Below are 55,225 nucleotides of genomic sequence, written 5' to 3' on the forward strand. Positions count from 1 at the left end.
GGCGATACCGGCGCCCTGACCGACCAAGCTCGATGCGCCGAGTGCCGTCCCCCCGATGCCGGTGATGTCGACGAGCGCTCCATCGCCTACCGCGCTGCCCTTGGCGGCAAGGACCTTCGCCCCGTTGCCCATCGCGACGCCGTCGGTCGTGGCGCTGGCATTGGCACCGCATTCAAGCCCGTCGTCGTCGGTCGAGGGGGTGGCGTCGGCCCCGTTGGTCGCATTGCACGCGGGTGTCGCATCGGCCCATGCAGGAGCGGCGGCGAGGAAGGCGGCGGGTGCCGCGGCGAGAAGCAGCGACAGGCGGATGGCGGATTTCTTCATGACTTGACCCCCTTGATCGAACGATCGACGTGCGGGCAGGTCACGGACATGGGGTGGCATCTCTGGGTGCGGCGCCCCTTCGCGCCGCACCCGTTCCCGCCTGTAGACCCCCGGTTTTCCCTCCCCGGTCGTACGAACGCGATACTGTATCAGGGGAGTGGCGGCACTTTCCATTGGTAGACCCAAGGCGATTTGATCCGCTTTATTGCGTTTGCGCCACAGTAACGACGGCACGCATAGGGCAGCCACCTGCAGTAGTTCCAAGGCGTTATTTCGCCGCCAACGTGATCCGCTTGCGCGCATCGCCCCTTTCGCTCGGACGGCGGAACGCCTAGGATGCGTCCATCCCCGGGGAGCTTGTGCGAGCTGAGAGGGAGGGTTCACATCCTCCGACCCGTCGAACCTGAACCCGTTAGCACGGGCGGAGGGAGGGCCGGTTCTCGCGCTCCACCCCCGTCCTTCGAGAGGACACGCGCATGGCCGACATCAACAGCAAATTCGACATCGGCGTCACCACCGGCCCGATCCGCGGCAGCCGCAAGATCCATGTCGGCCCGCTCGGCGTCGCCATGCGCGAGATCGACCTCGAGCCTTCCTGCGGCGAGCCGCCGGTGCGGGTCTACGACACCTCCGGCCCCTACACCGATCCGGCTGCGACGATCGACATCCGCGCAGGCCTCCCCCAGCTCCGCCGCAACTGGCAGCTCGCCCGTGGCGACGTCGAGGAATACACGGCGCGCGAGGTTCGCCCCGAAGACAACGGCCAACTCGGCCCGGACCGTTCGGGCGGCGTGCCCGGCTTCCCCAACGTGCGCCAGCAGGTGCTCCGTGCGAAGCCCGGCGCGAACCTCAGCCAGATGCACTACGCCCGGCGCGGGATCGTGACACCAGAGATGGAATACGTCGCCATTCGCGAGAACATCGGCCGCGAGCAAATGGCCCGCGAGATGGACGGCAACAGCTGGGGCGCGGCGATCCCCGAATACGTGACACCCGAATTCGTGCGCGACGAGGTCGCCCGCGGCCGCGCGATCATCCCCTCCAACGTCAACCACCCCGAATGCGAACCGATGGCGATCGGGCGCAACTTCCTCGTCAAGATCAACGCCAACATCGGCAATTCCGCCGTCGCCAGCGACGTCGCGAGCGAGGTCGACAAGATGGTCTGGTCGATCCGCTGGGGCGCGGACACCGTCATGGACCTGTCCACGGGCCGCAACATCCACGACACGCGCGAATGGATCATCCGCAACAGCCCCGTCCCCATCGGCACCGTGCCGATCTACCAGGCGCTGGAAAAGGTCGGCGGCATCGCCGAGGACCTCTCGTGGGAAATCTTCCGCGACACGCTGATCGAGCAGGCCGAACAGGGCGTCGACTATTTCACCATCCACGCCGGCGTGCGCCTGCCCTACGTGCCGATGACCGCCAAGCGCGTCACCGGCATCGTCAGCCGCGGCGGCTCGATCATGGCGAAATGGTGCCTCGCGCATCACAAGGAGAGCTTCCTCTACGAACGCTTCGACGAGATCACCGAGATCATGAAGGCCTACGACATCGCCTATTCGCTGGGCGACGGCCTGCGCCCCGGCTCCATCGCCGACGCCAACGACGAGGCGCAGTTCGCCGAGCTCTACACGCTGGGCGAGCTGACCAAGCGCGCCTGGGCGCAGGACGTGCAGGTGATGATCGAAGGGCCCGGCCACGTGCCGATGCACAAGATCAAGGAGAACATGGACAAGCAGCTGGAGGCCTGCGGCGAGGCGCCGTTCTACACCCTCGGGCCGCTCGTCACCGACATCGCGCCCGGCTACGACCACATCACCAGCGGCATCGGCGCGGCGATGATCGGGTGGTTCGGCACAGCGATGCTTTGCTACGTCACGCCCAAGGAGCACCTCGGACTGCCCGACCGCGACGACGTGAAGGTGGGCGTGGTCACCTACAAGCTCGCCGCCCACGCCGCCGACCTCGCCAAAGGCCACCCGGCGGCGAAAGTCCGCGACGACGCGCTCAGCCGCGCGCGGTTCGAATTCCGCTGGCGCGACCAGTTCAACCTCAGCCTCGATCCCGACACCGCCGAGCAATACCACGACCAGACGCTGCCGGCGGAAGGCGCCAAGACCGCGCACTTTTGCTCGATGTGCGGGCCGAAGTTCTGCTCGATGAAGATCACGCAGGAAGTGCGCGATTTTGCCGCGAAGCAGAACTCGGAAAGCTATCTGGCGGCCACCGCGCCGGTGGCGGATGCGGAAGCCGGGATGGCGGAAATGAGCCGGGTGTACGAGGAAACCGGGCGAGAGCTTTACATGGGACAAGGTGACCGCGAGCACGATTGAATGGGGGTTTCCCACAAGGGCGGGCCGGTGCCCGCCGACATGTCATGCCGGTTCGCGGCGGGATGAAACGATGAAGTGGAACCAATGACGGAGCAGAGGCTTACTTCATAAACGCTCGCGACCGTTCCGGCCGTGAGCACGACGAGGAGACGAAACCGTGAAGCCCATCATCGCCCTGTTGGCTGCTGCCACATCGTTCGCCGCCCTCGGAGCTTGCACGACGGTCGGCGATAATCCTTACGGCTATTACGATACGGGCTATTACAACCAGTACGGCCAGTATGATTACGACCGACCCGATCCCCGCTACGGCAATTACTACGCAAACCGGTATTACCGGGCGGATCCGCGCTATCGCTCGTACACGCTGGGTGAGAACGACCGGATTTATGCGGGCGATGACGGACGCTATTACTGCCGTCGTTCGGACGGATCGACCGGGCTGGTTGTCGGGGGCGTCGCTGGCGGCGTGCTCGGGAACGTGATCGCTCCAGGCGGGTCGAAAACGCTCGGGACCATTCTGGGTGCTGCTGCGGGAGCGGCGGCAGGTGCTTCGATCCAGAAAGGTTCGACCCGCTGCCAATAAAAGCGTGGTTGATGGCGCGAGCGGCGAAGAGGCCGGCCGGTTCATGGGCGTGAAAAGCGATCGCGAATCGTTCAAGGGTATGGCGAAGGAAACCGACGGGAGGCGGCAATGAGGACCGTGCTCGCGTTCGCTGTCGTTCTATCGGTGGCCGCCTGCTCGCAGGAAGCGACGGTGGGGAACGGGGAACCCGATGCCGTGCCCGGCAGCGTAACTGCTACTACTGTCATACCCGCACCGACTGCCACGCCAAAGCCCGCGCCGTCCTTTCCAGCCGGAAATTGGGAGATGGTTTCGAGCGGCGAGGGCGATGGCCTGTTCTTCGGCGCATTCGAGGGCGAGGTGGCGGCGGTGCACCTGTTCTGCGCATCGAATGGGGGGCTGCTGGTGAACGTCCAGGCCTTTCGGCCGGACCGTCCCGGCGACCGTATGCGCGTCGGTCCGGGCAACGAGGCGGCGACCTTCGAGGTCGATCCGGCGGGTGACGCAAACCGGGGTGGGATTAGCGGAGAAGGCGCCGTGCCTGCGGGGCTCGATGCGATCCTCGCTGCCTCGGACGGTGTTACGGTATCCTACGGCAGACAGCGCGCCGGTCCGTTTCCGCCGGTGCCGACAGAGACCGCACGCGCGTTCGCGACGGGGTGCACCGACTGAGCGGCGGGCAAGGCTTGCAATCGGCCGCCGGCTCCGCAAGTGACGGCGCATGCTAGAATACGTACCTTCATTCCTCGGCCGACTCCTCCACGACGTCCGCGCGGGCCACGGCAAGCTTGCCGCGGCGAAGCTTGGCAGCGACAGCGCGATGGGCGCGGGCGGCTTTGCCCTCACCAGCGCCGCGTTCATGGACGGCGGCCTTCTCGATCCCATGTTCACCGCCGACGAGGAGGACGCCTGCTGCCCGCCGCTCGAATGGACGGCGCCGCCCGCCGGAACCCAGGCTCTGGTCCTGATCGTGGAAGATCCCGACGCACCCACGCCCGAACCGTTCGTGCACCTGCTCGGCTGGGGCCTCGAGCCCGCCGAGGGCGAACTGTTCGAAGGCGACGATCCGCCGTACCTCGGCCTCAATTCCTACCAGCAGGCTGGCTGGCTGCCGCCCGATCCGCCCAGCGGACACGGTCCGCACGATTATGTGTTCCAACTGTTCGCGCTCGATCGACCGATCGACCTGTCGCCGGGCAAGGGACGTGGCGCGGTAATCGAGGCGATGGAAGGCCACGTCGTCGGTGCGGCTGTCCTCACCGGGCGCTACGAGCGGAAGTAATCGGAGCGCCATCCGCGCGGCAATCGCCACGAAGAGCGCGACCAGCTAAGTAGCAAGTCGTCGATCCGTCCGATCGACCACGAGTTGCCGTCGCGGTCAAGGGAATCGCGCGATCGCGCGCCATCGGCGGTGTTTGCCGCAGCCCGATACGGTTTTACCGCGCTGCCAGCGTCGCAGCTACGTCGATGACGCGCGGCTGGCCACCGGCAGCGTCGGTCAGGGTCGCCGGCTGGGCCAGCGCGAGCGCCGGCTGCGCGGTTACGGCGACCTGGACCGGCGCGGTCTCGACCGCCGGAGCATCGGCTTCGGCCATCGATGAGGGCTCAGGCTCGTAAGCGGCCTCGTCCGCGGAATATGCGGGCGCTTCGTACGCCGCCTCGCGGTAGCCAAAACGGTCCTGGGCATAAAGCCCGCGCGTCGAGAGTTCGGCCACCTCCACGCGGCCTTGCGGCGTGATCATCGCGTAGTGATCCGGTAGCGATTCGGTGCGATGGCCGGTGTCGGCTGCGTCGAAAGCGACGGCGGGGCGGCGGATTTCTTCCGAACCGATGCCCGCCTGCTGGATCGGGGTGGCGTTGATGGCGGCCCCGCTGACGGCACCGGCAATCGAGACGAGCGCGCACGCGCCCACGAACCAAGGTGTTGGCCTCATGGCGAAAAGCTCCGAAATGATGTAATGCCTGTTTGATGTTGACAATGCACGAAAGCGCGCAGCCGTTCCCGCAGTCCAAGCCCCGCCGCGGGTCGCGACAGGCATGACCCGCAAGCAATCCCTGCTCGCGTACGTGAGTGCGCTCGTAGCAGCCTCGATGCTATCCGCCTGCCAAGCGGAAGGCCCCTCGAGCCCGATGCCGGGCAATGCCGACGACTTCGCGCCGTTCGAGGCGATCGGCGAATCGGAAACGGTCAACTTCTCCGGCACCGAGCCGTTCTGGGCCGGGACGGTCACGGGGAGTGCGCTGACCTACTCGACGCCCGAACGGCCCGACGGCGATACCGTAAAGGTGGAGCGGTTCGCGGGGCGGGGCGGAGTGTCGTGGACTGGCGTGTTCGACGGCGCGCGGCTGGCGCTCGCCGTGACGCCGGGCGATTGCAGCGACGGAATGAGCGATCGCCGCTTTCCCTTCTTCGCCACGATCAAAATTCGCGGGGAACAGCGCAGCGGCTGCGCGTGGACTGACAAGTCCCCGTTCACCGGACCGGCGCAGCCCTGAACGCCGGGCACCGGCCCGGTCGCCAATCCCTTACGTCTCGAGCGTCATCCAGCCTGGCACCGCCGAAACCGGAATGGCGTCCACGCGCAAATGGTCGATCGCGAAGCCCTGATCGGGATAGGCAGCCTTGCGGCGCTTTTCATCCGATCCGGCCAGCGGAACCACGATCAGTCGCCGGTTGACCTTCTGGCGCCAGTTCATCCGGGCGGTGTTCTCCTGCCCGACGTAACAGCCCTTGGTGAAGCTGACGCCGCCGAGTTCGGCCGCATTGGTTTCCAGCCACAGGATGTCGCCCAGTTCGGCGCGCCCCTCCACCACGCCGAGCGACAGGCGGTGGGCGAGCCATTCGGCATCCGCCGCCTCGTCGTCCGCGGAGGTGGGAGCTAGCCAACGCTGGCCCAGCGCGGCGAGGCGCGGATCGGCCGCACCGCCATCGCCCGCATGCGCCGCCCAGTGGATCGCAACGCCGTCGTCGCGCTCGATGGCGAGCTTGCGGCGGAGGCGATAGAGCGACAATCGCTTCGCCATTTCGTCGGCATGGGCGGCCTCGCAGTCGAGCAGCAACTCGCCCGGCGCACCCGGCCATACGATCATATCGAACATCGCCTTGCCCTGCGCGGTCAGCAGCCCTGCATAGACCGGGAGCGGTCCGGCAACGTCGTTGGTCAGCAATCCTTGCAGGAACGCGGCGGCATCCTCGCCGTCGGCCTGGGGGGTCACGCGGACGATCGCGCGGTCGAACAGTCGGGTGGCGGCCATGGGTGGCAGATAGGAACGGCGGCGCTTAAGGGAAGGCGCGATGACCGAATCCCTCACCATCCGCCGCCCCGACGACTGGCACGTACACCTTCGAGACGGGGACATGCTGCACGGCGTCGCGCGGCACACCGCCGTTCAGTTCGCCCGGGCGATCGTGATGCCCAACCTTTCCCCACCGGTCACCACGACCGAAGCGGCGCGCGCATACCGGAGCCGGATCGTCGATGCGCTTTCGAAGGGCACTGCGTTCGAGCCGCTGATGACGGCCTATCTTACCGACGATACCGATCCCGCCGATCTTGCGCGGGGCAAGGCCGAAGGCGTGCTGACCGCGGCCAAGCTATACCCCGCGAACGCGACGACCAATTCGGCGCACGGAGTGACCGACATCGGCAACCTCGCCCCGGTCTTCGCGGCGATGGAAGAGGCCGGCCTCGTCCTGTGCGTTCACGGGGAGGTGACCGAAGCGCACGTCGACGTGTTCGACCGAGAGGCGGAGTTCATCGAGCGGCACCTGTCGCAGATCGTGCGCAACTTCCCCGGCCTCAAAGTCGTGCTGGAACACATCACGACGCGCGAGGGCGTCGAGTTCGTCGAGGCGGCCGGGCCGAACGTCGCGGGCACGATCACCCCGCAGCACCTGCATATCAATCGCAACGCCATGCTCGTCGGCGGGATTCGCCCGCACGCCTACTGCCTGCCCGTCGCCAAGCGCGAGGTGCACCGGCTGGCTCTTCGCAAGGCGGCGACAGGCGGGGGCGCGAAGTTCTTTCTCGGCACCGACAGCGCCCCCCATTCCAAGGACGCGAAGGAAAGCGCCTGCGGCTGTGCGGGCATCTTCAACGCGCCGTTCGCGCTCGAGAGTTACGTCCAGGTGTTCGACGAGGAAGACGCACTCCGACATTTCGAACAGTTCGCGTCGCTCGCGGGGCCGGCGTTCTACGGGCTGCCGGCCAACACGGACATGGTGACGCTGGAGCGCGCGGATCAAGTCGTGCCCGACACGATCGACGCTGCGGGCACGCCGGTGGTGCCGTTCCATGCGGGTGAAACGCTCAGGTGGCGACTGGTCGCCTGACCGCGCGGGCCGCCCGCGCCCGCGACCACAGGTCCCAGACGAACACCGCGATCGCCAGCCAGATCGCAACGAACGCGGCGATCTCCGCCGGGTGCAGCGGTTTGTCGAACACCGTGAGGCCGAGGACGAACACGATCGTCGGCGCGAGGAACTGGATGAAGCCGAGCGTCGAGTAGCTCATCCGCCGGGCAGCGATGGCGAACATCCACAACGGAATTGCCGTCAGCACTCCGCCGAGCACGATCAGCAGGCTGAGCGCCGGGTCGTGGCCGAACGAGGATCCCGCCGTGGCGCCGTACCACGCGGCTACGCCCGCTGCGGGAAGGAGGAGGATCGCCGATTCGACCGTCAGCCCCGGCAACGCGCCGACATCCACCCGCTTTCGCAAGAGGCCGTAGGTGCCGAAGCTGAAGGCGAGCGTCAGGCTGATCCAGAGCGTCGTCAGTGCCCCGCCCAGTAGCATGGCAATACCTACCCCGGCGATTCCCACCGCGATCCACTGACGGCGGGTCAGCTTTTCGCCGAGCACCGCCGTGCCGAGCAGCACGTTCACGAGCGGGTTGATGTAGTAGCCCAGGCTCGCGGCGAAGACCTCGCCCGCCTGGATCGCCCAGATATAGACGAGCCAGTTTACCGCGATCAGCGTGGCGGTGATGGCCAGCACCCCCATCGCGCGCCCGTTGCGCAGCGTCGCGGCCACTTCGCCCCATTGGCCGCGCATGGCCACGATTCCCAGGCACAGCGGCAGCGTCCAGACGATCCGCCACGCCACGAACTCGAACGGCGGGACCGCCTTCACCAGTATCAGATAGAGCGGCAGGAAGCCCCAGATGACGTAGGCGCCGAGCGCCGCCGGCAACCCCGACGGAGCAGGCGATAGGGCCGAAGGCGGGGCAGGCGCGGTCGTTTCGTTCATCTTGCCGTGCCCGTAAGCGCGCCCACCGGGCCCGGCAAGCGACGGTTTTCCGCCGCGAACTACGCCGCGGCGTCATGCTGGAAAAAACTCGCTTCCTGAAACTGCGGTTGCTGTTCGTTCAGCTAACGACGTTTAAATATGAACGTGACGACGGGGTTCGCACTCAGCCTCGCCATCGCGAACTGAGAACGACGAAGGAATTGGACATGCATACCAGGACGATCAAGACCGCAGCGATGGCGCTGGCCGCTTCGGGCCTCGCACTCACCGCGCCGGCGTCCGCCGCCCCCGCCGCGCACGCAGCGGCCTGGCAAAACAGCGCGCAGTGGAGCGACGTGTCCGCCGAACATGGGCGCAAGCACAAGCGCTACGAGCGCCAGCGCGCCTACAGCTACGGCGCGACCCCGTATTACAACAACGGCTATCGCACGAACGCCTACCCCCAGCAGGCCTATTACGGCGAGCCCGTCTACGCCAATACCCGCGTCTGGCAAGGCGACAACGGACAGTACTACTGCCGCAAGTCGAACGGCACCACCGGCCTCCTGATCGGTGCCGCGGGCGGGGCGCTGCTGGGCCGCGAGATCGCAGGCCGCTTCGGCGACCGGACGCTCGGTGCGATCCTCGGCGCTGCCGGTGGTGCGCTGCTCGGACGTTCGATCGACAAGAGCAGCACGCGCTGCCGCTGATTTGAACCACGAACTTCGCGACCGTGCCCACCCGCGGTCGCAAGCGCGGCACCCCAGGGGGTCGCGGGAGGCGTCTCCGGCTTCGGCCGGGGGCGCCTTCTTCCTTTTTCGAAGCGATTCGATGCGGTAGGCAGTCCGGCATGATCCGCTCGACCTCAATGCTGGCCCTGGTGCTCGCCCTTGCGGGTTGCAACAGCGAGGACGCGCCCGAGCCGGCGAGGCCGCGCGATCCGCAGGTCGCGCAGGCGCTCAACGATCCGCTGATGACCGATCCCGATCTGTCGGCCCGCAACGAGGGCGGGGCGGCGCTGACGGTGGACAGCGATTTCTCGCTCCCGGTCATTCCGGCGACCCCGGAGGAGATCGCGCGAGCTAAGGTGGAAGCGCAGACTATTCTGGGCGGGTCAACGATGTTGGTCGTGCCGTCGGCGCCCGTGGCGACGACCGACCCACTGCCCGCCGATGCGGATGCACCATCCCGTCTCGCGGTCCTCGTCGGCAATACTGGCGCGTGCCGGAGCACTCTCGCAAAATCGGCGATCTGGGCGGCCCGAATGCCGGCCGCGATGCCGATCTATCCGCGCGGACACACGGTCGATGCGGCGGGATCCGACGATGCGGCCTGCCGGGTTCGCACCGCCGCGTTCACCACCCCGGTGCCGCGCGCCGACGTCATGGCGTTCTATCTTGCCCGGACCCAAGCGATCGGCGGGAAGGGGTCGCCCCTGATGCGGGCGGGCGAGGACTGGCGCCTGCGCGGGGCAGCGGGCGCACTCGCGTACGACGTCTTCGCCCGGCCCCAGGGCGACCACACCCTCGTGCGCCTGACCGTCGCCGAACGCTGACGCCTCAACGCGGTTTTCGTCGCCGATCCTCGCGGATGCCCACGCCCATGCTCGCCCGCGGCTGGTCCATCTCGCTGCTGGCGACCGGATAGGCGCAGTAGTCGGCGGCATAGAACGCGGCCGGGCGGTGGTTGCCGGACAGGCCGAGCCCGCCGAACGGTGCCTTGCTGCTCGCCCCGTTTGTCGGGCGGTTCCAGTTGACGATCCCCGCGCGCACGCTGGCCCAGAAGCGGTTGTAGTCCTGCGGGCTGCCGCCGATCAGGCTTGCGGCGAGACCGAACCGTGTGTTGTTCGCCTCCGCGATCCCCTGTTCCAGGTCGGCGACCCTGACCACCTGCAGCAACGGCCCGAACAGCTCCACGTCGGGCCGGTCGGCCATCGCAGTCACGTCGATGATCGCCGGGCTGACGAAGGGGAGGTCGGCGTTCGGGCGCTGCATGTGCTTGATCGCCCGCCCGCCGTTGGACAGCAGGTAGAGGAAGCTTTCGCCGAGCTGGTCGGCGGCGGCGTTGTCGATCACCGGACCCATGAACGGGGCGGGATCGGCGAAGGGCTGGTCGTAGATGAGCCGGTCGGCGAGGTTCTTCACCTCGCTCACGATCGCGTCGTACATGCTGTCGACCACGATCAGGCGGCGCGCGGCGGTGCACCGCTGCCCGGCGCTGGTGAAGGCACTCTGCGCGATGAGCGCGGCCGCGTCCGACACCTTGGGCGTGTCGGTCACCACGATGGGATTGTTGCCTCCCATCTCCAGCGCCACGATCTTGCCGGGGTTCGTCGCGAGCTTGCGGTTGATGGCGATGCCCGCCTGCGCGCTGCCGGTGAACAGCACTCCGTCGACGTCGCGATGGGCGACGAGCGCCTGCCCCTCGGCCGGTCCGCCCACGAGCAGCTGGACGACCGCCGCCGAAATGCCCGCCCGGTGGAAGCAGCCGAGCAGAAACTCGCCCACCGCCGGGGTCTTCTCGCTCGGTTTGAAGATCACGACGTTGCCCGCGATCAGCGCCGGGACGATGTGGCCGTTGGGCAGGTGCGCGGGGAAGTTGTAGGGGCCGAGCACGACCATCACGCCATGCGGCTTGTGCCGCACCGCGGCGGTACCCTGAAGCGCGTTGTCGAGCTTCTTCTGTCCGGTCCGTTCGGCATAGGCGGCGACCGAGATGTCGACCTTGGCGACGACGGATTCGACCTCGGTGCGCGCTTCCCACAGCGGCTTGCCGGTCTCGCGCGCGATCAGTTCGGCGAAGCGATCCTGATCCTTGCGCACTTCGTTGGCGAAGCGGCGGACGAGCTCGATCCGGGTCGCGAGCGGTTTTGCGGCCCATTCGGGCCATGCCCTTCGCGCCCGGTCGACGGTCGCGTCGACATCGCCGACCTTTCCGCGCCAGAGCTCGGCGCCCGTTGCGGGTTCGGTGGAAACTATCTCTGGTACGGACAAGGAGCGACTTTCGTTAGATGGTCCGGCGGGGCCGGCTTACGCGTTGACCCTGTCTAGCCGGAAAAAGCCCTTACCGCCATTCCGGCCGTCACTCCGGGCGCCACACTCCATTGTGGTGTAAATTGAGTGTAGGACTTGAAAAGATTGACTTGAAGCCGCCAGCAATTGCGCGCACCAAGGGAGTCATATGAGGTTGGCCGCACACTAACGAATCGTGCAGGCTGTCCAACAGGGGTTGCAAACAAGAAGCTACGGCAGTCGCCGGGCAAAGCGATGTCTCGCGCGATTGCGGGACCGAAGAGGGGTGCTCTGATATGAAGTTCCAAGTTTCCCGGTTGGGCGCGCTCGCCCTGACCGCATCGACCGGCACGCTCGCCGTCGTCGCGATGACCGCAGTCACTGCCACACCGGTCGCGGCGGCCGAGTGTCTGCTCGACACGAACAACGATGGCGTTGCTGGCGCTGGCGACACCGACGGCGGTGCCACTTCCACTGACGACTCGTCGCTAGCTTGCGGTGTCCGCGCCTCCGCGGATGATTTTAGCACTGCGATCGGCGGCGACGGCGGGTTCGGGTTACCTGGCGGCGCTACCGCGACCAACGCCTCCGTAGCAATAGGCACAGACAGTGAGGCTACCGGACAGCAGACGACTGCAATCGGTACCATCGCGACCGCAACCGGCGATTTTGCGGTTAGCATCGGCACATTCACGACTGCGAACGGTGATTTCGCTACCTCGGTAGGTCCTTTCGCCGACGCCAACGGTATTGGCGGTGTAGCAATTGGCTCCACAGCGCAATCGAACGGCGATTTCACCGTCGCAGTCGGTGCGACTGCTCAAGCGACCGCAACGTCCGGTACGGCGATCGGTAACAGTTCGCGTGCGACGGGTGTCAATTCCACTGCCACTGGTAACAACGCAATTGCCACAGCGCAGGACGCGAGCGCCTACGGACAGCAATCCCAGGCGACGGGTATCGGTGCAACTTCCGTGGGGCGGATTGCGGTTGCTTCGGCTGAAGGTTCTGTAGCAGTCGGCAATGCCGCTTCGGCAAGCGGTGTCTATGGCACCGCTACCGGCTTCATCTCTTCGGCTATCGGCCGCGGCTCGTCGGCATACGGCGCGAACGCCGTCGCCACCGGAGAACAGTCGGTCGCCATCGGCAACGCTGCGGACGGTCTGGGCGATCAGTCGGTTGCCGTCGGTACGCTCGCCAATGCGCAGGACACCTACTCGACCGCCGTCGGCTACGTGTCGGGTGCGCTGGGCCGTGGTTCCTCGGCCTTCGGTGCCAATGCGATCGCCACCGGTGCGCAGTCGGTTGCCGTCGGTAACGCTGCGGATGGCCTCGGCGACCAGTCGGTTGCCGTGGGTACCCTCGCCAACGCACAGGACACCTTCTCGACCGCTGTCGGCTACGTGTCGGGTGCGCTGGGCCGTGGTTCCTCGGCCTTCGGTGCCAACGCAATTGCCACCGGTGCGCAGTCCGTTGCTGTCGGTAACGCTGCAGACGGTCTGGGCGACCAGTCGGTTGCCGTGGGTACGCTCGCCAATGCGCAGGACACCTACTCGACCGCCGTCGGCTATGTGTCGGGTGCGCTGGGCCGTGGTTCCTCGGCCTTCGGTGCCAACGCAATTGCCACCGGTGCGCAGTCGGTTGCCGTCGGTAACGCGGCGGACGGCCTCGGCGACCAGTCGGTTGCCGTGGGTACGCTCGCCAATGCGCAGGACACCTACTCGACCGCTGTCGGCTACGTGTCGGGTGCGCTGGGCCGTGGTTCCTCGGCCTTCGGTGCCAACGCAATTGCCACCGGTGCGCAGTCGGTTGCCGTCGGTAACGCTGCGGATGGCCTCGGCGACCAGTCGGTTGCCGTGGGTACCCTCGCCAACGCACAGGACACCTTCTCGACCGCCGTCGGCTACGTGTCGGGTGCGCTGGGCCGTGGTTCCTCGGCCTTCGGTGCCAACGCAATTGCCACCGGTGCGCAGTCGGTTGCCGTCGGTAACGCTGCTGACGGCCTCGGCGACCAGTCGGTTGCCGTGGGTACCCTCGCCAACGCACAGGACACCTTCTCGACCGCCGTCGGCTACGTGTCGGGTGCGCTGGGCCGTGGTTCCTCGGCCTTCGGCGCCAATGCGATCGCTACGGGCGCGCAGTCGGTTGCCGTGGGCAACGCGGCGGACGGCCTCGGCGACCAGTCGGTGGCCGTGGGTACGCTGGCGAACGCTGCCGCGCTGACCTCGACCGCCGTTGGTTTCAACGCCCAGGCGACCCTCGAGGATGCTGTCGCGATCGGTTCCGACTCGGCGGCCGGGTTCCACTCGACCGCGGTCGGCGCGGAAGTGACCGCGCTCGGCACCGGTGCGACCGCGCTGGGCTGGCAGACTACGGCGAGCGGCAACCAGTCGCTGGCTCTGGGCCGTCAGGCGACCGCTTCGGCGCTGCAGTCGACCGCGGTCGGCCAGTCGGCGACGGCGGCCTTCTCGGGCTCGACGGCCGTCGGCTATGCCGCGACCACGACCCGGGCCAACCAGGTCAAGCTCGGCGGGACCGGCAGCTCGGTGACGGTCGGCGATATCGCCGCCAGCACCGCTGCGCAGACGGGCACGACCTACTTCGCCACTGTGGACGGTTCGGGCACGCTCGGCCAGGGCGTCTCGGTCGCGAGCCTCGCGACGCTGAGCTCGCTGGCGACCACCAATGCGAACGTCGCGGCCAACACCGCGGCGATCAACACCGCCAACGGCCGCATCGCCGCCAACACCGCCAGCATCACCAGCCTGCAGTCGCTCACCGCGGCCCAGCAGAACCAGATCACTTCGCTCTTCGGCGGCCTCGACAAGGCCTACGAAGGTGTCGCGATGGGTCTGGCCATGGAATCGCCAGCTCTGCCCGCCGGGACCAACTTCGGTCTGTCGGGCGGCATCGGCTACTTCCAGAAGAACGCTGCGGGCACGATGGCCTTCTCGGCCCGCGTGGCCGAGAACGCCTCGCTGTCGGCAGGCCTCGGCATCGGCTTCGACTCGGGCGAAGTCGGCGCACGCGGCGGCTTCCAGATCGCCTGGTAAGCCGCTAGACGAGGTTCATGACCTTGAAATGCCGCAACAACGAGATGCCGGGGCTTCGCGCCCCGGCATTTCTTTTCGCCCGGGCCGCGTTTCTTTCCGCGACCGCCGCACTCTCGCTGGCCGTTGCCGCGCCCGCACAGGCCCAGCAGGCGCCCGGTTCGGTCCAGGCACCGGTGGCATCGTTCCCCGTGCCCGATCAGCTCGAGATGTCGAAGCTGATCTGGTCGACGATGCTGCTGGTCGATCATGCCAACAAGTCGGGCAATTATTCGGTCCTGCGCGACATGTCGTCGCAGGGTTTCCAGATCAACAACGACGCTGCGCGCCTCGCCCAGATCTTCGCAAGCCTGCGGCAGAGCCGTGTCGACCTGTCCAACACGCTCGTCCTCGCGCCGCTCTACACCGAACAGCCCAAGCAGCTTCGTGCCGACGTGTTCGAAGTGAAGGGCGTGTTCCAGCTTCGGCCCACTGCAATCCAGTTCGACCTGTTCTTCCAGTGGGAGCAGGGAAGGTGGAAACCGTTTGGCATGGACATCCAGCCGTTCACCATGGCCCAGGGGACACCGTCACCCCAGCCGCCGCAGCAGGCTGCGCCGCCACCCCGCAAGCGCTGAGCGTTCGCCGCTAAGCCTCCGTCAGGCGTGCCCCGCCGGGGCCGGCGGCGGCCCGAGTGCTTCGCCCAACCGCCGGATCGCGGCGACCTCGTCCATCAACGGCTGCCAGTCGTCGCCTTGCGCTATGGCCGCCCACAGTTCTTCGACCCGCTCGAGCACGAGCGAGGGCGGGGCGGGTTCACTCCACAGCGGATGATCCGCGCGCGCCGGTTCGTATCCATCCAGCGCCTGCGCCAGCGCGCCGCGCGCGCTGCGTCCGAACCGGTGGCGATGGAAGAACGCATCGGGCGACACGCCGCTTTCCCGCATCGCCTCCTCGCAAGCCGCAACCAGCGCGGCATCGCGCTCGTCGCCGAGCGGCGCGACCCCCAGCCGCCACAGCCACCGCCGCCGCACGTGCGCCATGTAGAGCGGACCGAACCGCTCGAGAGCATCGAGCAATGGCTGCGCCTCGCTCAAGGTCCGCAGCGCGATCGCGAGCTGGCCGCAGTTCCAGTACAATGCCTCGGGCTGGCGGCCGAAGGCGTAGAGGCCGGCATGGTCGAAATACGCCGCGGTGAATCCCGCATCCCAATGCGGCAGCCAGCGCCACGGACCGTAGTCGAAGCTTTCGCCGCTGACGTTCATGTTGTCGGTGTTGAGCACCCCGTGGACGAACCCCGCGACCATCCAGCTCGCCGCCAAGTCGGCCATGCGCTCGACGACCTGGTTCATCAGCACCGTCGCCGGCTCGCCTCCGCCGTCCGGAACGGGGCCGGGGAATTGTGTGAGACAGTACTCGACGAGCGCGGCCATGTGATCGCGCTCTTCGAGGACGGCGAGGCGCTGGAAGCTGCCGATGCGTATATGGCCATGGCTCATGCGAACGAGCACGGCCGACCGCGTCGGGCTCGGCTCGTCGCCGCGCCTGAGTTCCTCGCCGGTTTCGACGATCGAGAACGTGCGGCTGGTATCGACGCCCAAGGCCTGCAGCATCTCGGTCGCGAGCAGTTCGCGCACCGCGCCCTTCAGCGTCAGGCGGCCGTCGGCGGTGCGGCTCCACGGCGTGGTGCCGGACCCTTTCGTCCCCAGCTCCAGCAGGCGCCCGCCGCCGCCCTTCATCTGCGCGAACGTGAAGCCGCGTCCGTCGCCGAGCTCGGGGTTGTACACGCGAAACTGGTGCCCGTGATACCGCAGCGCCAGCGGGCCGGGGAGGGTGGCCGGAAGCGGATCGAACCGCGCGAAGTGGCGGATCCACTCGGCATCCGACAGGGCCGACAGGCCCACGCCCGCGGCCGCGCGGTCGTTGCGCCAGCGCAGGATCGTCTGCGGGAAGTCGGCCGGCTCGACCGGATCGCCCAGCCAGTCGGCCAGCGCGGCGAGGGGTTTTTCGGGCCGGTACTCTGCCGGTTGCGCATCGCCTGTCATCGGGCGATAGTGGCCACGCGCCGGCGGCGGCGCAAGCACCGCGACCGCCAGCAAGAGGGACCCGCGCCGACGATGGACATCGCCACCACCGCCCAGCGCAGCAGCCCTGCGCCCGACAAGCCGTGGACCGATCGCACCTGGCCCTCCGCCGACGGGCTGAGCCTGCATTTCCGCGACTACCCCTCCGCCCCGAACCACGACGTGGCTGCCCGCCCGCCGATCGTCGCGCTTCACGGCCTCACCCGCAACGCTCGCGACGCCGCGCCATTGGCCGAGCGCCTGGCGGGGGAATGGCGGGTGATCGTCCCGGAAATGCGCGGACGCGGGCAGTCGGACTACGCGAACGACACCGCCACCTACAATCCGGCGCAATATGTCGCCGATCTGGTCGCTCTGCTGGATCAGGAGGGGATCGAACGGTTCGTTTCGATCGGCACTTCGCTCGGCGGACTGATGACGATGCTGCTCGCGACGTCGGCGCCCGAGCGGATCGCCGCCGCCGTGCTCGTCGATATCGGACCGGAGCTGGAGACGGCCGGGCTCGACGCGATCCGCGAATACGTCGGCCACGGCGGCAGCTTCCCGACCTGGATGCACGCCGCCCGCGCGCTGGCTGAGCAGCACCAGGCTTCGCACCCCGATTTCGGGATCGAGGACTGGCTGGCGATGGCCAAGCGCACGATGGCCCTGGGGGCCAACGGGCGCATTGCCTACGACTACGACATGGGCATCGCCGAGCCGTTTGCCGCCGCCCCCGCCGGCCCGCCCGCCGACTTGTGGCCAGCCTTCGAGGCGCTGGCCGGGCGGCCGCTGATGCTGCTGCGCGGAGCGGCTTCGGCCCTCCTGTCGCCAGCCACTGCGCGCGAGATGAAGCGGCGGGTGCCTGCGCTCGAGGTCGTCGAGGTCCCGCGAACCGGCCATGCGCCGACCCTGAGCGAACCGGAATCGCGCGCCGCGATCGACCGTCTGCTGAGCCGGGTCGCATGAGCGCCGCATCGCGCGCCGAGACGCGCTTCCTGCACCTTCATTCCACCTTCGGCAGCGGTGGCAAGGAACGCCGCGCGGTCCGCCTGATGAACGCCTTCGGACCCAAGATCGCGCACTCTATCGTTTCGGGCGTTCCGGGCGAGCGGGGTGCCGCGCGTGAGCTGTCGCGCGCCGTTGCGGTCGACTGGCCGGACGATTTTCCCCCGCTCACCGGCGCACCCAAGCCCGGCCGGTTGAAGCGGATCGCAGAGGCGATGCGCGGCTACGATCTGGTGCTCACCTACAACTGGGGTGCGATGGACGCGGTGATGGCGCACACGCTGTTCGGCGAGGCGTTCGGCCTGCCTCCGCTGGTGCATCACGAGGACGGGTTCAACGCCGACGAGCAGGTTCGGCTCAAGCCGTCGCGCAACTGGTACCGCCGGATCGCGCTCGGCCGGGCGAGCCGGCTGGTCGTGCCCTCCGAAACGCTGGAAGGCATCGCGCTCACCACGTGGTCGCAGCCGATCGGCCGCGTCGTGCGGATCCCCAACGGCATCGACACCCCCGCCTTCGCCAGGCCGCCCAAGGCGGACGCCATCCCCGGTCTCGTCAAGCACCCGGGCGAGTTCTGGGTGGGGACGCTCGCGCGGTTGAGCCCGGTGAAGGACCTGCCCGCACTCGTGCGCGCGTGCGCGGGCCTCCATCCGTCGTGGCACCTCGTGATCGTCGGCGAAGGGCCGGAACGCGACGCGATCCGCGCCGAAGCGGTGCGGGCGGGCATCGAGGACCGCGTCCACCTGCCCGGCTTCGCGCCGGACCCTGCGCACTATGCCGGGCTGTTCGACATCTTCGCGCTGGCTTCCAGATCCGAGCAGTTCCCGATCTCGCTGGTAGAGGCGATGGCCGCGGGGCTGCCCGCCGCAGCGACCGGCGTGGGCGACATCGCCGCCATCGTGGCGGAGGAGAACGCCCCCTTCGTCGTGCCGGCGGGCGACGAGGTCGCTTTGGGCGAGGCACTCGCCCGGCTCGCTTACGACCCGGCCCTGCGCTCTGCCGTCGGACATGCCAACCGGACGAAAGCGCGCGCCGAATTCGACGAGAAGACGATGATCGCTGCCTACCGGCGTCTCTATTCCGCGGTGATGGGCGGGGCGCACCCGATCTGAGGGCCGTGCGCGCTTCACGGCGCGTTCACGGCGCGGCGGACATCTGCCGGTTTCCAAGTTGAATTGGCGGGCCCATCGGCTAAAGACGCGCCCGAGCCGACGTCCATAACGAACGGAAACGACCGAGACCCGTGGCCCTACCCCCAAGCACCGTTGCCAACCCCGACGACAAGCGCGCCCGCGCCAACGCCGCGCAGGAAGACGTCCTGCTACGCGAGGTGGACGATGCCGTCAGGCAGGACCAGTACGCCGAAGCCGCGCAGAAGTACGGCAAGCCGCTGACGGCTGCGGTTCTCCTCGGTCTCGCCGCGTTCGGTGGATACCTCTACTGGGAGAACCACCAGAAGGGTGTGCGCGAGGCCGATAGCGAGGCGTTGGTGAGTGCAATGGACCAGGTCGAGCGGGGCAATCTCGCGAGCGGCGACACGGCGCTGGCACCGGTGATCTCCGATGGCAACCCGGGCGCGAAGGCGGCGGCCGAGTTGCTGAAGGCGGGCATCGCGCTCGAACAGAATAAGCCGGCCGAAGCCGCGACGATCTTCGAGCGCGTGGCCGCCGACGATGCCGCCCCGCAGGCGTATCGCGACCTCGCGACGATCAGGGCGGTGACCGCCCGCTACGACACGATGAAGCCGGCCGACGTGATCGCCCGGCTGAAGCCGCTGGCGACGCCGGGCAACCCGTGGTTCGGCCCCGCCGGCGAGATCGTCGGCATGGCCTATCTCGACCAGGGCAACCAGGCGGAGGCGGGCGCCCTGTTCGCCGCGATCGCCAAGGATGCGAATACATCCGACACGCTGAAGTCGCGCATGCGCCAGATGGCCGGCCTCCTCGGCGTCGACGCGATCGACGACGTGGACACCGTGATCCGCCAGACCGGCACCGCGACCCCACCTTCGACCGAGAGCCAATGATGACCACCACCGATTTTCGCAAGACGGCCCGCACGCTGGCGCGCGGGACCGCGATCGCCGCACTCGCGCTCGGACTTTCCGCCTGCCAGGGCGGGCTGTTCGGCAAGGGCAAGACCGACGTGACGCCCACGGTCGGCAACCGCGTGCCGATCCTGTCCAAGATCGAAGGCGCGAAGGTCGACCCCGCGCTCGCCGGAATCACCGTGGTATTGCCGCCGCAGCAGGTGAATGCGGAATGGGCGCAGGGCGGCGGCAACGCCGGCAAGAGCTACGGCCACCTCGCGCTGCCCGACAACCTGTCGCAGGCCTGGACCGCGAAGATCGCCGGCTCGAGCCAGCGCCGGCGTCTCGCCGCCTCGCCTGTCGTGGGCGACGGCAAGCTTTTCGTGGAGGACAGCGACGGCGTGATCCACGCCTTCGACGCGCAGAGCGGCGGCCGGCTGTGGAGCCAGGCGGCCGAAGTCGGCGGCGATCTGCGCCCGGCGAACTTCGGCGGCGGCGTCAGCTACGACAGCGGCCGCGTCTATGCGACCAACGGCGTGGGCGAAGTGCTCGCGCTCGACGCCGCGAACGGCAGCCAGATCTGGAAGGTGAAGCCGGCCGGTCCGCTGCGCGGTGCGCCGACGGTCGCCTTCGGATCGGTCTACGTGATGACGCAGGACAACCAGGTCATCGCGCTCAACGCCGCGGACGGCAAGCAGCAGTGGGCCGAAGGCGGCTCGACCGCGCAGACCGGCATCTTCGGCGTCGCTTCGCCCGCCGCTGCGCAGGGCACCGTGATCGCCGGCTTCTCGACCGGCGAACTCATCGCCTACCGCTACGAGAACGGCCGTTCGCTGTGGGCCGACGCGCTGGCGCGGACCTCGATCTCGACGCAGGTGGGTGCGCTGTCGGACATCGACGCCGATCCCATCATCGACGCGGGACGCGTCTATGCGCTGGGGCAGGGCGGGCGCATGGCCGCATACGAGCTCGTCACCGGACAGCGCATCTGGGAATTGAACCTCGCCGGCATCTCGACCCCCGCCATCGCGGGCGAATGGATCTTCACCCTGACCGACCAGGCCCAGTTGCTCGCGATCGCGCGCGGCAACGGCAAGGTGCGGTGGCTGATCGACCTCGGCCAGTACCGCAACATGGAAAAGAAGAAGGACGCGATCTACTGGACCGGTCCGGTGCTTGCGGGCAACCAGCTGTGGCTCGCCAATTCGGAAGGGCAGATCTACCGTTCCAGCGTGACCGACGGCACCAAGAGCCTGTTCCAGACGGTGAAGGCGCCGATCAGCCTCGCGCCCATCGTCGCCAACAACACGCTCTACGTGCTCGACGACGACGGGACGATCCACGCCTATCGCTGAGGCGGGTGCGGGCGACTTTACCCGCCCGTTAACCGGTTTACGCTAGCCCGGCGCGGGTGAGCGAACCGCGCCCCGATGCAGTCAATGCCGCCCGCCCGCCGAGCGACGTCTCGCCGTGGGTGGGGCTGGCGGGCCTGGCGGGGCTTTTCGCCTGGATTCTCGCCTGCCGCCACTGGCCCGCGATCGCCGATGCGCTGGCGCTGCCGGGGCCCCGCGTGCGGCTCGACGGGCCCTTCGCCGCGCTGGCCGCGATGGTGTTCTCCACCCTGCCGATGGTCGCCGTGACCTTGCTCTTGGACAAGGCGCACCTGCGCCCGTCCACCGGCATCGACTGGCTTCGGCGACGGCCCGCGGCCGAGACCGCGCCCGTCTCCATGGTCAAGATCGCCGGGCTGTGGACCACGTGGGTCGGAATCGCCGGGCTCTATGCGCTCGGCCGGTGGTACTGGGACGGGCAGTACCTGTTCGCGATGAAGGTGCTGGGCGCGTTCGCCATCCCGCTGTTCGTGCTCGCGGTGCCTTACGTCCTCTGGCTCGACCGTCGGCTGGTCGAGCCACGCGACGGGGCGTGGCACTTCGGCCAGATGGTCCTGCTGCGCGACGGCTACGACTGGGAAGCGGTGAAGAAGCACTGGCGCGGCTGGATCATCAAGGGGTTCTTCGGCGCATTCATGATCTCGATCCTGCCGCCGGGCTTTGCCGCGGTGGTGAACGCCGATTACGCCGCGATGCTGCACGATCCGGCGGCGCTGGGCATGGCGCTCATCACGCTGCTGTTCCTCGTCGACGTGCAGATCGGCACGGTCGGCTACATCGTCACCTTCCGCCCGCTCGACACGCACATCCGCAGCGGCAACCCATTGCTGGCGGGATGGGTCGCGGCGCTCCTCTGCTATCCGCCGTTCGTCTACGGCTTCATGGGCAGCGGGATACTCGGCTACGAGACCGGCACCCCGGGGCAGGGCGATGCCAACTGGGCATTCTGGATGGCGGGCCATCCCGCATTGATGTGGGTGTGGGCCGCCGCGCTGGTGGCGCTGACCGCGATCTACGCGTGGGCGACGTTCGCCTTCGGCTTGCGGTTTTCCAACCTCACCTATCGTGGGGTGCTGACGAACGGGCCGTACCGGTTCACCCGGCATCCCGCCTATCTCAGCAAAAACGCCTTCTGGTGGCTGTCGACGCTGCCGTTCCTCGTCACCAGCGGGCTTGCGACCGACGTGGTGCGCAACACCGTCTGCCTCGCGGCGGTCAACGCGATCTATTTCTGGCGCGCGCGGACCGAGGAGGAGCACCTCTGGGCCGAGGACCCGAAGTACCGCGCCTATCATGCCTGGATGAGCGAGCACGGCCTGATCACCGCGCCTCTGGTGCGGTTGAAGCGCAAGCTGGGCCTGCGCGTGCGCGGTTTCGACAGCGTGGCGCCCGAACCCGCCGAGTAAGCGGCTAGATCGGCTGGCCGTCGTCGGCCTCGTGCATCCGCAGGTCCCGTTCGATCACGCCGACCGCGCCCATCGCCTTGCGCCATTCGGCCATGTGGGGCGCCTTGCCGTGGGCCATCAGCGCATCGCGGTCGCGCCATGCCTCCGAGATGACGAGAAGTTGCGGGTCCAGCACGTCCTGCGCGAACTGGTAGCGGATGCAACCGTCTTCCTTGCGGGTTTCGACCAGCATCGTGTGCATGGCTTCGCGCGCGCTCTCGAACGCCTCTTCGGGCACGCGGACGGTTCCGACGACGAGGATCATGGCTCTCTCCCTTGGCTTAGAAACTGTACTTGTAGACGCGCGAGACGTCGCCGCCCCACTCGCCGTGATACTTGTCGAGCAGGCGCTGCGCCGGCACCTTGCCGCTGGCGACGATCTCGTCGAGCGTTTCGAGAAAGCCCGTCTCGTTGTCGCCGCTGGAATTCAGCTGCCCGCGCGCGACAAGCCCGGCGCGGGCGATCTTCAGCACCTCGGGCGCAATGTCGCGCAGGGTCCGGCCCCCCGGCACCGGCGCGTCGAGCGCCAGCTTCGGCACCGCGTTCCGCAGCGTCTCGCGCTCGTCCATCGACCAGTCCTTGACGAGGTCCCACGCCGCATCGAGCGCGCTCTGATCGTAGAGCAGCCCGACCCACAGTGCGGGAAGGGCGCAAATGCGGCTCCACGGCCCGCCGTCGGCCCCGCGCATCTCGAGGAAGGACTTGAGGCGCACTTCGGGGAAGGCGGTGGACAGGTGATCCCACCAGTCGCTCATCGTGGGTTTCTCGCCCGGCAGCACGGCCAGCTCGCCCTTCAGGAAATCGCGGAAGCTGTGGCCCGCGGCATCGATGTATTTTCCGTCGCGGAAGACGAAGTACATCGGCACGTCGAGCATGTAGTCGGCGTAGCGTTCGTAGCCGAAGCCGTCCTCGAACACGAAGGGGATCATGCCGGTGCGGTGCGGGTCGGTGTCGGACCAGATGTGGCTGCGGTAGCTCAGGTACCCGTTCGGCCTGCCTTCCGTGAATGGCGAATTTGCGAAGAGCGCCGTGGCGAGCGGCTGCAACGCCAGCGAAACGCGGAACTTCTGCACCATGTCCGCTTCCGACGAGTAGTCGAGGTTGGTCTGGATGGTGCAGGTCCGCAGCATCATGTCGAGGCCCAGGCTGCCGACGCGCGGCATGTGGCGCAGCATGATCTCGTACCGGCCCTTGGGCATGATCGGCAGCTCGCCGCGCGTCTTGTCGGGCCACATGCCGAGGCCGAGAAAGCCCACGCCGCAGGTATCGCCGATGGCCTTCACCTGCGTGAGATGCCGGCCCGTTTCGGCGCAGGTCTGATGGAGATTGACCACCGGCGCGCCCGACAGTTCGAGCTGGCCCGCCGGTTCGAGACTGACGGTCCCGTCCTCGCCGCGCATGGCGATGACCTGTCCGTTCTCCTCCACCGGCTCCCACCCGAAACCGGTCAGCGCCATCAGCAGGTCGCGGATGCCGCCGGCTTCCTCGTACGACGGCGCGTGATGGTCGGGCAGCTTGTAGACGAGCTTCTCGTGCTCGGTGCCGATGCGCCACATCTGTTTCGGCTTCTCGCCCGCCGCCATGGGGGCGATCAGCGCCTCGCGCGACTCGATGATGGGATCGTCGGCTGCCGAGGCTTCGCGGGTGCTCATGCCGGTGGCACTAGGAAACCGAAATCGCGGGCGCCAGCGAATTAATCTTGGCCTTCCCCCGCCGCGTTCGCGCTCCAGTCGCCGCAGGTCGCCATCCATATCGACAGCGCCGCGATGCCCGCGGTTTCGCCGCGCAGGATACGGGGGCCGAGCGAGATCGCGCGCGCCTGCGGGAGGGCGCGGATCGCCTCGCGCTCGGCATCGTCGAAGCCGCCCTCCGGTCCGGTAAGTATCGCGGCCGGTCCCGGACAGTCCGCAAATGCGCGCGCCGCCGGTTCGCCGCCGGTCTCGTCGGCGAAGAACAGCGTGCGCTCCGCCGGCCAGTCGCGCAGCATCGCGGACAGCGGTACGGGCGCGTCAAGCGCGGGCAGGGCGGTCCGCGCACATTGCTCCGCCGCCTCGACGGTGAGGCCGCGCGCGCGGTCGAGGTTGAGCTTGTCCGCCACGCAGCGACGCGTCAGCACCGGGCGAATGGCTGCGACGCCGATCTCGGTCGCCTTCTCCAGCACCAGATCGAAGCGGTCCTTCTTGAGGAGCGCGGGGACCAGCCACAGGTCCGGCACGGCCTCGCGCGGGCGGAGCCGTTCGGCCGGCTCCAGCACGACGTCCCGCTTGCCGGTCTCGAGGACCCGCGCAGCCCATTCGCCGGTCGCATCGTCGCACAGGATGACCGTATCGCCCGGCGCGACCCGCATGACGCGCGCCAGGTAGTGCGCCTGGTTGCCTTCGATGGTGACCGTCTGCCCGGCAGCGAGCGGGGGCGGCACGAACAGGCGCGGGGCACTTTTCGGCGGCCAGGCCGGCGTCTTCGGCTGGTGGGAGGCGGGCATGGGCGCTGTCCTACATCCGCGGCCTGTGGCAAGGAAGTCCCATGGCGCGCTGCTCGATCCTGTTATCGATCCCCCGGTTCCGCCCGCGATCGGCCGGTCCGGGACTTTCCCCTCTGGACAGTGTGACAGGTGTGACACGCCCTCAGGCAATGGCCGCATCGTGACCGCCGAGACGATCGTACCCGACAGCGAACACCGCGGGCTGGTCGCGCGGTTGCCGCAGGTGCCGCGCGACCTCGCCATGCTGGCCCGGTTCGACCGGCCGATCGGCTGGTGGCTTCTGTTCTGGCCCTGCGTGTGGGGCGTGTGGCTGGCGGGGGCGGGGTGGCAGTTGCCGCTCCTCGCCTGGCTGCTTGCCGGCAGCATCGCGATGCGCGGGGCGGGTTGCGTCTACAACGACATCGTCGATGCCGACCTCGACCGGCAGGTCGCGCGCACCGCCAGCCGCCCGGTCGCGAGCGGGCGGGTGTCGCGCAAGCTGGCCTGGGGATGGCTGCTGGTGCTGTGCGCGGTCGGCCTCGTCGTGCTGCTACAACTGCGCTGGCAGGCGCAGCTCGTGGCGCTGGCGAGCCTCGCACTGGTCGCCGCCTATCCATTCATGAAACGGATCACCTGGTGGCCGCAGGCGTGGCTGGGGCTGGTGTTCACCTGGGGTGCGCTCGTCGGCTGGACGGCGCTGCGGCTCGACCATCTCGACGTCATGCTGGCGCTCTACGCCGGGGCGTTCTTCTGGTGCATGGGATACGACACGATCTACGCGTTGCAGGACCGCGAGGACGATGCGCTCGTCGGCATCCGGTCGAGCGCGCTGCGGCTGGGCCGCCATGTGAAGGGCGGGGTCGCCGCGTTCTACGCCGCCGCGGTGGCGCTCTGGCTGCTGGCGTTCTGGCTGCTGCGCGGCGACCCGCTGGCACTGCTCGCGCTCGCCCCGGCGGCGGCGCATCTTGCCTGGCAGGTGACGACGCTCGATCCGGCGGATCCGGCCAATCCGCTCGATCGCTTCCGCTCCAACCGTTTCGCGGGTGCACTGGTGGCGGCGGCGTGCTTCGTCGTCGGAAACGCCTGAGGGGAACGCCGGATGTGCAATCTCTACCGCATGACGAAGAACGCCGACGAGGTGGCGAAGTGGTTCGCCGCGCTCAACGAAGCGGCGGGGGCGAACTTCGGGGCGGAAGTCTATCCCGGCTATCCCGGCCTTGTCGTTGCGGAAGGGCGGGTCCGGCAGATGAACTGGGGCTTTCCCGTGGTGCTCAAGGGGAAGAAGGGCCAGTCGCTGAAGCCGAAACCGGTCACCAACGCGCGCGACGACAAGCTGACCACCGCGTTCTGGCGCGACAGCTTTGCCAAGCGCCGCTGCCTCATCCCGGTCACCAAGTGGGCCGAACCCGAAGGCAAGGCCGGCGCGATGACGCGCACGTGGTACAGGCTTGGCGGGCACGAGATGTTCGCGGTCGCGGGGCTCTGGCGGCCCACCGCCGAATGGGGCGACGCCTACACGATGGTCATGGCCGATGCCTGCGCCGCGATGTTCGACGTGCACGACCGGATGCCGGTGATCCTGACGGCGGACCAGTACGAACAGTGGCAGCACGGCAGCGAGGACGAGGCGATGGCGCTGGTCCGCACCTGCGACCTCGAACTTGCGGTCGAGCGGACCGATGCGCTGTGGGTGTCGGGGGAACGGCCGGCGCAGACTTCGCTGCTCTGATCCCGCGCGATCAGTGTTCCGGGCCGAGTTCCAGGTCGAGATCGCGGGGCCGCGCGAAGTGGACGAGCTTGCCGCATTCCCCGTCGATGTCCGCCCAGTCGTCGATCGCGAGTTCGAGCACGGCGAACGTCGCGGTGGGGAACTTGACCGAAGCCTCGTCGAACAGGTCGTTCTCGTTCGCCGGCGGCACGAGTTCGAGGAGCAGGTCCTGCAGCCCGGGATTGTGGCCCGACAGCAGCACGGCATCTGCATCGCCCGCCTTCTCGCGTACGACGTCGAGCAGGGTCGCCGCGTCGGCGAGGTAGGCGCGCTGGTCGTAGCGCGGCGCGAGGCCGAGCCCGGCGGCCTCCAGCGTCGCCTTCACGCGTTCGGCGGGACTGGCGAGCAGCGCGTCCCACCGCACCCCGTGGTCGCGAATATGCGCACCGATCAGCGCCGCGCCCCGCCGTCCGCGATCGTTAAGACCGCGGTCGAAGTCGCGCTGGCCGATGTCGTCCCAGTCGGACTTGGCGTGGCGCAGCAGGCCGAGCAGCTTGGTCAGGGGAGCGTATCCTCTCGGGCCGCCGCCGGAAGGGCGAGCGTATCGCTGCCGTCTCGCGAACCGGCGAGGCGTTGTAAAGCCTCGTCGAGCGTGCAGCGGATGACCGGCGTGCCTGCCGGGAACGCGGTCAGCAGGCGGCTCGGGAAGGCTGGCGAAAGCACGACGAAATGTCCGCGATCGTCCTTGCTGCGGATCAGCCGGCCAAACGCCTGCGCCAGCCGTGCGCGGATAAGCCGGTCGTCGTAGGCGCTGCCGCCGTTCGCCGCACGGCGTGCGCGGTGCAGGATCGTCGGGCGCGGCCAGGGCACCTGCTCCATCACGACGCACCGAAGCGAATGGCCCGGCACATCCACCCCGTCGCGCAAGGCATCGGTGCCCAGCAGGCTGGCAGCCGGGTCGTCGCGGAAGATGTCCACCAGCGTGCCGGTGTCGATCGGGTCGACGTGCTGCGAGTAGAGCGGCAGGCCGGAACGCGCGAGCCGGTCCGCGATGCGGCCGTGCACGGCGCGCAGACGGCGAATGGCGGTAAACAGTCCGAGCACGCCCCCGCCGCTGGCCTCGACGATCCGGCCGTATGCGCCCGCGAGCGCCGGGATGTCGCCGCGCTGGACGTCGGTGACGATCAGCACCTCGGCATTGGCGGCATAATCGAACGGGCTTTCCGCCTCGCTCATCCGCGGGACGAGGTCGAGGTGGCCCGCGCCGCTGCGCGCGATCGCGGCCTCCCAGTCGGGCCCGTCCTTCAGCGTCGCGCTCGTCAGCATGACCCCGTGCGCGGGCTCGAGCACGACGTGGGCGAACGGCTTCATCGGATCGAGCCAGTGGCGGTGGAGCCCGATGTCGAACTCGCGCGCTTCGTTGCGTTCGACCGCAAGCCAGTCGACGAATTCCGGATCGCCCGGTCCGCCCAGCCGGTCGAGCAGCGCTTCCCAGGCCGCCAGCAGATCGCACCGCCATTGCAGCGAATGGCGCGCCCCTTCGATCCGCGCCCGTCCCTGCGCGTCGAGCCAGTCGGGCGGATCGGCGAGAATCGCTTCCAGCCGCCCGCCGAGCCGCAGCAAGGGCGACCGGATCGCCGCCAGCGCGCCCGCCGCCTGCGCGGCCAGTTCGACCACCGGCCCGTCGAGGCCGGCGGCTTCCGTCTCGATGCCGTAGCCCGCCTCCTGCCCGCCGCTCTCGTCGCGGGCATAGGTCGCCGCGCGCACCGCACCGAGCAGCGCCTCGAGAGGGCCGAACGGCGTTCCCTCGCCCAGCCGCTGTAGCCACCCGTCGCTCGGCAGGTCCTGCGCCGCGGCTAGCGCCGCCTCGATCGCCTTGCCGCCCGCCTCGTCGTAGCTGGCGACGTCGGCCAGCCGCGCGGCGAGCCCGCGGCGGCGGCCGCGGCTGTTTTTCTCCGGACCGACGATCCAGCGGCGGAGCTCGATCGCCTCCTGTCCCGTCAGCGCCGCGGCGAACGTACTGTCGGCCGCCTCGAACACATGGTGCCCTTCGTCGAACACGATGCGGGTCGGACGCTGCGCATGGTCGCGTCCGCGCGCGGCGTTGACCATCACCAGTGCGTGGTTCGCGATCACGAGATCGGCCTGCGCCGATGCGCGCGCGGCATGTTCGATGAAACACTTCCGGTAATGCGGGCAGCCGGCATAGACGCACTCGCCGCGCTGGTCGGTCAGGGCCGCAATCCCGCGCTTCCTGAACAGCGTGCCCAGCCAGCCGGGTAGGTCGCCGCCGATCATGTCGCCATCCTGGCTGAACGCCGCCCACCGGGCCACGAGCTGCGCGAGGATCGCCGCGCGCCCGCCGAAGCCGCCCTGCAGCGCGTCCTCGAGGTTGAGCAGGCAGAGGTAGTTCTCGCGCCCCTTTCGCACCACCACCGGCCGGCTGCCGTCGGTCCTCGCGGCGGGCCAGGCGCGCCCGCTCTCTCGCCGCAACTGGCGCTGGAGGTTCTTGGTGAAGGTGCTGACCCACACCGTGCCGCCGGACTTCTCCGCCCAGAGCGAGGCTGGCGCGAGGTAGCCGAGCGTCTTGCCGATGCCGGTTCCCGCCTGCGCCAGGAGGACGTGCGGGACGCCGCGTTTCGGTCGGGGCGCAAACACGCTGCCCGCGTCGCGGGAATAGAGGCGTTGCCCCTCGCGCCGTTCCGCCCCTTCGCCGGTGAGGCGGGCGAGCCGGGCTTCGACCTCGGGTTCCTCGATCAGCACTTGCGCGGGCTGGGGCCGTTCGGGCGTCTCCTCCCATTCCGGCAGGCGCGCGAAGAGCCAGCGCTCGGCCCGCTCGGGCTTGCGGACATAGGGGAGGAGGACCTGCGCCCACGGCCAGCGCAGGCGCAGCAGCGACTGGAGGGTCGACCACGCTCCTTCGCGCTCGGGCCAGTCGCCGCTCTCGCAGGTCGCGATGAGCCGGCCGGCGGCGGACTGCAGGAATGCGGGCACGGCGTCGTCGGCGGCCGGTTCCTCCATCCCCAGCGCGTGGGCGAGCCCCTTCGCGGTCGGCACGGCGAAGCGCGCGGGGTGCACGAAGGCGAACAGTTCGAGCAGGTCGAGCCCCGACAGGTCGGGATAGCCGAGCCGGTTGGCGACGAGCGGCGCGTTCAGCAGCAGCAGCGGGGTATCGGCCGCGGCGGTGACGGCTTCGCCCTTCGAACACCCGCGGGTCGCGAATCCGTCGCGCAGCCACGTTCCGGCGTGGCTGGCGTGAAGGGCGGGCAGGGCGACGGGTTCGCTCATCTCGGGCTCCCTAGAACACAACGGGAACCGTGCCAATGTATGCTTGCGGTTTCACCGGCGCTACGCCAATCGCGGGCCGTTATGACCGATACCGCTCTCACGGACGCCGCCCGCACTTCCAAGGCCTGGCCATTCGAGGAAGCGCGCAAGATCCTCAAGCGCTATCCCGACGGCGTCCGGCCCGACGGGCAGCCGGTGCTGTTCGAAACCGGCTACGGGCCGAGCGGGCTGCCGCATATCGGCACCTTCCAGGAGGTTTTGCGCACTACGCTCGTGCGCCGCGCGTTCGAGGCGCTGACGGGCGGCGCGCCGACCCGGCTGGTGGCGTTCAGCGACGACATGGACGGGCTGCGCAAGGTGCCCGACAACGTGCCGAACAAGGAGATGCTCGGCCGCCATCTCGGGATGCCGCTCAGCCGCATTCCCGACCCCTTCGGTTCGAACGGCAGCTTCGCCAGCCACAACAACGAGCGCCTGCGCGAATTCCTCGACCGGTTCGGTTTCGACTACGAATTCGTATCGTCGGCCGACCGCTACAACTCCGGCGCTTTCGACGAGGGTTTGCGCAAGGTCCTGCGCAATTATCAGGCGATCCTCGACATCATGCTGCCGACGCTGCGTGCCGAACGCGCCGCGACCTATTCGCCCGTGCTGCCGATCAGTCCCAAGAGCGGCACCGTGCTGCAGGTGCCGGTGGAGGTCGTCGATGCGCAAGGCGGCACGATCCGCTTCACCGACGAGGACGGCAGCACGGTCGAGCAATCGGCATTGGGCGGCCGGTCGAAGCTTCAGTGGAAGGTCGACTGGGCAATGCGCTGGGTCGAACTCGGCGTCGACTACGAAATGTACGGCAAGGACCTGACCGACAGCGGCGTGCAGTCTGGCAAGATCGCGCAGGTCCTCGGCGGCCGCAAGCCGGAAGGGCTGATCTACGAACTGTTCCTCGACGCGAACGGCGAAAAGATTTCCAAGTCCAAGGGCAATGGCCTGACCATCGAGGAATGGCTGACCTACGGCAGCGACGACAGCCTGGCGTTCTACATCTTTCCCAACCCCAAGAGCGCCAAGAGCCTGCACGCCGGCGTCATCCCGCGCGCGGTCGACGATTACTGGCAGTTCCGCGGCAACCTTGCGGACCAGGAACTCGACAAGCAACTCGGGAATCCGGTGTGGCACCTGCTCCGCACGACGGGGGACGGGACCGGCGCGGGGGACACGCTGCCGGTCACGTATGCGCTGCTGCTCAACCTCATCGGCGTGCTGGGTCCGCAGGCGAGCCGCGAGCAGGTTTGGTCCTATCTCGGCAACTACGTGGACGATGCCGACCCGGCGGCGCACCCGGAACTCGACGCGCTGGTGACCACCGCGCTCGCCTACAACCGCGACTTCGTGGCGCCGACCCTGTCGCGGCGCGCGCCCGACGAACACGAGGCGGAGGCCTTGCGCGAACTCGACCGCCAGCTCGCCGCGGCGGATCCCGGCATCTCCGCCGAAAATCTGCAGACGATGGTCTATGAGATCGGCAAGCGCGAGGAATTCGGCTTTGCGAGCCTGCGCGACTGGTTCCGCGCGCTGTACGAGACCCTGCTCGGCAGTGCGCAGGGACCGCGCATGGGCAGCTTCATCGCGCTCTACGGCGTTCCCGAAACCCGCGCCCTGATCGCGGAGGCGCTGTCCCGCCAAGACTAAGGGCGGTCAGGTCCATTTGCGCGTTCGGTACCACTTCGTCAGGACGTACTTTACACCTGCCTCCACCGGCGTTCCGGCGTGGAGCGTGTTCTCGTTCGGGCTGCCGTCGGGCAGGGCGTTGTTCCAGATCAGGAGGACGCCCGGCTTGGGCTCGATCTTCGCGCCTACCTCGACGAAATGTGTCTCGCCGCCGGCCTCCACGGTGTTGAGGAACGCCATGGCGGTCCAGCTGCGCTGGCCGCCACGCTTGCGCTCGCCCTTCCAGTAGTCTTGGTCGGTGTAGAACCAGTCGTTGTGCGCCTGAAACTGCTGTCCGGGATAGTACCGCTGCGCCTGGATCGTCTCGCCGCAGATGGGATTGATGCCGAGCAGGTCGTCGATGCGGCGGCTGACCGATTTGACGAGCGGATCGTGCGCGTCGAGATCGCCCGAATAGCTCGTGCGGAACCCGGTCGAATAATCCTGGTCGTAGAGCGAGCTCGGCCGGGCCACGGTATCGGTCATGCGGATGAACCGCGCGCATTCCTCCGCGCTCAGGAAGTCGCCCACGGCGAAGATTTCCGCCTTGTCGGTCGGCACCTTGTAGACGCGCGGATGGCCGGTCAGCCGGTTGCGGACGGTCTCTCCGAGACGGCGGAGCGCGTCCTTGTCGGGAATCGTTTCGGTGGTCGCCATGCGTGGTGCGATAGCAAGCCGCTTGCGAGGCGAAAACCCGCCGTTAAGACCGAAGGTCAAGGGCGCCTGGGAGATACAAATGGAAAGAGCCGACCGGGGACCGCGTTATTCGAGCGTGGCGATGGTGTTCCACTGGACGATCGCGGCACTGGTCATCTGGAACTGGCGTCTCGCCGAAGCGGCGGAAGAAGGGGGGCTGAGCCGCGCGGCATCGCAGGAGACGATGGGGCTGCACATGGCGATCGGAATGACGATCCTCATCCTGTCGGTGGGCCGCCTGCTATGGCGCGTGACGCACAAGTACCCGGCGATGCCGTCCGACATCTCGAACTGGGAACGCGTGCTCGGCAAGACCGTGCACATCATCTTCTACGTCCTCATCATCGGCCTGCCGCTCGGCGCATGGATCGCCAGTTCGATGGACGGGGAGGGGATCGACTTCTTCGGGCTCTTCACGATTCCGGCCCTGCCGGTGGGCCAGAACGAGAAGCTGGGCCACACGATCTTTGAAGTGCACGCGACGGGCGGCATGATCCTGATCTATTTTGCCGGCCTCCACATCCTCGCCGCGCTCAAGCACACGTTCTGGGACAAGAACGGGGAGCTGTTCCGGATGCTGCCCTTCGGTACGCCCAAGGCCTGATCCGGGTTACCGTTCGAGCAACAAAGAACCCCCGCCGGCGCGAGCCAGGCGGGGGTTCAGTTCATCCGAAACGGGCCACTCAATCCCGCGCCGGAAAACGCGTCACCAGAAGAAGTCGTGGATCACGTCAGCGACCTGGCCCGTGTAGACGTTCACCAGCAGGGCATCGTCGTAGTAGCGGATCCAGCGATAGGGTCCGTACGCCGGCGGCAAGCGATACTGCCACGGATCGTTGATCCAGTAGTTGTTGCCGTAGAACAGGCTGCCCAGCGTGAAACCGATGCCGACGCGGCTGTACCGGTAATTGCGATACGGCGAGTAATAGGTGCCGAGCCGGAACACGTTGCGGTTGGCGTTGCGATACCCATACCAGTTGTACCGATTGTCTCGCCGCCAGTCGTTCGACCAGCGCTGGTAATTGCGTCCGTCATAGCGGTAGTCGTTGCCTGAGCGACCGTCGCGATAGTTGTCGGTCCGCACGCCGTCGCGGTAGCCGCTGCGGTAGGCGTTCTGCTGCTGATAGCGATCCTGGCGTTGGTCGACCCGGCGCCCGTCGCGATAACCGCTCTGGTAGGTCGAATTGCGCGCCCGGTCGGCGTAGCTGCCGTTGCGCTGCCATTGCTGTGAACGCTGCGCGGCGTCGGCCTGTGCGCGGGCCTGCGCCGCAGCCTGCGCCTGGGCCTGCGCCGCGCGTGCCTGACCCCAGTTGTTGTTCGTGTTGTCGCGGCGGTTCCAATCGCGGCCCGAGCGCTGCTCGGCGACTCCGTTGCGGTTGTCGCCGCGGTTCCAGCCGCCGCCCGACCGGTTCTGCGTGCGATCCTGCGCAGCGCGGACGGTGGGCTGTTGCGAAGCGGCTTGCGCGCGCTGGCCCCGGGCCTGTTGCCGCGATTCGCGTACCTGGGGCCGGGCTTCGGTGCGGTCCTGGTCGCTCGTTCCGCGATCGGCCGACCATCGGCCGGGTCGTTCGTCGGCGTGGGCGGTGCCGGGGAGCGCGGTAAGCGCCATCGCACCGACGAGGGCGGGAGCCCCGACGCGGCGCAGCAAGGTTTTGAAGGTCATCGAATCGCTCCGTTCAATGAACCGCCCCACCACCTGCGGATCGTGATTAACGAAGCCCCGTCTAGTTCAGGTTGGCTGTCCGCTTTCTGAACGATTTGCCCGCCCTACCGAACGATTGGCCTCTCGTATCATTTTTATCGGGAACTCACGGGGCGCTGAGGTGTCATCCCTTTTGTGTCAGGCTCCCAAGGTGGGTTGGCGCCGGTCGCGTCAAGGAAGAAGGGAAGAATATCATGAAGAAGGTCATCATCGCGCTCGCTCTCTCGAGCGGCTTCATTCTCTCGGGCTGCAATGCCGTTCGCGGTGCTGCTGCCGACGTGGAATCGGTCGGCGACTGCGTCGACGGCAAGCAGGGCAACTGCTGATCGCTTGATCGCAGCGCCGGGTACGTCCCGGCAGAAACCGGCGGGTCGGAAGCAGTGCTTCCGGCCCGTCGTTTCGTTTGAGCCTTATCTGGCTCAAGCAGCCGCGACCGGAACGCGCAAGTCGCCGATCTCTTGGTGTGCGGCCCTCATCGCGGCTTCGCGCGCTTCGTCGCTGATCTTCAGGCCCTCGGCGATGACGAAGCGGGGCGTGATCCCGATGAAGCCGAAAGCCGAAGTCAGATAGCGTTCGGCATGCTCGGTACTGCGCTGGGCGCTGTCCTCGCCATAGAGGCCGCCGCGCGCGATCGCGACGATCACGGTCTTGTCGCCGGCCAGGCCCTCGACCGCGCCCGTCTCGGTATAACGGAAGGTCTGCCCGGCCACGAGGACCCGGTCGATCCAAGCCTTGAGCTGCGTCGGGATCGTGAAATTGTACATGGGCGCGCCGATGACGATGGTGTCGGCGGCCTGGAATTCGGCGAGCGCTTCGGCCGATTGCGGGCTGGCGTATCCCTCCAGCGTCAGGTGGTCCAGCGGATCGGCCGCAAGGTCGCGATACACGACGTCGGCGGATGCCTCGCCGCCGGTCAGTGTCTCGACGATGGCGGCGGACAGCTTGCGGGAGGCGGACTGATCGCCGGTGATGCTCGAATCGAGGTGGAGGATGGTCATTCTGGCTGGCTCCGTTGAGTGGTCACTAATCTTGACCAGCACCAGATAAGTGACCACATCGGGCGCACAAGAACGCAAAGATCGATGACCAGGTCACATCCGTATGCCTACCGCAAAACCGCATCCCCATGCCCAGCCTGCCTGCCGCGCCGTCAGCGAGGTCCTCAGCCGTGTCGGCGACAAGTGGACCGTGCTCGTCGTGAAAGCGCTGGTGGACGGACCCCGCCGCTTCAACGATCTCAAGCGGGACATCGGCGGCATCAGCCAACAGATGCTGACTCGCACGCTGCGGACGCTCGAACGCGACGGGATGGTGGCGCGCACCGTTCACCCGACGATCCCACCGTCGGTCGAATACACCCTGACCGATCTCGGCCTGTCGCTCAGCATCCCGGTGCTCGCGCTCGCCGACTGGACGTTCGCCAACCTCGACTGCATCCACGCGAACCGCGAGGCTTACGACGCAGCGTTGGCCGCCGCCGCCTGAGGCACGAGCGACCGGCGATTAGGCAATCGGACCATGCCGTGCTAGGGTGGCCCGGCTGACGTCGAATTAAGCGACGGACTTCGGCATTTGACGACCGCTGACCGTCACGCGCCCGCACCGGCGCGTGTTCCCGGCGCAACCCAGACGGCGACTTCCTTTCTCGAGACGACCTTACGCACGACCGCGCGGGCAATGTCGCTCGCGCGCACCGTTCTCGAAAGGAACACACCATGAGCAAGACCGGAACCGTGAAGTTCTTCAACCTCGACAAGGGCTACGGCTTCATCCAGCCCGACGATGGCAGCGATGACAGCTTCGTGCACATCACCGCTGTCCAGGCCGCCGGCATGAACACGCTGAACAAGGATCAGCGCGTGAATTACGAAGTCGAGACCGGCCGCAACGGCAAGGCGAGCGCGGTGAACCTCTCCGCCGCCGACTGACGGCACCACCTTTTCATCTTCCCGGCGCTCCATGGGGGCGCCGGGAAGTTCGTACCCGTCAGCGACGAAAGGCAGTCATGTCCCAGACTTTCGAATTCTACGATGCCCGCGCGAAGGAAGCGGCGGCCGAGGCCAAGGCCGCAAAGCTCGACAACGTTCGCGATCGCAACCTGCGCGCTGAGAAGACCTGGCGCGGGCTGGCCGATCAGGCCCGCAAGACGATGTCCGCGCGTCTCAAGACCGAGCGGGCCAGGCAGGACCAGCGCGACCGCGATGCTGCGGAACAGGGCGCCCTGGACGAGGCCTAGCGTCGGCGCCACCTTCCGATCGATTTAACGCCCGCGAACTGTCTTCGGGCCGGTTACACCCTTGCGAAGGTCAGCGGCGCATCCGCCGCCGATGCCTGTTCCGTCGCCGAATGGCGACCGAGAGGAGCGCTCCCAGCCCCAGCACCATGAGTGCGATGAGGGCATAGGCGATGACAAGACGTGTTTCCATGCCGTCACAGTCATCGGCGCGGTACATCGTTCCGGGAAATCAATAATATAGATCGCTCGCCCCGCGATGTGGCGAGCCCATGTCGATGCCGCCGAGCCGGCGCGCAGCGAACCGGTCGCGTGACCGGACCGTGCGCGCCGTTCGCCGTCAGCGCGTCAGCTTCTTGTAGGCGAGCCTGGTCGGCCGGTCCGCCGCGTCGCCCAGACGCCGCCGCTTGTCCTCCTCGTAGGCTTCGAAGTTGCCTTCGAACCATTCGACGTGGCTGTCGCCTTCGAACGCGAGGATGTGGGTGGCAAGGCGGTCGAGGAAGAAGCGGTCGTGGCTGATGACCACGGCGCAGCCCGCGAAGTTCTCGATCGCGTCTTCCAGCGCCGCCAGCGTCTCGACGTCGAGGTCGTTGGTCGGCTCGTCGAGCAAGAGGACGTTGCCGCCCTCCTTCAGCATCTTGGCCATGTGGACGCGGTTGCGCTCACCGCCCGACAGCTTGCCGACGTTCTTCTGCTGGTCCGGACCCTTGAAGTTGAACGCACCGACATAGGCGCGCGTCGACATGTCCTGTCCGTTGACCTTCATGTAATCGAGCCCGTCTGAAATCTCTTCCCACACGTTGTGCTTGGGATCGAGATGGTCGCGGCTCTGGTCGACATAGCCGAGGTGGACCGTGCTGCCGATCTCGACCGTGCCGCTGTCGGGCTGTTCCTTGCCGGTCAGGATCTTGAACAGCGTGGACTTGCCCGCGCCATTGGGGCCGATCACCCCGACGATGCCGCCCGGCGGAAGCATGAAATCGAGGTTCTCGAACAACAGCTTGTCGCCGTAGGCCTTGGTCAGGCCCTTGGCCTCGATCACCTTGCCGCCCAACCGCTCGGGCACCTGGATGACGATCTGCGCCTTGCCGACCGCGCGGTTGTCCTGGCTGTTCTGCAGTTCCTCGAACTTGCGGATACGCGCCTTCGACTTGGTCTGCCGGGCGGCCGGGGTCTGCCGGATCCATTCGAGTTCGCGCTGGATCGCCTTGGTCTTGCCGCTTTCCTCGCGGCTTTCCTGCTCCAGCCGCTTGGCCTTCTTCTCGAGGTAGGTCGAATAGTTGCCTTCGTACGGGTAGTACCGGCCGCGATCGAGCTCGAGTATCCAGCCGACCACGTTGTCGAGGAAATAGCGGTCGTGGGTAATCATCAGCACCGCGCCGGCATATTCCTTGAGGTGGTTTTCCAGCCACTGGACGCTCTCGGCGTCGAGGTGGTTGGTCGGTTCGTCGAGCAGCAGGATGCCGGGCTTCTGGATCAGCAGGCGGGTCAGCGCCACGCGGCGCTTCTCGCCGCCCGACAGTTCGGTCACCGGAAGGTCGCCGGGCGGGCAGCGCAGTGCCTCCATCGCAACTTCGAGCTGGTTGTCGAGCGTCCAGCCGTCGACCGCGTCGATCTTGTCCTGCAGTTCGGCCATTTCGGTGCTGAGCGCGTCGAAGTCCGCGTCGGGCTCGCCCATCTCCATGCCGATCGCATTGAACCGCTCGACCATGTCGGCCGTCTCGCGTGCGCCGTCCTTGACGTTTTCGAGGACGGTCTTGGTCGGGTCGAGCTCGGGCTCCTGCTCCAGATAGCCGACGGTGATGTTCTCGCCTGCCCAGGCCTCGCCGGTGAAATCCTTGTCGATACCCGCCATGATCTTGATGAGGGTCGATTTACCCGCGCCGTTGGGGCCGACGATGCCGATCTTGGCGCCCTGGTAGAACTGCAGGTTGATGTTCGACAGGACCGGCTTCTGTGCGCCGGGGAAGGTCTTCGTCATGTCCTTCATGACGTATGCGTACTGGGCGGCCATCGGTGGGTCCTTCGGGTATTCGTGGTGTCTGGAGTTGGCCGCGCAGATAGGGGTTGGCGCGCCGGGGGGCAAGCCGCTTGGCAGGCGGGCGCGGGCGGGGTAGCACGCGCGTCATGACCGCACGCACCCTCGCGCTCGCCGCGCTGCCGCTCCTCCTGTCCACCGCCGCCATCGCCGCGTCGCCAAGGCCGCCCGCGCTTGCCGAGGTCGCCGACCGCGCACTGGAGGACGACAAGCTGGCATGGGACTTCGTCGAGGGCATTACGACCGAGGTCGGCCCCCGGCAGGCCGGGACCGAGGCGGAGGCGCGCGGCCGGGCCTGGGCGGTGAAATGGCTCAAGGCCAACGGCCTCGCGAAAATCGCCATCGAACCCTATCAGATGCCCACATGGGTGCGGGGCGAGGAACGGGCGGAGATCGTCGCGCCCTATGCCCAGCCGCTCAGGATCACCGCGCTCGGCACATCCGCATCGACCGGGCCCGACGGCCTGACCGCCGAAGTCGTCTATTTCCCGAGCTATGCCGCGCTCGAAGCCGCGCCCGCGGGAAGCCTTGCGGGCAAGATCGCCTTCATCAGCCACGACATGAAGCCCACCCAGGACGGATCGGGCTACGGCTTTGCCGGCCCCGCGCGCTGGACCGGCGCCGCGCTCGCCGCGAGCAAGGGAGCTGTCGCGACCGTGATCCGCTCGATCGGGACCGAGAACCACCGCACCCCGCACACCGGCGGCACGACCTTTCCCGAAGGCGTCGCGCGGACCCCCGCCGGCGCATTGAGCAACCCCGATGCCGACAATCTGGAACGCATGTTCGCCCGCGCGGGGGGACAACCGATCACGATGAAGCTGGTCCTGACCCCGCGCGATCTCGGCCGGACCGAAAGCGGCAACGTGGTCGGCGAAATCACCGGCCGCGATCCGAAGCTCGCGCCCGTGTTGCTCGCATGCCACCTCGACAGCTGGGACCTCGGCACCGGCGCGATCGACGACGGCGCCGGCTGCGGCATCGCCGCCGCCGCGGCGAAGCACGTGGCCAAGGCCGGCCCGCCGCTGCGCACCGTGCGCGTGCTGTTCGCCGGCGCGGAGGAAACCGGCCTGTGGGGCAGCAAGGCCTATGCCGCCGCGCACAAGGGCATGCCCATCTACGCCGGCCTCGAAAGCGACTTCGGCGCCGACCGCATCTGGCGGCTCGACACCAACTTCACGAAGACCGATCCCGCGCTCTACAAGCAACTGGCGCAGGCCGTCGCGCGCTTCGGGGTGGCCCCGTCGCAGGAAGTTGCCGGCGGCGGCGCCGACCTCAACCTCGCGCGCGAAAGCGGGGCGGCCATCCTCGACCTGCAGCAGGATGGGACGCGCTACTTCGACCTTCATCACACGCCCGACGACACGCTCGACAAGATCGACCCGGCCGCCCTGCGGCAGAACGTGGCGGTGTGGACGCAGGTCGTCGGCATCCTCGCCAACCGGGCCGAGCCGATCGAGAAGGGCGAGACGGGCGCTCGCCGCTGACGGACTAGCGCAGTGATGCTTGCCAGCCGCCAGCCCCGCGTCTACCGCGCGCCGACCGGTCCGGGCGGCACGTCCGGGTGGGGCCTGTAGCTCAGCGGTTAGAGCTGGCCGCTCATAACGGCTAGGTCGCGGGTTCGAATCCTGCCGGGCCCACCACCGGACCGGTCCGACAGGTCGGGGAGTAGCGCAGCCTGGTAGCGCATCTGCTTTGGGAGCAGAGGGTCGCAGGTTCGAATCCTGTCTCCCCGACCACTCGGAACCGGCGAGCGAACGGAGCTCAGTGCTTCGCCGCCTGCATGATCTCCGCCACCGTCGTCGGGGCGACCCCGCGCATGGCGAGGTAGGTATAGACGCGCCGGAACCAGTCGTAGAGCCGGTCGAGGTCGGCTTCCGAGCGGACGTAGGGCGTATGCCCGACCGCCAGCGAAGGGCTGTGGAAACTGAGCACCAGCAGCGGCAGCCCGTCGTCGAGCGCCATGTCGATCCCCCGCAGCGCCTCTTCCGCCGAGACGCCTTCAGGCGTCAGCGCGATCTTCTCCAGCAGGCCCAGCCGCGACAGCGCGCCGTTCGCCAGCGGCATCCGCGCGGCTAGCGGGTGAAGCATGCGCCCCTGACGGCGCAGCATACCCCAGTAGACCGTCGTCAGCGGGAGTTCGAGCAACCGGCGATCCTCGTCCACCCAATAGGGCACGAGCGGATGCCGGCTGTAGTCCGGGCCGTGGCCCGTCCGGTAATCGAAGTTGGCGCGCACCGAACTGTCGATCGGCACGCCGGCCTCGATCATCATTCTCGCCGTCTGGGGGCCCAAGCCGTACCGGCCTGCGCGGTAGATGAGGGGCGCGGTGCCGAAGTTCTCGGCGATCGCGTCGCGTAGACGAAGGAATTTCGCGCGTTCGAGTGCCGGGGGCAGGTTGCCGGCATAGCTGTTGCGCGGATTGACGTTCTCTTCGAGCGGCGGATTGACCCACGGGTGGAGCTGGATGCCGACTTCGGCCCGCCCGGCCTTCACCGCGCTGCCGATGAGGTCGATGGCCACCTCCGAAGTCGCGACCGGCCAGTCGACGAGGTAGACCGGCACCACGCCCAGACCTTCGCAGAACTGCTGGAAACGCGGAATGCTGGTGAGGTGCGACAGCCCGTGTTCGAGCCGGGTGAAGGGGCTGGCCCAGTCGAATTCTTCTTCGGTATCGACGGTCAACAGAGACCGGGTCGGGCCGAAACCGGTGTCGAACGCGGCGGTGCGGCCGGCCGGCGGCGGTTCGGTAATCGGCCGGTCCATGTTACGCTTCCCCCGTCGCGGCGGACGCACCGGCGCTCAACCCGCCGCGGCGTCCATCCCCACGGGGCTAGGGTTGGCGGCACTGGCGGTCAAGCGCGGGAGCGTGAGTACGAGCGCGCCGTCCTCGCACACGAGGTCGCCCCCGGCGGAGCGCGCTTCGGCCCGGGCCAGGCGCAAGGCGAACCCGGCGCCGAACATTCCGGCGCTGACCGCGCCACCGCCCGCAGGCGCCGCGCCCGAGAACACGTCCTGCGCTTTCGCCAGCGAGGGGGGAAGCGCGCACACGACTTTCACCACGTCGCCCGCGCAGCCGATTTCCAGTGGCAGCGTCTCGCCCGCTCCGGCCGCGCCGGTGACGGTTGCGAGCAGGCGCCAGCCGAGCGCTTCCATCTCGTGCTGGCCGAACGGCACCGAGCAGGGGGCGTCGCCAGCGGACAGCGCGAAGGCGGCGCCGCGCGTCCGCAAAACCTCACCCAGCTGCCGCGCCAGGCCGCCGAAAACCGCCGAAATTTCGGCGCTGCCCCCGTCCAGTTCCAGCGCGCCGGTCTCCAGCCGGGCGAGCCGGTCGAGCTCGTCGAACCCCGCCAGGATCCGCGCCGCGTCGCCGGCGATGGCCGCGGCCAGCGCACGATATTCGTGCGGGACCGGACCGAACAGCTGCTGCTGGATCATCTCGGCATAACCCTGGACGGCATTGACCGGGTTCTTCAGCTCGTGGAGCAGCTGGCGCATGCGGTCGGCGGCGGGATCGGTCTCGACGACGGGCTCCGCGGCCGACGGTCGCCGGAACCGGCCCGCGTATCCGACGAAGTGCCCGTCCGGCGTGCTGAAACGCGGGCTGGCATCGACGATCCATTCGCCCGCGACTTGCGGCGCGCCGAACCATTCGATCCGCGCGGCCTCGATCGGCCGGCGGGCGCGGGCCCGCTCGGCGGCGGGGGCGAGCAAGGCGTGCATGACCATCGGCGCTGCAGCCCCGTCGGCCCAGTCGATCCGCCCTTCCGCGTCGGTCGTAAAGGCAAAACCGGAGAGCGGCGGGCGGGTCTCGTGCGTGGTCTCGCCCAGCGGCAAGCGCGGGTCGGCCTCGCCGGCGTGAGGTGCGCGAGTCTTGCGGAATGCCTCGATACGCCTGACGAGCGCGCCGATCTCGCTGTCGTCAGCAGCCGTCTCCGGGACTTGGCGGGACGGAGCTGCGGCAGGACCATCGAAATCGGCATGGTCGTTGGCCGGGATCGGGCGAGGCGGCGATGCGACGGCCGGGGGAGGCGGGGGCGCGGGAGCAATGGACGGTCCCGCCGCAGGCACTTCGATAACGTCGGCGATCGTATCGGGGCGGGGCAGGCCGCGATCGCGCACGCCCAGCCGTTCGAGCAGTTCGCGGGTTCCGGCCGGCAGGTCGCGGCGCAGGCGCAGGAAACCGCGCGCGCGGATCGGAAGGCGCGGCACGAGCGCTTCCCAGTCGTCTTCCGACAGGTTGGCGACGCCGAGCGCGGCCGCCGCCACTTCCGGTTCGTCGTCGGCCAGGTGGAGCGCCAGTTCGGGATTGCGGAAGCGCACGCCGGGCTCGCGGATCATGGACGCGCGATCGCCCGCAGGGATCGTCTCGCCCAGCGCCGCCAGCCGCAACCATGCCGCCGCCAGCATGCTACCGTCGCGTCCGGCCAGCCGGCTGCCGAGCAGGTCGAGCAACTGGCGGTACTGCGTCCCAGCCGCGCGCGGACCGGCGGCGCGGTGGCGCAGCACGGTGGCGAGGCGGTCGTCGAGATGCATGGCGCTCCGGTTCGGTGATGCCGACGTTATGGGATGGCGGGTCTGAACCAATGCCGTCCCGGAAGCGACCGGCTACCACGCGCTGTCCCCGACGACATGGGGTCTGGAGGGTGCGTTGCAAAGCGGGACAATTGCTGGCAGAAACAATAAAATTAGCCGCGCCGGTGATTCCGCGCGGGGTTAATTGCCCGTTGCCGGCGGCGGCGGGCGAACTTGCGGGGGCGGGATAATGGCCAATCTGGACGATATCGACCGGAAATTGCTGTCGGAATTGCAGGCCGAAGGCCGCGTCACCAACGTCGAACTGGCCAACCGGGTCGGTCTCACCGCCCCGCCGTGCCTGCGGCGCGTCCGCAGCCTCGAAGAAGAGGGGGTGATCCGCGGGTATCACGCCGATCTCGACCCGTCGAAGCTGGGTTTCGCCATCACCGTCTTCGCGATGGTCAGCCTCAAGAGCCAGGCTGAAAACGCTCTGCGCGAGTTCGAGGATCATATGCGCGATCTGCCCGAAGTGCGCGAATGCCACATGCTGAACGGCGAGATCGACTTCATCCTCAAGATCGTCAGCCAGGACCTGCAGAGCTTTCAGGAATTCCTGACGAGCAAGCTGACCCCGGCGCCCAACGTGGCCAGCGTCAAGACTTCGTTGACGATCCGCACCGCCAAGCACGAGCCTGGCGTACCTCTGCAATAAGCCGGTCAGGCCGGCGCGGATGCCTCGTCGCTGGCAACGTGGTCTGCCGCCCAGGCGCCGCGCTCTCCCATCGGTTCCTCGGGGCCGGTGGTCGTATCCCGCGACGTCTGGTGTTCGAGTTCGGAGTTCAATTCGGCTCCGAACAGGAGGACGTAAGCCGACAGATAAATCCACGTAAGCAAGACGACGACGGCGCTCAGCGACCCGTATGTCGCGCCGTAACTGCCGAAGCGGGAGACATAAATGCCGAAGCCGATAGTCAGGGCAATCCAGCCGAGCGCGAAGAAGATCGAACCCGGGGTCAACCAGCGCCATTTCGGGTGATCGCGGGCGGGGCCGTAGCGGTACAGGAGTGCGGCGCCCGTCGCAGCGGCAAGGCCGAGCAGCGCGTACGTAACAAGTCGGCCCAACACGAGGACCAGGCCTCCGGCCGCAGGCAGGGCGTCCGGCATGAACCGCATCGCTCCGACCCCGATGGCGGCCAAAATCGCTGTGACGACAGCCCCCATCGTTATGGCGAGGGCCAGGATATTTACCTTCACGAAGCTCCTGCGTTCCTCTTCCTCGTAAGCGATATTCAGCGCGCTCACGATCGAACCGGCGGCATTGCGGGCGCCGAACAGGGCAATGGCCAAGGCTATGAGCAAGCCGAGACCCTTCTTCCCCTCCGACGTTCGCACGACGTTGGCGATCTGATCCGTGACCAGAGGCCCAACGTCGCTTGGAAGGACCATCAGCAACCGCGTCAGGTGTTCCCTGACAGTCTCTATGTCGACAACGAGACCGTACGTTAGGATCGTGGCCGCCAATAAAGGTACCAGGGCAAGAAAGCAGTAGAACGCAACGCCTGCAGCCATCAGCCCGACGTTGTCGGCCGATGCTTCCTTCCAGGTCCGGAGGAGGACCGCCTTGTAGTCGCGCCACGAAAACCGTGTGGGCGCGCTTGCGGCGCGCGTTCTGTCGTCGTCGTTACTGTTCACTCGAACAGAAATGGTGGGCGGTCGGTCCGTTCCGAAAAACCCCGAAAGTTCCTCAGATCCTGCAGCTTGGTACTGCCCCGATGCACGAGAAATTCAGGCCTCGCGCTCCCTTAGCCATTCTTCGAGCCACTTGATCGAGTAGTCGCCACTAAGCACGTCGGGCTGGCGCAGAAGCTCTTGGTGCAGCGGGATGCTCGTCTTCACGCCCTCGACGACCATTTCCTCGAGTGCGCGCTTCAGGCGCATGATGCACCGTTCGCGGGTGCGGCCGTAGACGATCAGCTTGGCGATCATGCTGTCGTAGTAGGGGGGGATGCGGTAGCCGGCGTAGAGCCCGCTATCGACCCGCACGTGCATCCCGCCCGCCGCGTGATACGCGGTGACGTTGCCGGGGCTGGGCGCGAAGGTCCACGGATCCTCGGCATTGATGCGGCATTCGATCGCATGGCCGGAGAACGAGATGTCCTCCTGCTTGCAAGACAGGTCCTTGCCGTCGGCGATGCGGATCTGTTCGCGGACGAGGTCGATGCCGGTGATCATCTCGGTGACCGGGTGTTCGACCTGCAGGCGGGTGTTCATCTCGATGAAGTAGAACTCGCCGTTCTCCCACAGGAACTCGATCGTGCCCGCCCCGCGGTAGCCCATGTCGGCCATGGCGCGGGCGCAGACGCCGCCCATCCGCTCCCGCTCCTCGTCGGAGATGATCGGGCTGGGCGCTTCTTCCAGCACCTTCTGATGGCGCCGCTGCAGCGAGCAGTCGCGTTCGCCGAGGTGCACCGCGTTGCCGCGCCCGTCGCCGAAGACCTGGAATTCGATATGGCGCGGATTGCCGAGATACTTCTCGATGTAGACCGTGGCATCGCCGAACGCGGCCTTGGCCTCGCTGCCAGCCTGCTTCATCAGGGTTTCGAGCTGGTCCTCGGCCTCGCAGACCTTCATCCCGCGCCCTCCGCCGCCCGATGCGGCCTTGATGATGACCGGATATCCGATCTCGGCTGCGATCGCCCTGGCTTCCTCCACCTCGGACACGGCGCCGTCGCTGCCGGGCACCAGCGGCAGGCCGAGCTTGCCGGCGGTGCGTTTCGCCTCGACCTTGTCGCCCATCGTCACGATGTGTTCGGGCTTGGGCCCGATCCAGGTGATTCCGTGCGCCTCGACGATCTCGGCGAACTTCGCATTCTCCGACAAGAAGCCGTAGCCGGGATGGATCGCGTCGGCCTGGGCGATCTCGGCGGCCGAGATGATCGCCGCGACGTTGAGATAGCTGTCGGTCGCGGGCGGCGGGCCGATGCAGACCGCGTGGTCCGCCAGCCTTACGTGCATCGCGTCGGCATCGGCGGTGGAGTGCACCGCGACCGTCTCGATGCCCATCTCGTGCGCCGCGCGGTGGATGCGCAGCGCGATCTCGCCGCGGTTCGCAATCAGGATGCGGGAAATTGCCATCGCGAAAAATCAGCCGATGACGACAAGCGGCTGGTCGTATTCGACCGGCTGGGCGTTCTCGACGAGGATCGCCTTGATCGTTCCCGACTTGTCGGCCGGGATCGTGTTCATGACCTTCATCGCCTCGATGATGACGAGGGTCTGACCCTCCTTCACACTGTCGCCGACCGACACGAACGGCGCGGCACCGGGTTCGGACGACAGATACACCGTGCCTACCATGGGCGATTTCAGCGCGCCGGCCACGTCTGCCGTCGTCTCCGCCGCGGGAGCGGCAGCCGCGGCCGGAGTAGCGGGGGCGGCGGGAGCGGGCGCGGGGGCATGCATCGCGACCGGCGCGGCCATCGCCCCGCCGCCGCGCGACACGCGCACCTTGCGGTCGCCGTCTTCCACTTCGATTTCGGTCAGTCCGGTATCGGTCAGCATCTCGGCGAGCGAGCGGACCAGTTCGATGTCGACGTTCATGCCCGAGCTACGCCCGGCAGCGCCCTTGGTATCGGCCATTATATGCCTCTTCGCGATTAGAAGCGACGGCCTATGCGCGGGCCGGAGCGGACTGGCAAGGGGCGGACGCTAGAGCGCCGCGGCCTTTTCCAGAGCCACGACATAGCTTTGCGGGCCCAGACCCTTGACCTCGCCCGCCGCCGCCATGCCGACGTAGCTGACGTGGCGGAATGCCTCGCGGGTCGCCGGATCGGACAGGTGAACCTCGATCACCGGCACCGCGATCGAGCGGATCGCGTCGAGCAGCGCGATCGAGGTATGCGTGTATGCGCCTGCATTGAGCAGGACGGCCTTTGCGCCTTCCGCCTGCGCCTCGTGCAACCAGTCGACCAAGTGTCCCTCGTGGTTGGACTGGCGCACGTCGACCTCGAGATCGAGGTCGCGGGCGCGGTCCTCCAGCATGCCGGCGATCTCGTCGAGGGTGGCGGACCCATAGATGTCGGGCTCGCGCGTGCCGAGAAGATTGAGGTTGGGGCCGTTGAGGACGTAGACGAGATCGCTCATCGCCCGGCCATAGCGGGGCCGGCCACCGGGCGGAAGCTACAGCGTCGCCAGCACCGTGTCGTCATCGCGTGCCGGAGCCGTCGCTTCCGCCGGCAGCGGTTCGAACACGGCAGGCTTGAGAGCGAGATCGCCGATCCCGCCGAGATGGAAAAACCCGAGCGCCGGATCCTCGTCGACCCGGCGGCTCTTCGCCGGGTTCACCGCGCGCAGGTAGGTGGTCCCGTTCCGCTCGACGAGCTGGTGGGGGTGAAGCTCGACGTCCACGCCGTTGTAACGGGCGGTGAGGACGAGGCGCCGTTCGATGGCCAGCGCGCAGATCGCCGCCTTGCCCTCCGGCGTATCGACTTCGTGTTGCATTGCAGCAAAATAGCCGAAGCCGCGCGGAAAGCCACCCCCTTGCGTCCCCCTATTGCTCGACGCCCTTGATTTTTCCCCACTGGCGAGCCGCGGTGTAGCCGAGATAGCCGGTTCCGAAGAGCGCGTAGAGTTCGTCGGGCAAGCCGCGCAGGTACGCTGTCATCGATCCCGCGATACGGCCGGCGGCGTCGGGCTGAAACAGGCTGAGGAGGCCGACCGGCAGCGAGAAAAGCAGCATGGCATACATCACGTAGAGGAAGCTCGGCCGCGCACGACTGGTCCACGGGTCGGCCGATTGCGCCTCCGCGATGATCGCCGAAAGCTGGGTCTCGATCCGGCGTAGCTCGTGGGTTCCCTCCAGTTCGAGAAGCGACAGCTTCGCCTTGTCGCGTGCCGCCTTGTCGGGGATGACCTTGTCGATGATCGAGGCGAGGGGGCCAATGATGGCGTCGAGAACGGGCATGGGGAATCTCCAAGACCAAAACCCTTTATTTAACCGTATCGGTTCATGTAGGAAAACATTTTGTCCCTAACTGGCGGTCGGAATTGGCGTTTGACAGGACGGGGTGCCGGCATCAGGAAGCGCGGCTCTAGGGAGACACGTCAAAATGCGCCTGGCCATCGCGCTCGCCGCCGCTTCGCTCGCCCTTGTTGCGCCCGGGGCATATGGTTCCGCCTCGGCGGCTCCGACACGGCCCGCCTCCGCCGATGCGGAATTGCGCACACTCTACACTGATTATTGGAACTGGACCGTCGCCGAGTCGGGAGCGATCGAGACGTCCGAAGGCGATCTCGAGCAGGGACCGACGATCGCGTCGGTAACGCCCGAGGCGCAGCGTGAACGCGCAGCGAAGGCCGCCGCTTTCCTCGCGCGGCTCGATGCCATCGACCGGTCGGCGCTGTCACCGGACGAGCGGGTCAATGCCGCGGTCCTGCGGGCCGTGCTCACCGAGACGGTCGAGGATGCGAAATACGCGGAATGGGAAATGCCGTTCGACAGCGACTCCAATTTCTGGAGCTACTGGGATGCCCGATCGGGCTTCCAGACGGTCGCCGAATACGAGAACTACATCGCCCGCATGAACGCCCTGCCGCGCTACTTCGACGAACAGATCGCCAACGCGCGGGCCGGGCTGAAGCGGGGTTTCAGCGTGCCCCGGGTGACGCTGACCGGCCGCGACGCGAGCCTCGCCGCCTATGTCGTCGACGATCCTGAAAAGAGCCCCTTCTGGCGGGCGTTCGCCGAGATGCCGGCGCGCTTCTCGCCCGTTGACAAGGCACGGTTGGAGGCGGCGGGCCGCGCGGCGATCGCGGGTGCGGTGGTGCCGGCCTACACCCGCCTGCACGCCTTCGTTCGCGACGAATACATGGTGCAGGCGCGCGAGACGCTGGCGGCCGAGGCGATGCCGGGCGGCAAGGCGTATTACCGTCAGCAGATCCGCCAGTACACGACGCTCGATCTTTCCGCCGAGCAGATCCACGACATCGGCCTTGCCGAAGTGGCGCGGATCGAAGGTGAGATGCGCAAGGTGATGACGGAGGTCGGCTTTACCGGCACGATCGCCGCGTTCAATGAAACGCTGCGGACCGATCCCCGCTTCATCGCCGGGACGCCCGACCAACTAATGGGCGTTTCGGCCTATGTGGTGAAGCGCGTCGACGGGAAGATCGCCGACTATTTCGGCTTCCTGCCGCGCCGGCGATTCACCATCCGCCCCGTGCCCGACGCGATCGCGCCGTTCTACACCGCCGGGCGCGGCGGGCTGGAATCGTGCCTGATGAACACGCACGACCTTCCCAGCCGGCCGCTCTATAACATCCCCGCGCTGACCCTGCACGAATGCGAGCCGGGCCACAGTTTCCAGGCCGCCTTCCAGCTGGAATGGGGTGGCAAAGGGCAGGGCGAACAGCCGAAATTCCGCCGCAACGTCTACTTCAGCGGCATGGGCGAGGGCTGGGGCCTCTACTCGGAGTTCCTCGGCGAGGAGATGGGCATCTACCGCACGCCGCAGGAACGGTTCGGCCGCCTGAGCTACGAGATGTGGCGCGCGGCGCGGCTGGTGATCGACACCGGCATCCACCACTACGGCTGGAGCCGCGAGAAGGCGACCGGGTATCTTGCCGACCGCACCGCGCTGTCGCGGCACGAGGTCGGCACGGAAGTGGACCGGTACATCTCCTGGCCCGGCCAGGCGCTCGCCTACAAGCTGGGCGAAATGACCATTCGCCGGATGCGGACCAAGGCCGAAGGCGCGCTCGGCGACCGGTTCGACATCCGCAAGTTCCACGATGTCGTCCTTGCGCTCGGCTCGGTCCCGCTGCCCGAGCTCGAAGCGCGGATCGATGCGTTCATCGCGGACGGCGGCGAGGGCCTCGCCGGAGTCGCGTATGACTGAGGTGCCCTGTGTCCGATAACGGCCGCCGCCCGAGGGTGACCTCGTTCGACGTGGCCGAGGCGGCCGGCGTCAGCCAGTCGACGGTGAGCCGTGCGCTCGCCGGATCGCCCGCGATCACCGAGGAAACGCGGGCGCGGGTCGCGGCGGCCGCAGCGCATCTCGGCTATCACGTCGATTCGCGTGCGGCGCGGCTGCGGAGCGGGCGGACCGGGACGCTGGCCATCGTGGTGATCGGGCGCGCCGGGTCCGATCCCACGCGGGTCAGTGCCTTCCATTACGCCCTGCTCGGCAGCACGTGCGCCGCGGCGGCGGAGCGGGGCTACCAGTCGCTGGTATCGTTCCAGTCGGAGCCCGGAGAGTTCCAGTGGAACTACACCGCGCAGGGACAGGCCGACGGGCTGATCGTGATGGGTACCAGCGTCAACCGCGCCGCCTGGGCGGATCTGCGCGATGCCGCGCCCGAAGGGCCGGTGGCGCTGTGGGGCGCCCCCTTCGACGACGGGCGATGGGTCCGCGCGGCCAATTACGAAGGTGCGGTTCGCGCGGTGGAGAGGCTGCTCGAGGGCGGATACCGGAGCATCGCGTTCGTCGGTTCGGTGGACGACCTTCATCCCCAGTTCGCCGAGCGGTACGCCGGCTACCGCGACGCACTCACCGACAACGGCCTGCCTCCGATGGAGCCGATCGCGGTGCCGGGCGACGACCGCGTCGAGGGCGGGCGGACGGCGGTTGCAGACCTTCTCGCGATGCCCGAACCGCCGGACGCGATCTTCGCGGCGAATGACGCCATCGCACTGGGCGCGCTCGAGGCACTGGCGAAGAGCGGGATGGCGGTGCCGACGGCGTTCGGCGTGGTCGGCTTCGACGGGCTGGCGGCGGGCGAATACTCGAACCCGCCGCTCACCACTATCGTGCCCGACTTCGCCGAGGCGGGTCGCATCCTGGTGGCGCAAATATGCGATACAAACGCGGGCACCGCGCCCCGCATTCCGGTGACACTGGTGGAGCGCGCGAGCGTGCGCCTCTAGGCCGAAAACCTTGCATAATATAAGCACTGTTATAAATAATAGTGCTATGGATAACATCGGCTCGCTCCTCGGCGATTCCTCCCGGCTGTTGAGGCGCGAGTTCGACGCTCGGGTGCGCGATATCGGCGTCACATGGCCGCAGTGGCAGGTCCTGACGACGCTGCGCCGGCACGAAGGGATCAACCAAGGCGGTCTTGCCGAACAGCTCGATGTCGAGCCGATCACCGTCTGCCGCATGGTCGACCGCCTGCAGGATGCCGCCCTCGTCGAGCGGCGCGCCGATCCGGCCGACCGCCGGTCTTGGCGGCTGTTCCTGACCCCTCGGGCCGAAGCGCTGCTCGACCAGCTCCGTCCCATCGCGGAGCGGCTTTTCGAGGAAGCGCTCGACGGGATTGCCGAGGCCGACCGTGCCGCGTTGCAGGCGATGCTCGAGCGGATCCGCGACAACCTGAGCCGGCGCGATGCCGAAGGACTGGTGGCCAATGGCTGAAAGCGATCCGAAAATCGCCGTCGAGGACGGCCAGCCCGTCGCGGCCGCGCTATCCGAAGATACCGTGACGGCGGCACCGGACACTGCGATTGCCGAACCCGCTCCGAAGAAGTCGCGCAAGCGGCTCGCGATCATGATGTCGGTTCCGCTGCTCGTGATCGCGGCGGCGGGCGGATACTGGTGGAGCCTGCAGGGCAAGGTCACGACCGACAATGCCTACGTCCACCAGGACAAGGTCTCGGTAAGCACCGAGGTCGCCGGTCGGATCGTCGCGGTCATGGTGGCCGACGATGCGGAGGTGAAGGCGGGCGACCTCCTGTTCCGCATCGATCCCCAGCCCTATCGCATTCAGGTCGCCGAAGCGGATGCCGCGATCGCCACGGCGCAGGCCAATGCGACCGCGCTGGAAAGTTCGTCGGCATTGTCGGGCGCGGATATCTCGGCCGCCCGGGAGGACATCGGTTTCGCGCAGTCGCGCTACGAACGGCAGGCGGCGTTGTGGGCGCGGGGGTTCACCACCAAGGCGGACTACGAGGCAGCGCAGCATCAGGTTGCGCAGGCGCGCGAACAGTTGCGGCTGGCCGAGGGCAAGCAGTCGGAAGCTGCCGCCAAGCTCGCCACCGGCGCACAAGTGCCCGGCGTCCTGCCCGCGGTCGCCGCAGCGCGGGCGCAGCGCGAGGCGGCGGAACTCAACCTGACTCGGACGGACGTGCGCGCACCGATTGCGGGGCGGGTCACCCAGGCCGATCGTCTGCAGGCCGGCCAGCAAGTCGTCAGCGGGCTGCCGGTCGCGACCATCGTCGCCACCGCGTCGAGCTATATCGAGGCGAATTTCAAGGAAACCGAACTTGCCGACATGGCCATCGGCCAGCCGGCCGAGATCACCTTCGATGCCTATCCCGGTGTCAGGCTGAAGGGCCATGTCGAATCGATCGGGGCGGGCACGGGCAGCGAATTTTCGGTGCTGCCCGCACAGAACGCGACCGGCAACTGGGTGAAGGTGACGCAGCGCGTGCCGGTGCGGATCGCCATCGATTCCAAAAGCCCGCGCCCGCTGATCGCCGGCCTTTCGACCCACGTCACCGTCTTCACCGACGGCCGCAAGCACTAGGCCCGCATTGGCGACGGCCCAGTCCGCGCAGCCGGTCGAGCCGGGGCCCGCCGCGCCTGCCGCGCCCGCGGAGGATGTCGCCGCGCTGCCTGTCGCGAACACCTGGCTGGTGGTGTTCGGCATCATGACGGCATCGCTGCTGCAAATCCTCGACACGACCATCGCGAACGTCGCGATCCCGCACATGCAGGCCTCGCTCGGCGCGACCCGCGACGAGGTGAGCTGGGTGTTGACGAGCTATATCGTCGCCAGCGCGGTCGCGATGCCGATCACCGGCTGGCTGGCCGACCGCGTCGGATCGCGCCGCCTGTTCATCTGGTCGACCGCCGGTTTCGTCGTCGCATCGATGATGTGCGGGCTGGCGCAGAACATCACCGAGATGGTGCTGTTCCGCGCGCTGCAAGGCGTGACCGGCGCGTTCATCGGCCCGTTGAGCCAGGCGGCGATGCTCGACGTCAACAAGCCGTCGCGGCAAGCGCAGATGATGGGCGTTTGGGGCATGGGCATCATGCTTGGTCCGATCCTCGGCCCTCTCCTCGGCGGCTGGCTGACCGAAAACTGGAACTGGCGGTGGGTCTTCTACGTCAACGTGCCGCTGGGCGCGATCGCGCTGACGATCCTCATCACCGAGCTTCCTTCGCGCGCGATCCGCATCCGCCGGTTCGACATGTTCGGGTTCGCGATGGTCGCTGTGTTCATCGCCGCGATGCAGATGATGCTCGACCGCGGGACGCAGGAGGACTGGTTCGCCTCGGGCGAGATCTGGATCTATGCCCTGCTGATGGCCTGCTGCGGCTGGATCGGCGCGGTCCACCTCGCCACGAGCCGCAAGGACGCGCTGTTCAACCGGGCCTTGTTCGCCGACCGCAACTTCGTCGTAGCGCTCATCTTCATGGCCGCGATCGGGGTCGCGATGTTCGCCACGATGGCGCTCTTGCCGCCGATGCTGCAGCAACTGTTCGGCTATACCGTCATCGATACCGGCTGGGTGTTGATGCCGCGCGGCGTGGGCACGCTCATCAGCATGCAGATCGCCGGCCAGCTCGCCCGGCGCGGGGTCGATCCGCGTCCGATGGTGTTCATGGGCTTCGTGCTGGCGACATTGTCGTTCTGGCAGATGTCGGGCTGGTCGCTGGGTGTGGACGAGCGCAGCGTGATCATTTCCGGCTTCATCCAGGGCCTCGGCATGGGCCTCGTCTTCATCCCGCTCAACACCGCCGCCTTCGCCACGCTGCCGCAGGAACTGCGGACCGAGGGATCGAGCCTCCTCATCCTCCTGCGTTCACTCGGCGCGTCGATCGGCATTTCGGTCACGACGATGATGCTCGCCCGCAACATCCAGACGAGCCATTCCGATCTCGCCAGCCATGTGACCGCAACGGCCAGCGGCGTGGTGGACGTGTCGACGGTGGACCGGTTCCAGCAGTTAGGCACGACCGCGCTCAGCGTGATCGATGGCGAAATCAACCGGCAGGCGGCGATGATTGCCTACATCGACGATTTCTACCTGATGATGTGGGTGACCGCGGCGGCGCTGCCGTTCATCCTGCTGATGCGCCGACCGCCGCCCCTGTCGCGTCGATGACCTCGCCCGCCAGCTTCTCGCGATAGCTCGGCCAGTCGTGCAGCTGCCAGTCGGGCTCGGGCTGGCGCGCGGCGAGCGCGTCGTCGATCTCCACCTCGTCGAACCCGCATTGCAGCGCGTGGCGGAACTGATCGCTGATCACGTAGCCGCTGGCCCGGAGGCGACCGCGATAGCCCATTTCCCGCAACTGGCGCGCAAGGCTGAACCCGCGTCCGTCGCCGTAAACTGGGAAAGGAATGCGCACGAGCGCGATATCGGCAAACCGCGCGGCCAGGATTTCGGCATCCGCGTCGTTCGGCAAATCGACAGCGAGGCCGGAGCCTGACGGCAGCTCGCCGGCGGGCACGAAGTCCGGGGCGTCGGCGGGGCGGAAGCCCTCGGGGGTCACGATCGGCATCGTCAGATTCCTCCGCCCTGCACGAACTGGCCTTCCACGTAGTGGATGCCGCATTCGGTCTTCTCGCTGTCGCGCCAGCGGCCCGCGCGCGGGTCCTCTCCGGGTGCGACCTTGCTGGTGCACGGTGCGCAGCCGATGCTGGGATACCCTTGCGCGACGAGCGGATGGCGGGGCAGGTTCCGCCGGTCCATGTATTCGGCGATATCGGCCGAGGTCCAGTCGGCGAGCGGGTTCAGCTTGACGCGCCCCGCCTCGTCGATCTCGGACATCTCGAGGCGCGCACGCTCCGCGTTCTGGAAGCGCTTGCGGCCGTTGATCCACGCACCGAACGGCGCCAGCGCCCGTTGCAAAGGCTCGCGCTTGCGCAGATTGCAGCACGCGTCGGTATCGCGCGTGCTCAGCGTGCCGTCGCCGTCGTAGGCTGCCAGCTGCAGCGCGGTCGGGCGCACGACCTGCACGTTTGTCAGCCCCAGCGCCTCGGCCACCTCGCGCTGGTAGGCGATTGTCTCGGAAAACAGCATGCCGGTTTCGTTAAACAGCACCGGCGTCGCCCGGTTGATCCGCGCGACAAGGTCGAGCAGCACGACCGATTCCGCGCCGAAGCTCGATACCATCGCGATGCGTCCGCGATGGTCCCGGCGGATCGCCTGCGACAGGAACGCCAGCGCCTCGGTCTCGAGGTCACGCGGCTCTTCGACCGGAATGCGCTCAGGCCGCATCGGCCGTCTCCTTGGTGGGATAGAGTGCGTCCTTGAACGGGGCGGTGCCCAGCCGGTTCACGACCTTGAGGAACGTCTCCCCCGGCCCCTCGCGCGCATCCAGATACGTCGTAACCAGCCGCTCGATAGCGGGCACGACCTCGTCGGCATCGAACCCGCGACCCAGCCGCTCGCCGATCTTGAGCGTCTCGGTATGGTCGCCGCCGATCGTGATCTGGT

General features: G+C 67.8%; 56 protein-coding genes, 2 tRNA genes and 1 riboswitch (2 of these 59 cut by a window edge). Of the genes, 32 read left to right on the top strand and 26 right to left on the bottom strand.

From position 1 onward, the window contains the following. Nucleotides 1-324, bottom strand: partial view of a YadA-like family protein gene (locus tag D4766_RS11100; protein ID WP_162935754.1) — the 5' end (the start) only. It extends 2,736 nt beyond the left edge of the window; only the first 324 of its 3,060 coding nucleotides appear in the window; the start codon lies at nucleotides 322-324; its stop codon lies beyond the left edge, outside the window. Nucleotides 325-663: 339 nt separating this feature from the next. Then, a riboswitch (TPP riboswitch) is annotated at nucleotides 664-771 on the top strand. 29 nt (nucleotides 772-800) lie between these two features. On the opposite strand from D4766_RS11100, the gene thiC reads away from it, so the two are divergent. From thiC to D4766_RS11120, 4 genes are all read left to right on the top strand, one after another. Continuing rightward, a complete protein-coding gene (thiC, locus tag D4766_RS11105) occupies nucleotides 801-2,663 on the top strand; it encodes a phosphomethylpyrimidine synthase ThiC (RefSeq protein WP_120717510.1) in 1,863 nt (620 codons plus the stop codon). 157 nt (nucleotides 2,664-2,820) lie between these two features. After that, nucleotides 2,821-3,249, top strand: a complete 429-nt coding sequence (locus D4766_RS11110; RefSeq protein ID WP_234024790.1) for a glycine zipper 2TM domain-containing protein — start codon at nucleotides 2,821-2,823, stop codon at nucleotides 3,247-3,249. Nucleotides 3,250-3,357: 108 nt separating this feature from the next. Continuing rightward, on the top strand, nucleotides 3,358-3,900 hold the full coding sequence (locus D4766_RS11115; RefSeq protein WP_162935755.1) for a hypothetical protein: 543 nt from the start codon (nucleotides 3,358-3,360) through the stop codon (nucleotides 3,898-3,900). Between the two features lie 49 nt (nucleotides 3,901-3,949). Further along, a complete protein-coding gene (locus D4766_RS11120; protein WP_120717512.1) occupies nucleotides 3,950-4,510 on the top strand; it encodes a YbhB/YbcL family Raf kinase inhibitor-like protein in 561 nt (186 codons plus the stop codon). A 154-nt stretch (nucleotides 4,511-4,664) separates the two neighbouring features. On the opposite strand, the gene D4766_RS11125 is transcribed toward D4766_RS11120, so the two are convergent. Next, the gene (locus D4766_RS11125) at nucleotides 4,665-5,162 is read right to left on the bottom strand and encodes a hypothetical protein (protein ID WP_162935756.1); all 498 of its coding nucleotides are present in this window, start codon (nucleotides 5,160-5,162) and stop codon (nucleotides 4,665-4,667) included. Between the two features lie 103 nt (nucleotides 5,163-5,265). Between D4766_RS11125 and D4766_RS11130 the strand changes: the two genes are divergently transcribed. After that, a complete protein-coding gene (locus D4766_RS11130; protein ID WP_120717514.1) occupies nucleotides 5,266-5,724 on the top strand; it encodes a COG3650 family protein in 459 nt (152 codons plus the stop codon). 30 nt (nucleotides 5,725-5,754) lie between these two features. On the opposite strand, the gene ygfZ is transcribed toward D4766_RS11130, so the two are convergent. Continuing rightward, nucleotides 5,755-6,483: a CAF17-like 4Fe-4S cluster assembly/insertion protein YgfZ gene (gene ygfZ / locus D4766_RS11135; RefSeq protein WP_120717515.1), complete on the bottom strand. Its 729-nt coding sequence runs from the start codon at nucleotides 6,481-6,483 to the stop codon at nucleotides 5,755-5,757. A gap of 40 nt (nucleotides 6,484-6,523) precedes the next feature. Here ygfZ and pyrC point away from each other — a divergent pair, with 40 nt between their 5' ends. Next, nucleotides 6,524-7,561 carry a dihydroorotase gene (pyrC, locus tag D4766_RS11140; protein ID WP_120717516.1) on the top strand — a complete coding sequence of 346 codons (1,038 nt, stop codon included), beginning with the start codon at nucleotides 6,524-6,526 and terminating at the stop codon, nucleotides 7,559-7,561. On the opposite strand, the gene rarD is transcribed toward pyrC, so the two are convergent. Continuing rightward, a complete protein-coding gene (gene rarD / locus D4766_RS11145) occupies nucleotides 7,539-8,477 on the bottom strand; it encodes an EamA family transporter RarD (RefSeq protein ID WP_120717517.1) in 939 nt (312 codons plus the stop codon). The two genes, pyrC and rarD, sit on opposite strands and share 23 nt — an antisense overlap. 206 nt (nucleotides 8,478-8,683) lie before the next feature. On the opposite strand from rarD, the gene D4766_RS11150 reads away from it, so the two are divergent. Then, the gene (locus tag D4766_RS11150) at nucleotides 8,684-9,166 is read left to right on the top strand and encodes a glycine zipper 2TM domain-containing protein (protein ID WP_120717518.1); all 483 of its coding nucleotides are present in this window, start codon (nucleotides 8,684-8,686) and stop codon (nucleotides 9,164-9,166) included. 140 nt (nucleotides 9,167-9,306) lie between these two features. Then, nucleotides 9,307-10,011 carry a hypothetical protein gene (locus tag D4766_RS11155; protein ID WP_120717519.1) on the top strand — a complete coding sequence of 235 codons (705 nt, stop codon included), beginning with the start codon at nucleotides 9,307-9,309 and terminating at the stop codon, nucleotides 10,009-10,011. 4 nt (nucleotides 10,012-10,015) lie between these two features. Here D4766_RS11155 and astD read toward each other — a convergent pair whose 3' ends face one another. Further along, entirely contained in the window at nucleotides 10,016-11,449 is a 1,434-nt protein-coding gene (gene astD, locus D4766_RS11160; protein ID WP_120717520.1) for a succinylglutamate-semialdehyde dehydrogenase, read from the bottom strand. Between the two features lie 314 nt (nucleotides 11,450-11,763). Between astD and D4766_RS13875 the strand changes: the two genes are divergently transcribed. Beyond that, complete coding sequence (locus D4766_RS13875; protein WP_162935757.1) at nucleotides 11,764-14,520, top strand: YadA-like family protein; 2,757 nt, start codon at nucleotides 11,764-11,766, stop codon at nucleotides 14,518-14,520. Between the two features lie 17 nt (nucleotides 14,521-14,537). Then, nucleotides 14,538-15,134 (top strand): hypothetical protein, encoded by a 597-nt coding sequence (locus D4766_RS11185; RefSeq protein ID WP_194955765.1) that lies wholly within the window; start codon nucleotides 14,538-14,540, stop codon nucleotides 15,132-15,134. Between the two features lie 21 nt (nucleotides 15,135-15,155). Here D4766_RS11185 and D4766_RS11190 read toward each other — a convergent pair whose 3' ends face one another. Beyond that, a complete protein-coding gene (locus D4766_RS11190) occupies nucleotides 15,156-16,541 on the bottom strand; it encodes a protein adenylyltransferase SelO family protein (RefSeq protein WP_120718199.1) in 1,386 nt (461 codons plus the stop codon). 72 nt (nucleotides 16,542-16,613) lie between these two features. On the opposite strand from D4766_RS11190, the gene D4766_RS11195 reads away from it, so the two are divergent. The 5 genes from D4766_RS11195 (at nucleotide 16,614) to D4766_RS11215 (ending at nucleotide 22,390) form a co-directional block, all read left to right on the top strand. Further along, a complete protein-coding gene (locus D4766_RS11195) occupies nucleotides 16,614-17,528 on the top strand; it encodes an alpha/beta fold hydrolase (RefSeq protein ID WP_120718200.1) in 915 nt (304 codons plus the stop codon). Continuing rightward, a complete protein-coding gene (locus tag D4766_RS11200; protein WP_120717522.1) occupies nucleotides 17,525-18,676 on the top strand; it encodes a glycosyltransferase in 1,152 nt (383 codons plus the stop codon). The genes D4766_RS11195 and D4766_RS11200 overlap by 4 nt, the downstream gene beginning before the upstream one ends. A 131-nt stretch (nucleotides 18,677-18,807) precedes the next feature. After that, complete coding sequence (locus D4766_RS11205) at nucleotides 18,808-19,590, top strand: tetratricopeptide repeat protein (protein ID WP_120717523.1); 783 nt, start codon at nucleotides 18,808-18,810, stop codon at nucleotides 19,588-19,590. Beyond that, entirely contained in the window at nucleotides 19,590-20,948 is a 1,359-nt protein-coding gene (locus D4766_RS11210) for a BamB-related PQQ repeat family beta-propellar protein (RefSeq protein WP_234024945.1), read from the top strand. The genes D4766_RS11205 and D4766_RS11210 overlap by 1 nt, the downstream gene beginning before the upstream one ends. Before the next feature lie 56 nt (nucleotides 20,949-21,004). Further along, nucleotides 21,005-22,390, top strand: coding sequence for a methyltransferase family protein (locus tag D4766_RS11215; protein WP_234024791.1), 1,386 nt, complete (start codon nucleotides 21,005-21,007; stop codon nucleotides 22,388-22,390). A 4-nt stretch (nucleotides 22,391-22,394) separates the two neighbouring features. On the opposite strand, the gene D4766_RS11220 is transcribed toward D4766_RS11215, so the two are convergent. Genes D4766_RS11220 through D4766_RS11230 form a run of 3 tightly spaced genes read right to left on the bottom strand, consistent with a single transcriptional unit; the run spans nucleotide 22,395 to nucleotide 24,911 of the window. Beyond that, a complete protein-coding gene (locus D4766_RS11220) occupies nucleotides 22,395-22,694 on the bottom strand; it encodes a putative quinol monooxygenase (protein WP_120717525.1) in 300 nt (99 codons plus the stop codon). A gap of 16 nt (nucleotides 22,695-22,710) precedes the next feature. Continuing rightward, on the bottom strand, nucleotides 22,711-24,081 hold the full coding sequence (locus D4766_RS11225) for a glutamate--cysteine ligase (RefSeq protein ID WP_120717526.1): 1,371 nt from the start codon (nucleotides 24,079-24,081) through the stop codon (nucleotides 22,711-22,713). Nucleotides 24,082-24,122: 41 nt separating this feature from the next. After that, nucleotides 24,123-24,911, bottom strand: coding sequence for a 16S rRNA (uracil(1498)-N(3))-methyltransferase (locus D4766_RS11230; protein WP_120717527.1), 789 nt, complete (start codon nucleotides 24,909-24,911; stop codon nucleotides 24,123-24,125). Nucleotides 24,912-25,071: 160 nt separating this feature from the next. Here D4766_RS11230 and ubiA point away from each other — a divergent pair, with 160 nt between their 5' ends. Both ubiA and D4766_RS11240 read left to right on the top strand, forming a co-directional pair. After that, entirely contained in the window at nucleotides 25,072-25,977 is a 906-nt protein-coding gene (ubiA, locus tag D4766_RS11235) for a 4-hydroxybenzoate octaprenyltransferase (protein ID WP_234024792.1), read from the top strand. 12 nt (nucleotides 25,978-25,989) lie between these two features. Then, nucleotides 25,990-26,619: an SOS response-associated peptidase gene (locus D4766_RS11240; protein ID WP_120717529.1), complete on the top strand. Its 630-nt coding sequence runs from the start codon at nucleotides 25,990-25,992 to the stop codon at nucleotides 26,617-26,619. A 10-nt stretch (nucleotides 26,620-26,629) separates the two neighbouring features. On the opposite strand, the gene D4766_RS11245 is transcribed toward D4766_RS11240, so the two are convergent. Continuing rightward, on the bottom strand, nucleotides 26,630-27,022 hold the full coding sequence (locus D4766_RS11245) for a SixA phosphatase family protein (RefSeq protein WP_325049081.1): 393 nt from the start codon (nucleotides 27,020-27,022) through the stop codon (nucleotides 26,630-26,632). A 134-nt stretch (nucleotides 27,023-27,156) separates the two neighbouring features. After that, nucleotides 27,157-29,886 carry an ATP-dependent DNA helicase gene (locus D4766_RS11250; protein ID WP_120717530.1) on the bottom strand — a complete coding sequence of 910 codons (2,730 nt, stop codon included), beginning with the start codon at nucleotides 29,884-29,886 and terminating at the stop codon, nucleotides 27,157-27,159. An 81-nt stretch (nucleotides 29,887-29,967) separates the two neighbouring features. Here D4766_RS11250 and D4766_RS11255 point away from each other — a divergent pair, with 81 nt between their 5' ends. After that, nucleotides 29,968-31,575, top strand: coding sequence for a lysine--tRNA ligase (locus D4766_RS11255; RefSeq protein ID WP_120717531.1), 1,608 nt, complete (start codon nucleotides 29,968-29,970; stop codon nucleotides 31,573-31,575). A 6-nt stretch (nucleotides 31,576-31,581) separates the two neighbouring features. On the opposite strand, the gene D4766_RS11260 is transcribed toward D4766_RS11255, so the two are convergent. Then, the gene (locus D4766_RS11260) at nucleotides 31,582-32,250 is read right to left on the bottom strand and encodes a prolyl hydroxylase family protein (protein WP_120717532.1); all 669 of its coding nucleotides are present in this window, start codon (nucleotides 32,248-32,250) and stop codon (nucleotides 31,582-31,584) included. Nucleotides 32,251-32,329: 79 nt separating this feature from the next. Here D4766_RS11260 and D4766_RS11265 point away from each other — a divergent pair, with 79 nt between their 5' ends. Further along, nucleotides 32,330-32,893: a cytochrome b gene (locus D4766_RS11265; RefSeq protein ID WP_120717533.1), complete on the top strand. Its 564-nt coding sequence runs from the start codon at nucleotides 32,330-32,332 to the stop codon at nucleotides 32,891-32,893. Nucleotides 32,894-32,995: 102 nt separating this feature from the next. On the opposite strand, the gene D4766_RS11270 is transcribed toward D4766_RS11265, so the two are convergent. Next, entirely contained in the window at nucleotides 32,996-33,952 is a 957-nt protein-coding gene (locus D4766_RS11270) for an RcnB family protein (RefSeq protein WP_120717534.1), read from the bottom strand. 233 nt (nucleotides 33,953-34,185) lie between these two features. Between D4766_RS11270 and D4766_RS13950 the strand changes: the two genes are divergently transcribed. Continuing rightward, nucleotides 34,186-34,317, top strand: coding sequence for an entericidin EcnA/B family protein (locus D4766_RS13950; RefSeq protein ID WP_234024793.1), 132 nt, complete (start codon nucleotides 34,186-34,188; stop codon nucleotides 34,315-34,317). A gap of 93 nt (nucleotides 34,318-34,410) precedes the next feature. Here D4766_RS13950 and D4766_RS11275 read toward each other — a convergent pair whose 3' ends face one another. Next, nucleotides 34,411-34,989, bottom strand: coding sequence for an FMN-dependent NADH-azoreductase (locus D4766_RS11275; RefSeq protein ID WP_120717535.1), 579 nt, complete (start codon nucleotides 34,987-34,989; stop codon nucleotides 34,411-34,413). Between the two features lie 103 nt (nucleotides 34,990-35,092). Between D4766_RS11275 and D4766_RS11280 the strand changes: the two genes are divergently transcribed. The 3 genes from D4766_RS11280 to D4766_RS11290 all read left to right on the top strand — a co-directional run bounded on the left by D4766_RS11280 (nucleotide 35,093) and on the right by D4766_RS11290 (nucleotide 36,227). After that, complete coding sequence (locus tag D4766_RS11280; RefSeq protein ID WP_120717536.1) at nucleotides 35,093-35,476, top strand: winged helix-turn-helix transcriptional regulator; 384 nt, start codon at nucleotides 35,093-35,095, stop codon at nucleotides 35,474-35,476. Between the two features lie 230 nt (nucleotides 35,477-35,706). Continuing rightward, nucleotides 35,707-35,919 carry a cold-shock protein gene (locus D4766_RS11285; protein ID WP_120717537.1) on the top strand — a complete coding sequence of 71 codons (213 nt, stop codon included), beginning with the start codon at nucleotides 35,707-35,709 and terminating at the stop codon, nucleotides 35,917-35,919. 77 nt (nucleotides 35,920-35,996) lie between these two features. After that, nucleotides 35,997-36,227, top strand: a complete 231-nt coding sequence (locus tag D4766_RS11290; protein ID WP_120717538.1) for a hypothetical protein — start codon at nucleotides 35,997-35,999, stop codon at nucleotides 36,225-36,227. Between the two features lie 337 nt (nucleotides 36,228-36,564). Here the strand turns inward: D4766_RS11290 and ettA are convergent, their stop codons facing one another. Further along, nucleotides 36,565-38,238, bottom strand: a complete 1,674-nt coding sequence (gene ettA, locus D4766_RS11295; RefSeq protein ID WP_120717539.1) for an energy-dependent translational throttle protein EttA — start codon at nucleotides 38,236-38,238, stop codon at nucleotides 36,565-36,567. Nucleotides 38,239-38,351: 113 nt separating this feature from the next. Here ettA and D4766_RS11300 point away from each other — a divergent pair, with 113 nt between their 5' ends. From D4766_RS11300 to D4766_RS11310, 3 genes are all read left to right on the top strand, one after another. After that, on the top strand, nucleotides 38,352-39,749 hold the full coding sequence (locus D4766_RS11300) for a M20/M25/M40 family metallo-hydrolase (protein WP_120717540.1): 1,398 nt from the start codon (nucleotides 38,352-38,354) through the stop codon (nucleotides 39,747-39,749). Nucleotides 39,750-39,829: 80 nt separating this feature from the next. Then, nucleotides 39,830-39,905 (top strand) — tRNA-Ile (locus tag D4766_RS11305). Nucleotides 39,906-39,924: 19 nt separating this feature from the next. Then, nucleotides 39,925-40,001: transfer RNA gene (locus D4766_RS11310), tRNA-Pro, on the top strand. A 25-nt stretch (nucleotides 40,002-40,026) separates the two neighbouring features. On the opposite strand, the gene D4766_RS11315 is transcribed toward D4766_RS11310, so the two are convergent. Next, on the bottom strand, nucleotides 40,027-41,028 hold the full coding sequence (locus D4766_RS11315; protein WP_120717541.1) for a polysaccharide deacetylase family protein: 1,002 nt from the start codon (nucleotides 41,026-41,028) through the stop codon (nucleotides 40,027-40,029). Nucleotides 41,029-41,064: 36 nt separating this feature from the next. Next, complete coding sequence (locus D4766_RS11320; RefSeq protein ID WP_120717542.1) at nucleotides 41,065-42,798, bottom strand: histidine kinase dimerization/phospho-acceptor domain-containing protein; 1,734 nt, start codon at nucleotides 42,796-42,798, stop codon at nucleotides 41,065-41,067. A 229-nt stretch (nucleotides 42,799-43,027) separates the two neighbouring features. Here D4766_RS11320 and D4766_RS11325 point away from each other — a divergent pair, with 229 nt between their 5' ends. Next, complete coding sequence (locus D4766_RS11325) at nucleotides 43,028-43,492, top strand: Lrp/AsnC family transcriptional regulator (protein WP_120717543.1); 465 nt, start codon at nucleotides 43,028-43,030, stop codon at nucleotides 43,490-43,492. Nucleotides 43,493-43,497: 5 nt separating this feature from the next. On the opposite strand, the gene D4766_RS11330 is transcribed toward D4766_RS11325, so the two are convergent. The 6 genes from D4766_RS11330 to D4766_RS11355 all read right to left on the bottom strand — a co-directional run bounded on the left by D4766_RS11330 (nucleotide 43,498) and on the right by D4766_RS11355 (nucleotide 47,743). Then, nucleotides 43,498-44,472, bottom strand: a complete 975-nt coding sequence (locus tag D4766_RS11330) for a YihY/virulence factor BrkB family protein (RefSeq protein ID WP_234024794.1) — start codon at nucleotides 44,470-44,472, stop codon at nucleotides 43,498-43,500. A 93-nt stretch (nucleotides 44,473-44,565) separates the two neighbouring features. Next, nucleotides 44,566-45,915 carry an acetyl-CoA carboxylase biotin carboxylase subunit gene (gene accC / locus D4766_RS11335; protein ID WP_120717544.1) on the bottom strand — a complete coding sequence of 450 codons (1,350 nt, stop codon included), beginning with the start codon at nucleotides 45,913-45,915 and terminating at the stop codon, nucleotides 44,566-44,568. Between the two features lie 9 nt (nucleotides 45,916-45,924). Beyond that, a complete protein-coding gene (gene accB / locus D4766_RS11340) occupies nucleotides 45,925-46,419 on the bottom strand; it encodes an acetyl-CoA carboxylase biotin carboxyl carrier protein (protein WP_120717545.1) in 495 nt (164 codons plus the stop codon). A 69-nt stretch (nucleotides 46,420-46,488) separates the two neighbouring features. Then, nucleotides 46,489-46,923, bottom strand: a complete 435-nt coding sequence (gene aroQ, locus D4766_RS11345) for a type II 3-dehydroquinate dehydratase (RefSeq protein WP_120717546.1) — start codon at nucleotides 46,921-46,923, stop codon at nucleotides 46,489-46,491. Between the two features lie 36 nt (nucleotides 46,924-46,959). After that, entirely contained in the window at nucleotides 46,960-47,280 is a 321-nt protein-coding gene (locus D4766_RS11350) for a hypothetical protein (RefSeq protein ID WP_120717547.1), read from the bottom strand. 49 nt (nucleotides 47,281-47,329) lie between these two features. Then, nucleotides 47,330-47,743 (bottom strand): holin family protein, encoded by a 414-nt coding sequence (locus D4766_RS11355; RefSeq protein WP_120717548.1) that lies wholly within the window; start codon nucleotides 47,741-47,743, stop codon nucleotides 47,330-47,332. Nucleotides 47,744-47,888: 145 nt separating this feature from the next. Between D4766_RS11355 and D4766_RS11360 the strand changes: the two genes are divergently transcribed. From D4766_RS11360 to D4766_RS11380, 5 genes are read left to right on the top strand one after another with little or no spacing between them, the layout of a single operon-like run. After that, on the top strand, nucleotides 47,889-49,676 hold the full coding sequence (locus tag D4766_RS11360) for a DUF885 domain-containing protein (protein WP_120717549.1): 1,788 nt from the start codon (nucleotides 47,889-47,891) through the stop codon (nucleotides 49,674-49,676). A gap of 35 nt (nucleotides 49,677-49,711) precedes the next feature. Further along, a complete protein-coding gene (locus tag D4766_RS11365; protein ID WP_234024795.1) occupies nucleotides 49,712-50,704 on the top strand; it encodes a LacI family DNA-binding transcriptional regulator in 993 nt (330 codons plus the stop codon). A gap of 46 nt (nucleotides 50,705-50,750) precedes the next feature. Next, nucleotides 50,751-51,194 (top strand): MarR family winged helix-turn-helix transcriptional regulator, encoded by a 444-nt coding sequence (locus tag D4766_RS11370; RefSeq protein WP_120717551.1) that lies wholly within the window; start codon nucleotides 50,751-50,753, stop codon nucleotides 51,192-51,194. Next, nucleotides 51,187-52,305, top strand: a complete 1,119-nt coding sequence (locus D4766_RS11375) for an HlyD family secretion protein (RefSeq protein WP_120717552.1) — start codon at nucleotides 51,187-51,189, stop codon at nucleotides 52,303-52,305. Before D4766_RS11370 ends, D4766_RS11375 begins: the two co-directional genes overlap by 8 nt. Nucleotides 52,306-52,312: 7 nt before the next feature. Continuing rightward, nucleotides 52,313-53,890, top strand: a complete 1,578-nt coding sequence (locus tag D4766_RS11380; protein ID WP_267896425.1) for a DHA2 family efflux MFS transporter permease subunit — start codon at nucleotides 52,313-52,315, stop codon at nucleotides 53,888-53,890. Here the strand turns inward: D4766_RS11380 and D4766_RS11385 are convergent. The 3 genes in view from D4766_RS11385 to D4766_RS11395 are tightly spaced (at most 2 nt apart) and all read right to left on the bottom strand, a layout consistent with a single transcriptional unit that may run on beyond the window. Then, entirely contained in the window at nucleotides 53,847-54,287 is a 441-nt protein-coding gene (locus D4766_RS11385; RefSeq protein WP_120717553.1) for a DUF934 domain-containing protein, read from the bottom strand. The genes D4766_RS11380 and D4766_RS11385 overlap by 44 nt on opposite strands. 2 nt (nucleotides 54,288-54,289) lie before the next feature. Then, the gene (locus D4766_RS11390) at nucleotides 54,290-55,006 is read right to left on the bottom strand and encodes a phosphoadenylyl-sulfate reductase (protein ID WP_120717554.1); all 717 of its coding nucleotides are present in this window, start codon (nucleotides 55,004-55,006) and stop codon (nucleotides 54,290-54,292) included. Further along, nucleotides 54,996-55,225 carry the end of a nitrite/sulfite reductase gene (locus D4766_RS11395; protein WP_120717555.1) on the bottom strand. 1,459 nt of this gene lie beyond the right edge of the window, so only the last 230 of its 1,689 coding nucleotides appear in the window; its start codon lies off the right edge, out of view — the gene reads right to left on this strand; it ends in the stop codon at nucleotides 54,996-54,998. The genes D4766_RS11390 and D4766_RS11395 overlap by 11 nt, the downstream gene beginning before the upstream one ends.

This window comes from Tsuneonella amylolytica (assembly GCF_003626915.1).
GTDB lineage: Bacteria > Pseudomonadota > Alphaproteobacteria > Sphingomonadales > Sphingomonadaceae > Tsuneonella > Tsuneonella amylolytica.

Coding starts and splice junctions, on each gene's coding strand:
- thiC (WP_120717510.1), top strand. CDS start 801: ATGGCCGACATCAACAGCAAATTCGACATCGGCGTCACCACCGGCCCG.
- D4766_RS11115 (WP_162935755.1), top strand. CDS start 3,358: ATGAGGACCGTGCTCGCGTTCGCTGTCGTTCTATCGGTGGCCGCCTGC.
- D4766_RS11120 (WP_120717512.1), top strand. CDS start 3,950: ATGCTAGAATACGTACCTTCATTCCTCGGCCGACTCCTCCACGACGTC.
- D4766_RS11125 (WP_162935756.1), bottom strand. CDS start 5,162: ATGAGGCCAACACCTTGGTTCGTGGGCGCGTGCGCGCTCGTCTCGATT.
- D4766_RS11130 (WP_120717514.1), top strand. CDS start 5,266: ATGACCCGCAAGCAATCCCTGCTCGCGTACGTGAGTGCGCTCGTAGCA.
- ygfZ (WP_120717515.1), bottom strand. CDS start 6,483: ATGGCCGCCACCCGACTGTTCGACCGCGCGATCGTCCGCGTGACCCCC.
- pyrC (WP_120717516.1), top strand. CDS start 6,524: ATGACCGAATCCCTCACCATCCGCCGCCCCGACGACTGGCACGTACAC.
- rarD (WP_120717517.1), bottom strand. CDS start 8,477: ATGAACGAAACGACCGCGCCTGCCCCGCCTTCGGCCCTATCGCCTGCT.
- D4766_RS11150 (WP_120717518.1), top strand. CDS start 8,684: ATGCATACCAGGACGATCAAGACCGCAGCGATGGCGCTGGCCGCTTCG.
- D4766_RS11155 (WP_120717519.1), top strand. CDS start 9,307: ATGATCCGCTCGACCTCAATGCTGGCCCTGGTGCTCGCCCTTGCGGGT.
- D4766_RS13875 (WP_162935757.1), top strand. CDS start 11,764: ATGAAGTTCCAAGTTTCCCGGTTGGGCGCGCTCGCCCTGACCGCATCG.
- D4766_RS11185 (WP_194955765.1), top strand. CDS start 14,538: ATGACCTTGAAATGCCGCAACAACGAGATGCCGGGGCTTCGCGCCCCG.
- D4766_RS11190 (WP_120718199.1), bottom strand. CDS start 16,541: ATGACAGGCGATGCGCAACCGGCAGAGTACCGGCCCGAAAAACCCCTC.
- D4766_RS11195 (WP_120718200.1), top strand. CDS start 16,614: ATGGACATCGCCACCACCGCCCAGCGCAGCAGCCCTGCGCCCGACAAG.
- D4766_RS11200 (WP_120717522.1), top strand. CDS start 17,525: ATGAGCGCCGCATCGCGCGCCGAGACGCGCTTCCTGCACCTTCATTCC.
- D4766_RS11210 (WP_234024945.1), top strand. CDS start 19,590: ATGACCACCACCGATTTTCGCAAGACGGCCCGCACGCTGGCGCGCGGG.
- D4766_RS11220 (WP_120717525.1), bottom strand. CDS start 22,694: ATGATCCTCGTCGTCGGAACCGTCCGCGTGCCCGAAGAGGCGTTCGAG.
- D4766_RS11225 (WP_120717526.1), bottom strand. CDS start 24,081: ATGAGCACCCGCGAAGCCTCGGCAGCCGACGATCCCATCATCGAGTCG.
- D4766_RS11230 (WP_120717527.1), bottom strand. CDS start 24,911: ATGCCCGCCTCCCACCAGCCGAAGACGCCGGCCTGGCCGCCGAAAAGT.
- D4766_RS11240 (WP_120717529.1), top strand. CDS start 25,990: ATGTGCAATCTCTACCGCATGACGAAGAACGCCGACGAGGTGGCGAAG.
- D4766_RS11250 (WP_120717530.1), bottom strand. CDS start 29,886: ATGAGCGAACCCGTCGCCCTGCCCGCCCTTCACGCCAGCCACGCCGGA.
- D4766_RS11255 (WP_120717531.1), top strand. CDS start 29,968: ATGACCGATACCGCTCTCACGGACGCCGCCCGCACTTCCAAGGCCTGG.
- D4766_RS11260 (WP_120717532.1), bottom strand. CDS start 32,250: ATGGCGACCACCGAAACGATTCCCGACAAGGACGCGCTCCGCCGTCTC.
- D4766_RS11265 (WP_120717533.1), top strand. CDS start 32,330: ATGGAAAGAGCCGACCGGGGACCGCGTTATTCGAGCGTGGCGATGGTG.
- D4766_RS11270 (WP_120717534.1), bottom strand. CDS start 33,952: ATGACCTTCAAAACCTTGCTGCGCCGCGTCGGGGCTCCCGCCCTCGTC.
- D4766_RS13950 (WP_234024793.1), top strand. CDS start 34,186: ATGAAGAAGGTCATCATCGCGCTCGCTCTCTCGAGCGGCTTCATTCTC.
- D4766_RS11275 (WP_120717535.1), bottom strand. CDS start 34,989: ATGACCATCCTCCACCTCGATTCGAGCATCACCGGCGATCAGTCCGCC.
- D4766_RS11280 (WP_120717536.1), top strand. CDS start 35,093: ATGCCTACCGCAAAACCGCATCCCCATGCCCAGCCTGCCTGCCGCGCC.
- D4766_RS11285 (WP_120717537.1), top strand. CDS start 35,707: ATGAGCAAGACCGGAACCGTGAAGTTCTTCAACCTCGACAAGGGCTAC.
- D4766_RS11290 (WP_120717538.1), top strand. CDS start 35,997: ATGTCCCAGACTTTCGAATTCTACGATGCCCGCGCGAAGGAAGCGGCG.
- ettA (WP_120717539.1), bottom strand. CDS start 38,238: ATGGCCGCCCAGTACGCATACGTCATGAAGGACATGACGAAGACCTTC.
- D4766_RS11300 (WP_120717540.1), top strand. CDS start 38,352: ATGACCGCACGCACCCTCGCGCTCGCCGCGCTGCCGCTCCTCCTGTCC.
- D4766_RS11315 (WP_120717541.1), bottom strand. CDS start 41,028: ATGGACCGGCCGATTACCGAACCGCCGCCGGCCGGCCGCACCGCCGCG.
- D4766_RS11320 (WP_120717542.1), bottom strand. CDS start 42,798: ATGCATCTCGACGACCGCCTCGCCACCGTGCTGCGCCACCGCGCCGCC.
- D4766_RS11325 (WP_120717543.1), top strand. CDS start 43,028: ATGGCCAATCTGGACGATATCGACCGGAAATTGCTGTCGGAATTGCAG.
- accC (WP_120717544.1), bottom strand. CDS start 45,915: ATGGCAATTTCCCGCATCCTGATTGCGAACCGCGGCGAGATCGCGCTG.
- accB (WP_120717545.1), bottom strand. CDS start 46,419: ATGGCCGATACCAAGGGCGCTGCCGGGCGTAGCTCGGGCATGAACGTC.
- aroQ (WP_120717546.1), bottom strand. CDS start 46,923: ATGAGCGATCTCGTCTACGTCCTCAACGGCCCCAACCTCAATCTTCTC.
- D4766_RS11350 (WP_120717547.1), bottom strand. CDS start 47,280: ATGCAACACGAAGTCGATACGCCGGAGGGCAAGGCGGCGATCTGCGCG.
- D4766_RS11355 (WP_120717548.1), bottom strand. CDS start 47,743: ATGCCCGTTCTCGACGCCATCATTGGCCCCCTCGCCTCGATCATCGAC.
- D4766_RS11360 (WP_120717549.1), top strand. CDS start 47,889: ATGCGCCTGGCCATCGCGCTCGCCGCCGCTTCGCTCGCCCTTGTTGCG.
- D4766_RS11370 (WP_120717551.1), top strand. CDS start 50,751: ATGGATAACATCGGCTCGCTCCTCGGCGATTCCTCCCGGCTGTTGAGG.
- D4766_RS11375 (WP_120717552.1), top strand. CDS start 51,187: ATGGCTGAAAGCGATCCGAAAATCGCCGTCGAGGACGGCCAGCCCGTC.
- D4766_RS11385 (WP_120717553.1), bottom strand. CDS start 54,287: ATGCCGATCGTGACCCCCGAGGGCTTCCGCCCCGCCGACGCCCCGGAC.
- D4766_RS11390 (WP_120717554.1), bottom strand. CDS start 55,006: ATGCGGCCTGAGCGCATTCCGGTCGAAGAGCCGCGTGACCTCGAGACC.